The organism is Pseudomonas sp. LY-1 (assembly GCF_053502595.1).
On record NZ_CP094353.1, the window covers coordinates 458,465 to 516,135 of the forward strand.

Genomic DNA, 57,671 nt, shown 5'->3' on the forward strand with positions numbered 1-57,671 from the left:
CACGGCCACGCGGAGACTTCCTGACCTGGCAGCAGATCCGGGAAGTGTCCCGATCCGGCCTGGTGGAAATCGCCGCGCACACCGACGCCAGTCACAAGGGCATCCTGGCTAACCCCCAGGGCAACCTGGAGCCGGCTGCCACCACGCGGCGCTTTGATCCAGCGACCAATCGCTACGAAACCGAGGCGCAGTTCCGGGAGCGGATGCGTGCTGATGTGGTCGCGATATCAGACAAGATCCGTGCGGTTACCGGCAAGGCCCCGCGGGTTTGGGTATGGCCTTATGGTGCAGCCGACGGCACCTCGCTCGCGGTCGTGAGTGAACACGGTTACGAGATGGCGCTGACCCTGGACGACGGCCTCGACGACTCGAAAAAGCTGATGAGCAGCCCGCGCTTTTTGGTGGACTCCGATCCGGACGGCGAGCACTTCGCCAGCAGCATGGTCTCGGTGCAGGCCAAGGCCCCACTGCGCGTGCTGCATGTGGACTTGGACCATGTCTACGACCCCGACCCGGCGCAACAGGCGCGTAACCTCGATGTGTTGGTACAGCGCGTGGTGGATATGGGCTCCGTGACGGTATTCCTGCAAGCCTACGCCGACCCCGAGGGCGACGGTCTGGTGCATTCGCTGTACTTCCCCAATCGCCACCTGCCGATGCGTGCCGACTTGTTCAACCGTGTCGCCTGGCAGTTGCACACCCGTGCCCGCGCCAGCGTGTTTGCGTGGATGCCGGTGCTGAGTTACGCCCTCGATTCCAAACTGCCGCGCGTGACACGTTGGGACCCGGAAACCGGCAAGGTCGGCCCCGATCCGGATCAATACCAGCGCTTGTCGCCGTTTGATCCGAAGGTGCGGCAGATGATCGGCGAGATTTATCAAGACCTGGCGAGCGGCAGCAACAGTGCCGTCGATGGTGTGCTGTATCACGATGATGCGCTGCTCAGCGATTTTGAAGACGCCAGCCCCGCAGCGCTCAAGGTCTACGCCGCCAACGGCCTGCCGAACAGCATCGCCGCCCTGCGCGCCGACCCGGCAGTGATGCAACGCTGGACCCGTTTCAAGAGTCGCTACCTGATCGACTTCACCAACGAGTTGACCGCCAAGTTCCGTGCTATCCGTGGCCCGCAGGTCCTGACCGCACGCAATATCTTCGCCGAGCCGATGCTCAACCCGCAGAGCGAAGCGTGGTTCGCGCAGAACCTCGACGACTTCCTCCAGACCTATGACTGGACTGCGCCGATGGCCATGCCGCTGATGGAAGGCGAGACACTCAAGAATTCCAACGCCTGGTTGGAAAAACTGGTAGCCACGGTCAAGGCGCGCCCTGGTGCGCTGGAACGTACCGTATTCGAACTGCAAGCCAAAGACTGGCGTACCAAGGCCGCGCCCGATATCAGCGCTGAGCAACTGGCGGAATGGATGGATGTACTCAAACGCCAGGGGGTCACGAGTTTTGGCTACTACCCGGACAACTTCCTGGAAAACTCCCCGGACCTGAAGACGGTGCGTCCGGCCCTTTCCAACCAATGGAACCCTTGACCATGTTCGATAGAATCCTGGCTTTATTCGTACTGGCGTTGGTATTGGGCGTGCCCCTGGGCTTGATCTTCCTGATCACCGGGCAATTCCTGATGGACTTCGTGTTCTTCTACCCGCTGTTCATGTCGGCGCTGTGGATCGCCGGCGGCCTGTACTTCTGGCTGCACTGGGAGCGCCACTGGCCGTGGGAAGAAGACACGCCGGCGCCGACCCTGGCCGGCAACCCGCTGATCTCGATCATCATCCCTTGCTACAACGAAGGCGATAACGCCGCCGAGACCATTCATGCGGCGCTGGGCCAGGTGTACCCGAACATTGAAGTGATCGCCGTCAACGACGGCTCCAAGGACAACACGGCAGCGGTGCTCGATGCCTTGGCCTTGGAGCATCCGCGCCTGCGGGTGCTGCACCTGGCGCAGAACCAGGGCAAGGCCGTGGCCTTGCGCATGGGCGCCGTGGCGGCGCGCAGCGAGTACCTGGTGTGCATCGACGGCGATGCGCTGCTCGACAAAAACGCGGCGGCCTATCTGGTTGCGCCGATGCTCGACAACCCGCGCCTGGGCGCCGTCACCGGCAACCCACGCATCCGCACGCGCTCGACCTTGATCGGCCGCGTGCAGGTCGGCGAGTTCTCCTCAATCATCGGCTTGATCAAGCGCACCCAGCGTGTGTTCGGGCGGATCTTCACGGTCTCCGGTGTGGTGGTGGCGTTCCGTAAAAAGGCGCTCGACCGCGTCGACTACTGGAGCACCGACATGATCACCGAAGACATCGATGTCAGTTGGAAGCTGCAACTCGATCACTGGAGCATCTTCTACGAGCCGCGCGGCCTGTGCTGGATTCTCATGCCCGAAACCGTCGGTGGCCTGTGGAAACAGCGCCTGCGCTGGGCCCAGGGTGGCGCCGAAGTGCTGTTCAAGAACATCCGAGGCATCTGGCAATGGCGGCATCGCTACCTGTGGCCGCTGCTGTTCGAATACTGCCTGTCCACCGGCTGGGCCTTCACCTTCCTGTTGTCGGTGATCTTCTGGGGGGTGGGCAAATTCATGGTCTTGCCCCAAGCGATTGCGGTGGACTCCCTGGTGCCTCCGGCCTTTACCGGGCTGGTGCTGGCGATGGTGTGCCTGGTGCAGTTTGCCGTGAGCATCCTGATCGACCGGCGCTACGAAAAAGACCTGTGGAAAACCCTGTTCTGGACCGTGTGGTACCCGATGGTGTTCTGGCTGATCAGCTTGTTCACCACGCTGGTCAGTTTTCCCAAGGTGTTGTTCAAACAGCATCAGAAGCGCGCACGCTGGGTCAGCCCGGATCGCGGTATCAAACCTGCCAATGAGGACGTGTGATCATGAAACTGGTCCGAACTCGTCAACACCCGGTGATGTGGGGCATCGATGTGCTCTTGACCCTGCTGGCCTGGGGCGGGCTGATTTGGCTGCTGATGCGCGGCATTACGTCGATGCTGGACAGCCATGGTGGCCCGCGCCTGGAAGCGCCGATTTTCGCGGCGCTCAACACCCTGCAGATCTACCTGTGGATCGCCCTGTTCAACGCTGTGATCCTGATCAGCTGGGCGCGTTACCAGCAACGCAAGGGACGCAAGTTCGCCCAGCGCCGCGCCGAGGTCAACAGGCTCAGCGACAAGCACCTCAGTGAAAGTTTTAAGCTGGAGGAGGGGGCCCTGGAGCAACTGCGCAGGCCGGGTGTGCTGGTCATCCACAACGATGAGCATGGCGGCGTCGAGGACGTGAAATCCCATGTCTCCCGCGACGTGGAACGCCCGCCGCTGACCCTGGTGCCCGGCCAGGAAAAAGGCAAGGACATCGGCTGAAGGCCAAACCACGCCGCTCTTTGTGGTCGCTGTGGAGCCCCGGCGAGGCTCTACAGCGCCTCCAGCGGTTCTGCAGCATCAGGTTTGCCGCTCGTCGCCAATCGGTTTGCCCTGCAATCTCAATAAATGAGCCCTGGTTCACAAAACTCCTGCGAACTTTTCCGTCTTTCCCGGTACTAACCTAACTCGGCAATAACTTGATGGCCAAGTAGTGGCAATTAATAAGTTATTCGCTGAATCAACATCAAAATAGTTGCCGTTTGTCGGAGTAATACTTTCGGTGAGCGCTTGCTTATCTGTTTTGATTATTTTTATGGTTATAAATCAGTGTATTGCAGAACTATCTAGAACTTTCGTGCAACTAATCCAGTCCCTTGGGTCCGCCGAAGTTCGATGTTAGTTTGCCGCGCCTTGATTTTCGACGGATCGAACATGTCTTTGTTATTGCCACGGACTCGGTATCTTCTGTGTACTTTGCTGCTCGCCTGGTTAAGCCTGAACAGCGCCACGGCCGCCCCCACGCCGGGCGATCAGGACCTGATCCGCGACCGCCAGAACCGCCTGCTCGACGAGCAGCGCCGGCGCCTCGACGAGCTCAAGGATCTGCCCGGCAAAGAAGCCAAGCCCCAGGCCCCGGCCACGCCCGCTGACAGCCGTTGCTTCCCGATCCGGGACATCACGCTCAAAGGCGCCGACAGCCTGCCCGCCACCGACCGCGAGCGCCTGCTCAAACCCTATGTCGGCCAGTGCCTGGGCGTGTCGCAGCTCAATGAACTGCTCAAGGTCATCACCGATTACTACATCGACAAAGGCCGGGTCACCAGTCGCGCCTACTTGCCGCAACAAGACCTTTCCAGCGGTCACCTCCAGGTGCTGGTGGTCGAAGGCAAACTCGAAGGACTCAAAGGCGCTCAAGGCAGCAGCGTGACCGATCGCGAGCTGGCCATGGCCTTTCCCGGCAAGGTCGGCGAGGCGCTCAACCTGCGCGAAGTCGAGCAACTGGTGGACCAGCTCAACCGCCTGCCCTCTAAGCAGGCGCAAATGGAACTGACCCCCGGCACCCAGGTAGGCGGCAGTGACGTCGTGGTCAAGAACACCCCGCAAAAGCCCTGGCGCGCCAGCCTGTCGCGCAACAACGACGGGCAGAAAAGCACCGGCGAACAGCAATGGGGCGCCGGCCTGGAGTGGGACAGCCCGCTCGGCCTGGCCGACCAACTGGTGCTGCGCGGCGGCCACGATGCCGTCAGCGACCACCAGAAAACCTCGAAAAACAGCATGCTCTACTACAACGTGCCGTGGGGCTGGTGGAACTTCAGTTACACCTACAACGAGAGCGACTACCGCACCTTTGGCGTGACCAACGACTACAAATTCAAGCAGAACGGCGACAACCAGAATCACCAGTTGCGCGCCGAGCGGGTGGTCCATCGTGACGATGTGAGCAAGACATCGCTGAACGTCGGCGTGGCGCACCTGCGCACCAACAACTACATCCTCGATACCCGTACCGCCTCGAGCAGCAACCGCCTCAGCGAATTGCAACTGGGCTTCAACCACGGGCGTCGCATCGGCAGCGGGTTCGTCAACGTTGACCTGGGCATGCAGAACGGCATCGGCTTGCTCGATGCCCAGGCCCAGGACGAGCGCGATGACGCAGGCAATCGGCAGCCCAACGCGCGCTATCGCAAATACACCGCCACCGCCAGCTTCCTGCAGCCGTTCACGCTGTGGGGCGAGTCGTTCAGTTTTTCCAGCCTGGCCACCGGCCAACGCAGTGAAGACATCCTGTTCAGCCCGCAGCGCATCAGCCTCGGCGGCTCGGCCTCGGTGCGCGGCTTCAAAGACCAGCAACTGAGCGGCGACAGCGGCGGCTACTGGCGCAACGACGTGCGCTGGGCGCGCCCGGTGACGCTCGATTGGCTGCGCCCGGCCTTTGCCGAATACGGCGCCAGCGTCGGCTACGACCAAGGTGTGATCAGCCACGGTCGCTACAACGACGACGTACACGGTCGGGTCTCGAGCAACTCCCTGGAGCTGTTCGCCCGGGGCAAACACGTCAGCACCAGCGTGACGTTTGCCCATTCTTTGGAACGCCCGGCAGTGATGAGCGAGCGCGAAGCGCCGATCTACTTCCGCATGGATTTCTTCCTGTAATTCAACGCCCCGTTACATCGAGAATTTGAAAATGGATGTTCGCCAATTTGCCTTCCTGGCCCGCCAACCTTCTGCCGCCCTGAAGCCGCGCGACGCGTTCTTCGGCCTGCCCAAGCGCGGGCTGGCATTGATCCTCGCCAACGCGCTGTTCTGGCAGCCGCTGCTGGCCCAGGCCGAGGGCATCGTGGTCAGCGCGCCCGGCACCACCGTCGGCGCCGCGGGCAATGGCGTGCCGGTGGTGAACATCGCCACACCGAACGGCAGTGGCCTGTCGCACAACCAGTTCAAAGACTACAACGTCGGCCCCAACGGCGTGATCCTCAACAACGCCAGCGGCGCGGTGACCAACACCCAGCTGGGCGGCTACATCGTCGGCAACCCCAACCTCAAGGGCGGCGCGGCCAGCGTCATCCTCAACGAAGTCAACGGCGGCAACCCCAGCCAGTTGCGCGGCTACACCGAAGTAGCGGGTCAGTCGGCCAAGGTCATCGTCGCCAACCCCTACGGCATCAGTTGCAACGGCTGCGGCTTCATCAACACCCCCAACGCCACCCTGACCACCGGCAAACCCGTCATCGACACCGTCGGCCGCCTGGACCACTACCAAGTCGACGGCGGCGCCGTGACCATTGACGGCCAGGGCCTGAACGCGAGCAACGTCGACCGCTTCGAAATCATCACCCGCTCGGCCAAGATCAATGCGCAGATCAATGCGCGCCAGCTCACCGTGATTGCCGGGCGCAATGACGTCGACGCGCAAAGCCTGAAAACCACCGCGCGCGCCGACGATGGCAGCGCCAAGCCTGAGCTGGCAATCGACTCCAGCGCCTTGGGCGGCATGTACGCCGGCGCGATCAAACTGGTCGGCACCGAAGCCGGCGTGGGCGTGAAGCTCGACGGTACGTTGGCGGCCAGTGGTGGGGATATTCAGCTTGATGCCAATGGCCATTTGAGCATGGCGCAGGCAGCGGCCACCGGTAACGTCACGGTCAACGCGCAGAATATCGACCTCACCGATAAGGTCTACGCCACCGGCAACGTGCAAGTGACCAGCGCCCAGGCGTTGGTCAACCAGAAGAGTGTGGCGGCCGGTCAGCGTATCGAAATCAATGCGACGACAGTGACCAACCCCGGCATCATCGAAGCTGGCGTCGCCGCCGACAACACCCGCAATACCACCGGCGACCTGGTGGTCAACGCGCAAACTGTCAACACCACCGGCAACCTGCTGGCCAGCCGCACATTAGCGATCACTGCCGCGCAAACGCTGACCAATCAGGACGGCGTCATTCAGGGTAAAACCGTCAGCATCGATGCGGCCAAGTTGGTCAACCAGGGCGAAGTGGCACGGGTGTATGGCGTAAAAAGCCTGGCGATCAATGCGCCGGCCATCGTCAACCTGGGCGGTTTGCTCCGCTTCGGTGAAGGCCAGGCGGCGACCCTCGACAGCGCGTCCCTGGACAACCGTCAGGGCCGTATCGAAATGGCCGGTGGCAGCCTGGTGCTGAGCAGTGCCGCACTGAACAACAGCGAAGGCAAGATCATTGCTAGCGACTTGACGGTCAACGCGGGCCGCGTCAATAACCAGAGCGGCCTGCTCGTCGCCAACACCGTGACAGTGACAGCCGACACGCTCGACAACAGCAACGGCACACTGGCCAGCCAACTCGGCAACCTGAAGCTGACCGTTAAAGCCCTGACCAACCGTGGCGGCAAACTGTTCGGCAAAGAATTGTTAACCTTCGACGGTGCCACCCTCGATAACAGCGCCAATGGCCAGATCAGCGGCAACCGACTGGACCTGACGGCTCGCGACACGCTCACCAACCGTGGCGGCCTGATCGAAGCCAGCCAGGGCCTGACCCTCGGCGGCGGCAATCTCGACAACAGCGCAGGCGGGCAAGTACGCAGCCTGGCTGGCACCAGCAGCAGCAGCCTCGACTTCAGCGGTCAGGTGAGCAACCAAAAGGGCATTCTTGAGTTTGGTAGCCAGGCCTTCAGTCTCGACGCCGGGCACTTGAACAACCAAGCCGGTCAATTGCAGCACGCCGGCAGCGGCCTGTTCCGCGTCAAAACCGCCAGCCTCAGCGGCAGCCAAGGCGACATCAATGGCCTGGGCACCGCCGACTGGTCCTTCGGTACTGTCGATGGCCTCGGGCGTGTGCAACTCAATGAACGCCTCACTTACACAAGCACCCAGAACCTGACCCTCAAAGCCGGCGACCGCATGGCCAGCGCAAAAGGCCTGGTGCTTGACGTGGCCAGCCTCGACAACGGCGGCGAACTGCTCAGCGACGGCGACCTGAGCATCACCCTCAGCGGCGACATGACCAACAGCGGCCGCGTGTCGGCCCTGCAAAAACTCAGCGTGCAGGCCAATAGCCTCAGCCAGAACGGTGGGCGCCTGGCGGGCAACACCACCCAACTGAACCTGCGCGGCACCCTCGACAACCTCGGCTACCTCACCGCACGTCAGCAACTGGATATCGCCGCGCTGCAAATCAACAACCGTGGCACCCTCGGTGCACAGGGTGCAGTGAACCTCAGCGCCGTCAACGGCATCACCAATGGAGCGGATTCGCTGCTATTCAGCGGTGCCGACCTGACCTTGCGCGGCAACGGCTTCAGCAACGTTTATGGCGACGTTTACACCCAGGGCAACCTGACGTTCGCCGCGCGTGATGGTGGTCAGGCGGCAGTGTTCAGCAACCTGTCGGGCACGGTTGAAGCCGAAGGCTCTATCGGCATCAACGCCGCATTCGTGGAAAACGCCAAGGCCGTGTTCGAGCTGGGGCGGACCGTGACCACCGGGAGTGTGTACTGGCAATGCGGCCAGCACTGCGACGGGGACTACTCGTACAAGCGCGGCGAGATACGCATCAACCAGACCTTCCTCGAATCCGCGCTCAAGGACTCGGCGCCCGCGCGCCTGGTCGCCGGCAAAGACATGCTGATCCAGGGCGACAACGTCCAGAACCGTTACAGCCTGCTGGCCGCCAACGGCAACCTCGGCATCGTCGCGAATAACCTGCTCAACCAAGGCGCGGGCACCCGCACTGGGCAGAACAGCATCGTTATCGGCACTCCGCGAAGAATTGACAAACATTACTGGGACCACGTTGAGTACGTCGAAGTCCCCGCGTTCAGCGCCGCCGTTGCTGCCGGTCACTTCGACCTGGCGACGTTTGAAGCGCTCAAGGCGCGCTCCAGTGACTGGCGTTTTGCCGAGGCAAGTAACGTCACTACCTGGACCGTAAAAGATGCGCTTGTCTACAACGCCACCCTGCAAGCCGGTGGCACCGTCGACCTGTCCAAAGTCGTCAACACCGTGCAAAACGGCACGCTGCTGGAAAACCAGAAAGCGCAACTGACCGGCACCCTCGACAACGACCAGACTGGCATCCCCGTCGGCGGCATTAACATCAGCCTCAGCCAGCAGGCCAGTGCCCCTGGCTCGGCGTTCACCCCAGTCGACCCGACCACCTCGCCGTATTTCAAACTGCCCAAGGGCGAGTACGGCCTGTTCGTCAAAAACGCCGACCCTACCAGCCACTACCTGATCGAAACCAACCCCCAGTTTGCCAGCCTCTCGGGCTTCTTCAGCTCCGACTATATGCTCGACAAACTCGGCTTCAGCGCCGACACCGCCTGGCGCCGTCTCGGGGATGGCCAATACGAAACCCGCCTGATCCGCGACGCCGTGCTCGCGCAAACCGGCCAACGCTTCCTCACCAGTGCCTTGAGCAGCGACGCGGACCAATTCCGCTACCTGATGGACAACGCGCTGGCCAGCAAAGACGCCCTGCGCCTGAGTCTCGGTGTGACCCTCACTAGCCAGCAAGTCGGCGCACTGACCCACGACATCGTGTGGATGGAAAATCGCGTGATCGACGGCCAGAGCGTCCTCGTGCCGGTGCTCTACCTGGCCCAGGCCGAGTCACGCAATGTACGCGGCAGCAGCCTGATCCAGGGCCGCGACCTCAACCTGGTCACTGGCGGCGACCTGCTCAACGTCGGCACCCTGCGCGCCAGCAACAACCTCTCCGCCGCCGCCGGCGGCAGTCTCTACAACGGCGGCCTGATCGAAGCGGGCAACAACCTGACCTTGCTGGCCCAAGACAGCATTCGCAACGCCATGGCCGGTGAAATTCGCGGCACCCAAGTCAACCTCGCCGCCCTCAAAGGCGACATCACCAACGACACCACCGCGATTCAAGTGCGCGATGGCGCGGGCATGCGCACCCTCACCGACAACGGTACTAGCACCATCAGCGCCCGCGACAACCTGGTGATGGAGGCCGGTCGTGACCTCATCAATCGCGGTGCGCTTGCAGGCGGCAACGACGTCACCCTCACCGCTGGCCGCGACCTCAGCCTGCTGCCCGTCAGCGATACCCGCGTGAAGCACGAATTCAGCGACGGCGGGCACAAATCCAGCATCACCACCGACGTCAAAAACCTCGCCGCCAGCGTTACGGCGGGGGGCAATCTGAATATGAAGGCTGGGCAGGATGTAAACATCATCGGTAGCACGGCCACCGCTGGCAAAGACATCAATGTCGACGTCGGGCGCGATTTCAACGTGGTGTCGGTCAGCGATGTGCACAGTGTTGAAGGTAAGGAAAAACACGGCAAAAAACGCATCAAGACGACGGATGAGCAGACCACCCAAGTGGCCAGTGTGTTGACCGCGGGTGGGGATTTCAGAAGTCAGGCCGGGCGTGATACGACGCTGGTGGCGAGCAAGATCAGTGCGGGGAATGAAGCGTATTTGTACAGCGGGGAGCAGATGAATCTGCTGGCGGCTGAGAACAGTACGCATACCTTGTATGACATGAAGGAGAAGGGAAGCTGGGGCGCTAAAAAGGCGCAGATGGACGAAGTAACCCGCACGACTCAAGTAGGCACCGAGATCAAGGCGGGCGGAAACCTCACTCTGAAAAGTGGTGGCGACCAGTTGTACCAAGTCGCCAAGCTCAACAGCGGCAAGGACATCATTCTCGATAGCAGCGGTGCGATCGTCTTTGAAGGAGTCAAGGACCTGCACGATGAGAGCCACACCAAGAGTAAAAGCGACCTCTCCTGGTTCAGCGCCAAAGGTAAAGGCAATACCGATGAAACCCTGCGTCAGAGCGAGCTGGTTGCTCAAGGGCAGCTTGTTATCAAGGCCGCCGAAGGCATTCGCATCGATGTCAAACAGGTTGATCAGCAGACCGTAAGCCAGACCGTTGATGCGATGGTAAAGGCTGATCCCAATCTGGCTTGGCTGAAGCAAGCTGAGGCACGTGGCGACATTGATTGGCGCCAGGTGAAGGAGATTCACGAGAGCTTCAAGTACGACAACTCGGGGCTGGGTGCCGGTGCCAAGATTGCGATTGCGATCATGATGGCGGCGATCATGGGCCCGGCTGGTTTTGGTCTAGGTGGCTGGCAACTGGCGGTCGCTACGAGCTTCTCTACTACGGGTGTTACCAGCACCATTAACAACAAAGGCAACCTCGGCAGGGCTTTGAAGGAAACCGTTAGTACCGACAGTCTTAAAAGCGCGGCGGTTGCTGGTTTTACGGCGGGTGCTCTGGAGTATGCCGACACTAATTGGTTCGCTGGTGCCGACAAAGCAGGTGCAAGTACTAGCACCGTCCAAGGTGTTAACCCGAGTGCGGGCTCAACCTTGGCGGTTACTAACTCCTCCAAAGACATTTTCACCTGGACGTCAGCGGGTGATATCGCCCTGCGCACTGGAGGTCGGGCGGTAATCTCTAGCGGGATTTCTACGGCCATCCAGGGCGGAAGTTTCGGCGACAATTTCAATGCTGCCTTGCTGGGAGAGGCTGGCAACGTTGCGATGGCTACCGGTTTTAATTGGGTGGGTGACTACGTCACGTTCCCGAATGGAAGCCCTCAAAAGATCATTGCTCATGCATTGATGGGCGGATTGCTGGCGGAAGCGACCGGCAGTGATTTCAAAACCGGGGCTGCGGCGGCTGGGTTGAATGAAGCGCTCATCAATCAATTAACTTGGGCCGCCCAAGGCAATAAAGACATCACTTTGATGCTTTCACAACTGACTGGGTTGTTAGCAGCGGCAGCGGTTGATGGTGATTTAGAGAAAGGCTCTCAGATTGCTCAGAAGGCGACGACGTTTAACTACCTTTACCACAAAGAAGTCGAGGAGATGCTTCGGGAGGTTGACAGCAAAAGTACGGAACAAGAGAAAAGGGCGGTTAGGGAGCGGTATGCGGCCCTTGATCAGCAGAGAAATGACGAATTGGATGCGCTCTGCGCGCGCGATCCGCAACGCTGCAGGGGTATTGCTATCTCGTTGGCGAACGATGATCAGAAACTCGTCGATCTGGTAGGTAAGCTTAGGTCCCAGGGGCAGGGTGGTGCTGCTTCTGCTGTAGGTTTTGTGATAGGGAGCAACCTAGACGCTTCCAGCAAAATTGCTGCAGATATCAGCTCTGCTGGCGGTGGGGTGTTGGTTAAGCTCGGGGCGGAGGCTATCAAGGCTGGAGTTGGAGTAACATTACCCTCGCGCTCTGGAGCAGGGAAAGGGAAGGGTAGTCAGGGTGAAGCTGTGGGTCCTGATGTACCGCAGGGTGCAAAAGGTGGGGCGAAGACTCCACAAACTGTAGAGGAAATATCAAACCCTCCACAGGCACCGGTAATTCCGTCAGGGTGGGTCAGTCGACCAGGGCGAAATGGTGGTGAAATCTACTTTCCGGCTGGTACTGATCCCGCGAAAGGGGAGCACATTAGAGTTATGCCGCCTGGCTCATCACCTGTTCCAGGATATGAGGACGGATACTGGCGTTGGCAGAACTCCGGCAAGCAACCGATGAATCCGTCGACAGGTAAGCCGGGTATCGGGCAGGGAGATACACATGTTCCGCTTCCACCAGACTCTTTACCGCCTGTTCGTCGTTGAAAGGCTATGGACTTAATTAGAGGGACATATGTACACATTGCCAGACGATTTTGATTTTCTGCTGCTTTCCGGGTGTTACTTGGAAATGGTTTGTTTTGGTGTGCGCGTCACAAGGCTGGACTTTTCACGCCCACAAATTGCACCCGGCGTTCCTCCATATAAGGTTTCCTTCTGTGTTGAAGCAGGATTGACGTATCAAGTTGGTGATGTTTCGGGGAGACGAGAATTCACGGATTCATCTACCAGTGCACCCTTGTTAGATTTTTTGTTGAAAGATGTCGTTTTGGTCGAGGAAGTCGAGACTGCTACATTGCAGGTATCATTCAGTTCTGGCGATAGGATTGTAATCGAGGCTGACTGTAGCGGTGACTATGAATCCTATTCGATTTATCTGGATTCTGGTGATGTTATAGTTGTTTAATTGGTGCAAGGTGGCAGTTCAGTAAGGGAAGAAGAAAATAGGGGGCAGACCCTGAGGGATCCCCGATTTTTCTTACAAAAAATCAAGAAGTTGGAATTATTGAAGAGGCCTGCATGAGTCGGCAACTTGGTTTGCACCACACAAAACTAAGATCCCGAACCCATGCAGGCCATTCGATTTTTACACAGAGCGCTCGCTCAAGCACTCCCCTCAATCCATTCTCGCCGCCTGACAACGCTGGTGAGTTGTGTCAGTTCGTTACTGCAGGGCCGTCGCCTAACACTGACGGGCCTCGGGCGCTCCATGCCGGGTCAGGCCTATCCCAAACATGCCATCAAGCGCGTCGACCGTCTGCTGGGAAATCAGCATCTGAGATCAGAACGCCCATTGTACTACTGGGTGATGCTACGAGCGTTGCTGGGCTCGTTGAAGCATCCGCTGATCTTGGTCGATTGGTCTCGAATTGATGCCCCTTGTTGAGAGCCGCAATCCCGCTGGCAGGTCGTTCGTTTCCTATTTATGAAAGTGTTCATGAGCGGGAAGGTTGCCCCAGGTATCAAAGTCGCCTGATTAAAACGCTAGCTGAATTGCTGCCTGATGGCTGTATCCCAATCTTGGTAACTGATGCAGGCTTCCGGCGGCCATGGATGAAGGCAGTAGCCGCGCAAGGCTGGTATTACGTGGCGCGCATACGTAACCGTGAGCTTTATCGTCGCGAAGAAAGTGAGTGGTTACCCGTGAAGAATTTGTATGCTCTGGCCACCTCATCGCCCAAGTCGCTGGGTCGAGTTGAGATGACCCGCAGCGCGCCTCACTTCATTGATTTGTACTGCGTTCGCCACTCTGCCAAGGGCCGTAAACATCAACGAGTCACTGGATCAGTCGCCAAAAGCAAGCTCAGCCGGCAGTCCGCCAGTCGTGAGCGAGAGCCGTGGTTGCTGGCAAGCAATCTGAAGCAAAGCGAGTGGAATTCAGCAAAAATCGTGGCCATTTATAAGCGGCGTATGCAGATCGAAGAAGGCTTCCGAGATGTGAAAAGTGAGCACTTGGGGCTGGGTTTGAATCTGCATCGAAGCAGGTGCCCAAAGCGAATAGAGGTGCTGCTGTTGATTGCTGCGCTCGCCAACTATCTCCTCTTTTTAACCGGGCTTCAGGCGCGAGAACGTGATTTGGAACGACGCTATCAAAGCAACAGCCTCAAGGTGAAACGTGTACTTTCATTGTGGCGGCTAGGCATGGAATATTGGCGCAGTTGTACAGATTTTGGTGGGCGAGAAGGCTTGGAGAAAGCCCTGCGTGATGAGGTGCGCCATCAGGCGCAGAGCCTGGAGTAGATTTGTGGGGATCCCTCAGGGTCAGACCATCACTCTCATTTTTTAAAGCGCAATTCTGCTGACCCTTATAAAAACTTGGCCTGACCGCGATTTCTCTCTCTAGGGCATGACCTGATCCATCTCAGAATCGTTCGCGGCGTGACTGCTTGCGCTTGCCCGCTTACTCGAAGTCGGAAAACTCGCCAGGCTCATGGGCGGCTCGGATTAGGAAGTCAGGCGTATTTCAGCACATTTGCGGACTTGTTCGGAGAATCCCTAACCGAGCCCGGCTCTTTCCGATTAAATGTTATCCTCGTCGGCCCCAACATCAATCTGAACTTGCAACACCTGGACAATTACAACGTTGGCTTTCATCGCCTAGTAACCGAGCGAAGCCAAACAGATAGCCTCGCCCCTGCTCATCCACTTTCACCGATCTTTTTTGATCTAAGACCTTTTATCAATCAAGCATTGAACCTGGTTTTAACTTCTCCACCACGCGCATAAGTCATCACAAACGAACTCCAATTTTCACCACGTCTGGTGGCGCACTCCCTCAACTCCTTCACCAAACGATAGAGGATTGCGCCATTGTAATCCGTTTCCGCATCCGTCACCCGAACCCCTTTGTTCTCGACAGTAAGAACAGTTTCTATATAACCCGCACCTACTGTTACCTCATAAAAAAAAGAGTCGTAGCCATCCACGATACCTGCATCTAGCAGCTCAAAAATCTGTTTCACTAACTGTACGTCTTGAGTAACCACTATATAACCTCCGGAATCTTATGAGCCTCATTTTCAAAGAAAACTTTTTCGGTCTTTCCATTTATCGTATAGGTCAACTCCATGTTATCAGGACGCGGGAAATAGGGGTCAGACCACATTTTGCATTTAAGGAGTTTTTGTGACTATTGTTCAGTCCTTTAAAAAGAGAGTTATCCGAGGAGTGGTATGTCGTCCGAAGGCTGTTTTTTCTTAGTCTTATAATGGTGGTCTGACCCCTATTTCTCTTTAATGGTGGGGCCTAGAGTTGATTATCTGCACAAACCGGGGCGGCACCAAGGCCGCCCGATTTTATTCAGGTTGGATCGGCATTGAGCCTGCGGCTGATCACATCCAACAAATCACACCCATCGCGCAGCGGAATCGCCAGTAGATGGGCAAAGTCTTGCAGCACCACGGCATCGCTGCTGAGCTGTTCGCGAAAGGCTAGGTTTTCCAGCAGTTGGGTGACGGCTTGGATGCGGTGCACGGCGGCGTCGTGGAGGACGTCGAGGGGGGCTTGGGTGTCGATGAGCAGTGCGGGGACGGTGCAGTCGTGGCCGGTCAGGGGCATGTAACGGTTCATAATTGGCACTCTGTTAAGTGGTTGAGGCCACCACTCAATCGTCGCCAAACGAATGGGTGGCAGCTGTACGCAGGTTGGCGAACCGGCAACAGAGTAAACCGGCAGACCCGGGGGTCTCCCGCGCACAGCCGCCATAAAAGGTACGACTTTGCGGGTGCAAAAACACCTGCATGAAAGCGGATTGCTTTTGCACTCTGTTGTCAGGTCGCCAAACCTGATCGCCATTTGGGCGACGGCCGGACTATAAGCCCCTCACCCAAAACCGCGCAAGGCATCAGAGTGATGGCACAATGCCTTATGCAATGCCATCCGCTGCCGACATACTGGTGATGCCCAGACGCATCAAAAATCTGAACCGGCCTTCGCCGGCGTTTTCGAATCCGCCCCACCGCTACCCACAAGGAAGAAATACATGATCAAGTTGTTCTGCAAAGGCGCTGTCGTTGTGTCCCTGGCCACGCTGTTTGGCTGTTCTTCGACCCCGTCGGTGGAGAAGATGCAGGCTGACGTGGCGAGCTATTCGCTGCCCAAGGCTGCCGTGGCCGATAAAGGCCTGGTGTATGTCGTGCGCCCTAGCAACGTCGGGATGCTGGTACGGTTCAACGTGTTCCTGGATGACAAGGAAGCCGACTCGGAGATGGGTTACAACCGCGGTAACCAGTACATCTATTTTTTCGTGACGCCGGGCAAGCACGTGATCAGCTCCAAGGCTGAAAACTGGGCGGACATGCCAATCAACGTCAAGGCCGGTGAGGTGGTTTACCTCAAGCAGGAAGTCGAAATGGGCTTTGCCGTGGCGCGCAACAGCCTCAAAGTGCTGAGCGATCTGGAAGGCCGTTATCTGGTCAAGGATGCGTCCTTGGGCACCGTGGCAAAAGAAAGCAAGTAAGTTAAAAGCGCTTAAGGCGGCCGAGCTCGGAGCCCGGCCGTTGTCGCTGTTCATCCGCCCTGCACACTTAGCTTGATAAGGGGCTGACACGCGACTCTTCAACCCTCGTTGACTGACACGCGACATAAGTCGGAGTGGCACCGTATGGACGCAAATCCCCCGCTAAACGCCCGACCCTTCCGGCCCGCAATTGTTTAGACCCAAGGAAGCTCTTCAATGAAAATGCATCGTTTGTTTATCTCGCTCACTGCTCTGGCGACCTGCACCAGCAGCTTCGCCGCGGCGCCTGCCCTGCAAAGTTTTCTCGCCTGCGACCAGAACTCCCTGGCGGTGGTAAGCCAGCCGGGGCTCAAGGAACGTGTCGCCCATAAGGTGGAGAACGGCAAGATCACGCTCAGCGGCGGCACAAAATCCGATATGGGCCAGCGCTGGATGTTCGACACGCCACTGACGCTTGACGGTATGACCTTGACCGGCTTTTTCGCCGAAGACCAGGACCTGATGGGCTCGCGGATCATCAACTGGGGTTTCTACACCGAGCAGGCGCCCGACGCGCTTTACGCACAGCTGAGTAAAGTTCCGGGTACGGAGTTGGAGAAAGCCAACGGTATCTACGCTCGTGCGCAGATCTGGTCGCATAAGCAATCAGCCTGGGTGCCGGAGGGTGGCGATGACAATGCAGGCAAGCTGGTCACCGATACGGCCGAACGCATCTTGATGGTCGAGCCCGCCCCCAGTGACCTGGCCAAGACCAGCAATGGCATGATCACCTGCTCGGTTCAGGGCGCGGTGAGCGCCGCGATGCTCAAGATCACTCGACCTGACCTGATCAAGTGAGCTGAGGCAGGCAACGATACCGCGGGCATGCTCAATGCCTGCGGTGTTCTCTGGTTTTTCGCGAGCAAGCTCGCTCTTACAGGGGCGGGGTTACAGCAACTTGCGCTGCACCGCCTCATCCAGCGTGCTGCGCGTCAACGCCTCCACCACTTCCCGCGTGTCCGCCTGGAACGGGATGCCCACGATCAGCACCAGGTGCATCCAGGTGCGTACCGACTCACTCTTTTTGATGCGCCCGAGTTCTTTGCCGTCTTTGTCCTTGAACACGGTTTCCAGGGTGAAGGTGTTCTTCGCCGTGGACGGGATGATGAAGAACGTCACGCCAGTGATGATCGCCGAGGCCATGTTGAACTGTTCGTTGTTGTACAGGGTGGCGTCGGCGTAGATGTCCGAGTCGACCTTGTCGGTGCTCACCCGCGAGAAGCGGTTGGACTGGCGAAACGAATCCGCCACGGCCTTTTCCCACAACGCCGCCGGAGCGCCGGCTGCAGTGTTGCCCGGGCCGCTGTTGACCTGGCGGAGCGCGGTGGTACGCACGAACGCCGTGGGTTTTTGCGCCGGTGCGTTGGCGGTCGGCGGCCAGGTTTGCACGGGCGGCAGTTCGTGTTGCGAGTAAGACACGCAACCTGTCAGCAAGATGGCCGCGAGGACCAGGCTGTGTTTGATCAATCCTTTCATGTGTCGCTCCTTGAAATTACTGTTTGGCCAGCTTCGCGGTAGCGGTGTCGAGCAGTTGCGCGACCAGTTCGTTCAGTTGCTTGGCGCCCATGGTTGGGGCCCAGTATTCGCGACCGTAGAGGCCGACGTTGCGCTCGAACTTGACCTCGTGTTTGGCGCTCGCCAGTTCCTTGCCATCGCGATCGACGATCACCAGGTCGCCGGCCACGTCAAAGGTGTCGACGTAGATCGGGCCGTTGACCCAGATCCAGACCGTCAGCGTCAGCAAGGCGCCGGGGACATAGCCCGGGTGTATGCCACGGTGGCCCTTGAGGGAGGTCATGTTGAACTTGAGCAACACGTCCTGCTCACCCAGGCGCACGGGGTATTCGGTGACCTGCTTGAAGTAGCCCGCAGTACTCACGTACTGATTGAGCTGGGCGGTCAGCGAGCGGCTGATCGCGGTCTTGTTGGCGTCGTTGATGTCGGCGGCGCTCACCGTCACATCGGCGACTTGTGCGCTGCGCGGGCTGGCGATGGCGGCGGGGTGGAGCGGGGCGCCAATGGGGCCGGTGACGGTGTAGGACACACAACCGGTCATCGACAGAGCGGCGATCAGGGTCGCTGCCCGGAAGAGGGTTTTCAACACACAATTTCCCTATTAATGAATGAGCCAGGCCAGTGTCTCGACCGATAGCCCAAAAACTTGAGGAATGTGCGTCATCGCACGCCCTCCGACGAAACACCTTGAGAACCCCTCTCAACCCCGTAAAATGCTGCAGCCGTTGCGACCCGACATGTTCAGGGATGAAGTCAGTTACGCGCGAGTTCTTGCCTTTGCGCAGGCCAGCCTGCCTCCCTCCCTGAAACTGCCGCCCTTGGCCCGACGCCTTCGACCTCGAAGGGGTGGGTATCGCCTCGTGCCCGGTTTCTCGCTACACCGAACGCTGCTGATTTCCTCACTTTAGGAGCAACATGTGAAAACACTGTCCCAAATCCTGCTGTCCGGCGTTGCCGTCGCAGCGCTGCTGACCGTGGCCGGTTGCGCCACGGAGAGCAACCGCGCGATGCCGGTGGAACAAGTCGCCAGCGCCCACGTCGCCTATTCCGGCGTGCGCGTGCCGATTGCCGTGGGCAAGTTCGATAACCGCTCCAGCTACATGCGTGGCATCTTCTCCGACGGCGTCGACCGTCTCGGCGGCCAGGCCAAGACCATCCTGATCACCCACCTGCAGCAGACCAACCGCTTCAGCGTGCTGGACCGCGACAACATGGGCGAAATTTCCCAGGAAGCCGCGATCAAAGGCACCGTGCAGAAGCTCAAAGGCGCTGATTACGTGGTGACCGGCGATGTGACCGAGTTCGGCCGCAAAGAAACCGGCGACCGCCAGTTGTTCGGCATCCTCGGCCGTGGCAAGACGCAAGTGGCCTACGCCAAAGTCGCGTTGAATATCGTCAACATCAGCACTTCCGAAGTGGTGTATTCCACCCAGGGTGCCGGTGAGTACGCGCTGTCCAACCGTGAAGTGATCGGCTTCGGCGGCACCGCCAGCTACGACTCCACCCTCAATGGCAAGGTGCTCGACCTGGCCATGCGTGAAGCGATCAACCGCCTGGTCGACGGCATCAACGCCGGCGCCTGGAACCCGCGCAACTGATTGGCAACCCCTCAAGGAGTAGTACACGGATGAGCAAGGCAGTGAAGTTGGCGCTGATGCTGACAGCAATCGCGACGGTCGCCGGGTGCCAGACGGCGCCTCAACCCCTGTATCAATGGGAAAGCTACCAGCCGCAGGTTTACGAGTACTTCAAGGGCGAGCCCAAGGAAGCGCAGGTCGAGGCCCTGGAGCGCGATCTGCAGAAGATCAACGCCAGTGGCCGCAAAGCACCGCCGGGTTACCACGCCCACCTGGGCATGCTGTACCTGAGCATGGGCAAGGATGACCAGATGGTGCAGGAGTTCCGCACCGAGAAGGCGCTGTTCCCCGAATCCGCTGCGTACATGGACTTTCTGCTGAAAAACGCCAAGACTGGAGTCGCCACCAAATGAGCCTATTGAAACTCACCGGCGCCTTGCTGGCCCTGGCCTTGCTCGGCGGTTGCGCGGCACCGAAAACGATTGATTACACGGCATACAAACAGGCGCGGCCGAAGTCGATCCTGGTGCTGCCGCCGATCAATGAATCGCCGGAAGTGCAGGCGTCCTACAGCATGGTTTCGCAGGTGACCTACCCGCTGGCCGAAGCCGGCTACTACGTGTTGCCGATTGCCCTGGTGGACGAAACCTTCCGCCAGAACGGCCTGACCACCGCCAACGATATCCAGGGCGTGCCGCCGGCCAAGCTGCATGACATCTTCGGTGCGGATGCAGCGCTGTACATCACCGTCAGCGAGTACGGCACCCAGTACATGCTGATCTCCAGCAACACCGCGGTGACCGCCTCGGCCAAACTGGTGGACCTGCGCACCGGCACCACCCTATGGACCGGCTCGGCGCGTGCGTCCAGTGAGGAAGGCAACAATAACAACGGCGGCGGCCTGGTGGGCATGTTGATCACAGCGGCGGTCAAGCAGGTGATCAACAGCTCCACCGACGCAGCGCATCCGATCGCGGGCATCACCAGTGCGCGCCTGCTCTCGGCAGGGCAGCGTACCGGGCTGCTGTACGGTCCGCGCAACCCGAAATACGGTACGGACTGATCTCAGCGAAGATCAAAGGTGGGAGGGGGCAAGCCCCCTCCCACACTGATCGAGGTGTTATCTAAATCAGGATTCAGGCGGGGCAGCGCGCCGGGCTGAGTTAACCGTCTCGATTCTGGCACCACCGAAGATCAAAGGTGGGAGGGAGCTTGCTCCCGATGGCGGTGGGTCAGTCGCCCGATGCAGTGGCTGACAGTTGGCAATCGGGGGCAAGCCCCCTCCCACACTGATTGAGGTGTTATCTAAACCAGGATTCAGGCGGGGCAGCGCGCCGGGTTGAGTTAACCGTCTCGATTCTGGCACCACCGAAGATCAAAGGTGGGAGGGAGCTTGCTCCCGATGGCGGTGGGGCAGTCGCCCGATGCAGTGGCTGACGCTTGGTCATCGGGGGCAAGCCCCCTCCCACACTGATTGAGGTGTTATCTAAACCAGGATTCAGGCGGGGCAGTGCGCCGGGCTGAGTTAATCGTCTCGATTCTGGCAGCACCGAAGATCAAAGGTGGGAGGGAGCTTGCTCCCGATGGCGGTGGGGCAGTCGCCCGATGCAGTGGCTGACAGTTGGCAATCGGGGGCAAGCCCCCTCCCACACTGACCGAGGTGTTATCTAAACCAGGATTCAGGCGGGGCAGCGCGCCGGGCTGAGTTAACCGTCTCGATTCTGGCACCACCGAAGATCAAATGTGGGAGGGAGCTTGCTCCCGATGGCGGTGGGTCAGTCACCCGATGCAGTGGCTGACAGTTGGCAATCGGGGGCAAGCCCCCTCCCACACTGATCGAGGTGTTATCTAAACCAGGATTCAGGCGGGGCAGTGCACCGGGCTGAGTTAACCGTCTCGATTCTGGCACCACCGAAGATCAAATGTGGGAGGGAGCTTGCTCCCGATGGCGGTGGGTCAGTCGCCCGATGCAGTGGCTGGCGCTTGGTCATCGGGGGCAAGCCCCCTCCCACACTGACTGAGGTGTTATCTAAACCAGGATTCAGGCGGGGCAGTGCACCGGGCTGAGTTAATCGTCTCGATTCTGGCACCACCGAAGATCAAATGTGGGAGGGAGCTTGCTCCCGATGGCGGTGGGTCAGTCGCCCGATGCAGTGGCTGACAGTTGGCAATCGGGGGCAAGCCCCCTCCCACACTGATCGAGGTGTTATCTAAACCAGGGTTTAACCCGAACACCCCACACCTTGCGTCTGACCTTGTGAACGGATCATTCATTCACGAGGTTCAGTCCATGTCCCGTCCTCTGCTTTTCCTGCGTCCTGCTGCCCAGGGCTTTGCGGTTACTTTGCTGGTGGCGCTGGCCGGTTGTGGGCTGTCTTCGCCGCCTGATTTAGCCAAACCGGCTGAGCCCGTCGCCGAGCTGCACAGCGCGCCGGTCCAGGGCGCGTTGGTCAAGCGCCAGGCGATGCCTGCACCGATGCGGATGCAGGAGTCGGCAACCCTGGATTACCAAAGCGAACCCCGCGAGCAGTACGCCAACCTGCCGGACAACCCGGTGCATCGGGTCGCCGAAACGCCGGTCTCGACCTTCAGCATCGACGTCGACACCGGCAGCTACGCCAACGTGAGACGTTTCCTCAACCAAGGCCGTCTACCGCCCGAGGGCGCTGTGCGACTGGAGGAAATGCTCAACTACTTCCCCTATCACTACGCCTTGCCCACCGACGGTTCGCCGTTTGGCGTGACCACCGAACTGGCGGCCACCCCGTGGAACCCGCGCACCCAACTGCTGCGCATCGGCATCAAGGCCTCCGACCGCGCCGTAGCGCAGCTGGCGCCGGCCAACCTGGTGTTTCTGGTCGATGTGTCCGGCTCCATGGACCGCCGCGAAGGCTTGCCGCTGGTGAAAAGCACCCTGAAATTGCTGGTGGATCAATTGCGCGAGCAAGACCGTGTGTCGCTGGTGGTCTACGCCGGCGAGTCGCGCGTGGTACTCCCTCCCACCTCCGGGCGCGACAAAGTGAAGCTGCGCAACGCCATCGACCAACTCAGCGCGGGCGGCGCCACCGCCGGTGCTTCAGGCATCGAACTGGCCTACCAGATGGCCCGCGAAGGCTTTATCGAGCAGGGCATCAACCGCATCCTGCTGGCCACCGATGGCGACTTCAATGTCGGCGTCAGCGATTTCGACAGCCTCAAGCAAATGGCCGTGGAACAACGCAAAAGCGGTGTGTCGCTGACCACCCTCGGCTTCGGTGTGGATAACTACAACGAACACCTGATGGAGCAGCTGGCCGACGCGGGCGACGGCAACTACGCCTACATCGACACCCTGCGCGAAGCGCGCAAGGTGCTGGTGGACCAACTCAACTCGACCCTGGCGGTGGTGGCGCGGGATGTGAAGGTGCAGGTGGAATTCAACCCGGCCCAGGTCAGCGAATACCGCTTGCTGGGTTATGAAAACCGCGCGTTGAAGCGTGAGGACTTCAACAACGACAAGGTCGACGCGGGTGAGATCGGCGCCGGGCACACGCTGACCGCGCTGTACGAAATTGTACCGAAGGGCCAGCAGGGCTGGCTGGAGCCGCTGCGCTATGCCGCCGCGCCTGCGGTGTCGGGCGCTTCCGATGAGTTGGCCATGTTGCGCGTGCGCTACAAGCCTGCGGCCGGTGGTGCGAGCCGCTTGATCGAGCGGCCGGTGAGCAACGCCTCGGCCAAGGCCAGCGACGACCTGCGCTTCTGCGCCGCCGTGGCCGCCTTCGCCCAGCAACTCAAGGGCGATGGCCGCTACACTGGCAGCATGAGTTTGCAGGACACCGCCGCACTCGCCCGCTCTGCCCGGGGCGATGACCCGTTCGGCTTGCGCAATGAATTCGTGCAACTGGTCGAAGTGGCGCAAAGCCTCAAACCTTGATCGTGAACACAACGACCAGAAAGGAGTTCGCCACCGACATGCCCGCTCCAGATGATTCACCCAGCGACGAATCGCTGCTGGCCCGCTACCGAAGCGGTGACGGCGCCGCGTTCGAAGCCTTATACGCGCGGCACCGCCAAGGTCTCTACCGCTTCCTGGTGTCCCTGAGCAACAAGGCCGAACTGGCCGAGGAAATTTATCAGGAGACCTGGCTCAGCCTGATCCGCAGCGCCACTCAGCCACAAGGCCGGGCGAGTTTTCGTACCTGGCTGTTCCAGATCGCCCGCAACCGCCTGATCGACTATTGGCGCAAGCACGGCATCCACAACCCGTTGCACGACAGTTACGATGAACAACTGCACGCCCAGCCCGACACCAGCGCCGGCCCCGAGCAGCATCTAAGCCTGAGCCGCGACCAGGCGCGTCTCGACGCCGCGTTGCAAGACTTGCCCGAAGACCAGCGCGAAGTCTTCCTGCTGCGCCTGCATGGCGACCTCGACGTGCCGCAGATCGCCGCCCTCACCGGCGCCCCGCTGGAAACCGTGAAAAGCCGCCTGCGTTACGCCCAGCAGAAACTGCGCCGCCTGCTGGCCGAGGAGATACCCGCATGACCGACTCCCGATACACCCCCGACCCCGACGACCTGCTCATCCAGCACGTGCGTCAACACAGCCGCGGCGAGCCACCGGCGTCCCTCGACGCCTTCATCCTCGCCACCGCCCGCCGCGAAACCCCAGCGCCGCAACCCAGCCGCTGGCAACGCTGGCTGCACGCCTGCCAACGCCCACGCTGGCAGATGGCATTCGCCACCGTCGCAGGGTTAGCGCTGATGATCGGCGTGGTCATGCGCTCGCCCGTGCCTCAACCCGACATCTCCCCGGCGACGTTCTCCGCGCCCCACCCAGAAAGCGCCCGCCCGGCCCCCGCGCCGATGGCCCGGATGGCCGTCGCGCCCAGAGCCGAAAGCGCGCCGGTCCAAGCCGAAATTGCCGGTGCGTTGTCGGATCAATCGCCGGCCAGGCTCAGCAAGCGCGCACCGGTTGCACTGCCTTCATTGGAAGAGGGCTTGCAGGAAATCGTCAACCTGCGGGCGGCCGGGGACAGCCAAGCGGCGGATGAGAAGCTGCTAGCGTTGCACGCGCGCTTTCCCCAGGAGGACTTGCCGGCGCGCCTGGAGGTGTTGCGCAAGCGCTGAACGCGGGGCGGGCGGTGAGACGCAACGTCTCGCCGTCTCATCGCCACCAGGTGTGGTCTGACATGGCGCGTCTCATTCGAGCGCGATCGCGGCCGCCCCTGGGGTTCCAGCGGACCGCTCTAAGCAAGGCCTGTTCAGGTGCTTTTGCGGATCTGGCACCGGCCTTGCTCTGGCTCTGGTAACCAGCCCGACTGGTGACCCAATAATAAAAACAGGTGCCCGATGTCCTGCCCAACTCCCTTTCTCGGTTCTGCCCGTGGCGGCGTCATGAGTCGCATGCCGCAACAGCTCAATCGACTGGTTCTGGACCTTGTGCTACCGCGCTGACGCCCCTCCTGGCGGACTCTTGCGGGGCGCCAGGGCCAATCGTTCCAAGGAGATTTCGCTATGACCCTTTCGATCAATCCGCAACGCAGCATGCGCGCCGCTGTCTGGCACGGCCGTCACGATATCCGCGTCGAAGACGTCCCGCTGCCCATTTCGCCGCCGGCCGGTTGGGTGCAGATCCGCGTGCAGTGGTGCGGAATCTGCGGGTCCGATTTGCATGAGTACGTGGCCGGGCCGGTGTTCATACCGGTCGACGCCCCGCACCCGCTGACCGGGATAAAGGGGCAGTGCATCCTCGGGCATGAGTTTTGTGGCGAGATCGTCGAACTCGGCGCCGGCGTACAGGGCTTCAGCGTCGGCGAGCCGGTGGCGGCCGATGCGTGCCAGCATTGCGGCACGTGCTACTACTGCACCCACGGGATGTACAACATCTGCGAAAACCTGGCCTTCACCGGGCTGATGAACAATGGTGCCTTCGCCGAACTGGTCAACGTGCCCGCCAACCTGCTGTACAAATTGCCGGCGAATTTTCCCGCTGAAGCCGGGGCACTGATCGAGCCGCTGGCGGTCGGCATGCACGCAGTGAAAAAAGCCGGAAGCCTGCTCGGGCAAAACGTAGTGGTGGTCGGTGCCGGCACCATCGGCCTGTGTACCATCATGTGCGCCAAGGCGGCCGGTGCGGCGCAGGTGATCGCGCTGGAAATGTCCGGCGCCCGCAAGACCAAGGCCCGGGAAGTGGGCGCGACCCATGTGCTCGATCCGAATGAATGCGATGCCCTGGCCGAAGTACGCCGCCTCACGGGCGGGCTCGGCGCGGATGTCAGTTTCGAATGCATCGGTAACAAACACACGGCCAAACTCGCAATCGACCTGATCCGCAAGGCCGGCAAGTGCGTCCTGGTGGGGATCTTCGAGGAGCCCAGCGAGTTCAACTTTTTCGAGTTGGTGGCGACGGAAAAACAGGTAAGGGGCGCGCTGGCCTACAACGGCGAGTTCGCTGACGTGATCGCGTTTATCGCCGATGGACGGCTGGACATTACGCCGCTGGTGACGGGGCGTATCCAGTTGGAACAGATCGTGGGGCAGGGCTTTGAGGAGTTGGTTAAAAACAAGGAGCACAATGTGAAGATTATTGTGTCGCCTGCTCGGGTTTGAAGTGAGCGATGATTCTGCCACTTTGTTGTAGATGGCAAAGGGTGGCAGGGTGCTGATGGGATCTATCGACTGCCTTTCCCGTCGCCCGGCTGAGGACTGGCAAAAGCAAAGCACACGAAAAGGCCCCGCACTTGGCTCAAGTGTGGGGCCTTTTGATTTACTATTCGCACGCCGCCCGTTCCGGCGGCGCTCAGCCCAACGGCTACACTCCGAATTTAAAATGGAAGGATCCTCACGTCATGTCCGATAAGTTGTTCCGCACACTCGCCTTGTCCAGCCTGTTCGTACTCGCCAGCTGCACCACGGCAACGCCAACCGTATCGACGCCTGTCACCTCCAAGGCCATCGAAGCCTTCGTCGACATCTGCCTGAAGACTGCGCCCTCATTCGCAGGCTCGGCTGAAGCGGCCAAGCGGTTCGGCATCAACGACCTCCAGGACATGGGCTTCATGCGCCTCGGCTTCACCACAGACAAAAAACTCGGCGTGCAACTTTCTGAAAAGGAATGCGTCGTCACCACTCCGAATCAATCGGACGACAGCCTCACCCGCCAACTGCTGAGTGCCGCGCAGACTTACTCGCAAACGCCGGTAGCCGATCGTGTGCCATCGAAGGTGCGTATCCAGGACAACAACTTTATTCTTCAGCATGACCGCAAAGGCGGTGAAACGTATGTGCTATTGCGGAACAAGTAATTAGCACTTTTACCCTGCGCACGAAAAAAGCCCGCTTTGCGGGTTTTTTTATGTCGGGAATTTAACGAAAACGCCGTTATTAGACGCCACCTTCCGCTTGGGAATCGCTAGTGAAGAGACCTATCTTTTTCGGCTCGATGGGCTCACTGAATCGCCCTGGATTCTCTAGACACCTTTCGAGCTCCAGTTATAGGAATCTCAAAGCCTACAAATGGGCATATACGGCGGGAAGTTACAGGGGTAGACAGGGATGGATAGCCAGAAACAAGAAAGCCCGCACGGGGCGGGCTTCTTGGGGCGTTTCGTAGACTGTCTGAGACAGCCCGAGACTGCTATATGGTGCACCCGGCGGGATTCGAACCCACGACCCCTGCCTTCGGAGGGCAGTACTCTATCCAGCTGAGCTACGGATGCTTGTGCGGGCGACATCATACCCATGTCGACCTTGGGCGTCCATGCTGGTTTTTGGCCGCTGGCGGGTGGGAATTGTCTGTGTTGGGGCCTTGCGTCGGGCGCTGTGGCTCGGTGGTGGGGTGCGGGGCTTGAGGTCGTTGATCTGATAAATCCGGCAAATAAGCGGTTTTCGTTCTTTTTTTCGAACATCCTATTGCCCTGTACCCCCTTTGATCCTAGGATTCGTTTGAGATTTCAAACGCTCTGTCTCCCGTGCGCTCTCCACTTGCTTGCACGCAGGGGCTGATTTCCCTGACGGCAGCCCCCAAAGGCGCCTTTCAACAACTCTAATTCGCTCCGCGCGCGCGCGGTGCTGTTAAGGAAAGCCGACATGCAGCTTAAAGATGCCCAGTTGTTCCGCCAGCAAGCCTTTATCGATGGGGCTTGGGTCGATGCGGACAACGGTCAGACCATCAAGGTCAACAACCCCGCCACGGGCGAGATTCTCGGCACTGTGCCGAAGATGGGCGCCGCTGAAACCCGCCGCGCCATCGAAGCGGCGGACAAAGCGCTGCCGGCCTGGCGTGCGCTGACCGCCAAGGAGCGCGCCAACAAGCTGCGCCGCTGGTTCGAGCTGATCATCGAGAACCAGGAAGACCTGGCACGCCTGATGACCCTGGAACAGGGCAAGCCGCTGGCCGAAGCCAAGGGCGAAATTGTCTACGCCGCCTCCTTTATCGAGTGGTTCGCCGAAGAAGCCAAGCGCATCTACGGTGATGTGATTCCCGGCCACCAGCCGGACAAGCGTCTGATCGTGATCAAGCAACCGATCGGCGTGACCGCTGCGATCACACCGTGGAACTTCCCCGCCGCGATGATCACGCGTAAAGCCGGCCCGGCCCTGGCCGCCGGTTGCACCATGGTGCTCAAGCCTGCCTCGCAAACGCCGTTCTCGGCGTTCGCCCTGGCTGAACTGGCGCAGCGTGCCGGCATTCCGAAAGGCGTGTTCAGCGTGGTCTCCGGCAGCGCCGGCGATATCGGCAGCGAGCTGACCAGCAACCCGATCGTGCGTAAATTGTCCTTTACCGGCTCGACCGAAATCGGTCGCCAGTTGATGGCCGAATGCGCCAAGGACATCAAGAAAGTGTCCCTGGAGCTGGGCGGCAACGCGCCGTTCATCGTGTTTGACGACGCTGACCTGGATAAGGCCGTCGAAGGCGCGATCATCTCCAAGTACCGCAACAACGGCCAGACCTGCGTCTGCGCCAACCGTCTGTACGTTCAAGACGCGGTGTACGACGCGTTCGCGGAAAAACTCAAAGTGGCGGTGGCCAAGCTCAAGATCGGCAACGGTCTGGAAGACGGTACCACCACCGGCCCGCTGATCGACGGCAAAGCCGTGGCCAAGGTCCAGGAACACATTGCGGACGCGCTGGCCAAAGGCGCCACGCTGCTGGCGGGCGGCAAGGTCATGGAAGGTAACTTCTTCGAGCCGACCATCCTGACCAACGTGTCGAAAGATGCCGCTGTGGCGAAGGAAGAAACCTTCGGCCCGCTGGCGCCGCTGTTCCGTTTCAAGGACGAAGCCGAAGTGATCGCGATGTCCAACGACACCGAGTTCGGCCTGGCGTCCTACTTCTATGCGCGTGACCTGAGCCGTGTGTTCCGTGTGGCCGAAGCCCTGGAATACGGCATGGTCGGCGTCAACACCGGGTTGATCTCCAACGAAGTGGCGCCGTTCGGCGGTATCAAGGCTTCGGGCCTGGGCCGTGAAGGTTCCAAGTACGGGATCGAGGATTACCTGGAAATCAAATACCTCTGCCTGGGCATCTAAGCCCGGCAAGGCATTGCTGCAAACGCAAAGGGCACGAGAGCGCTGACCCTTTGCGTGTTTTACACCGTTATTCGTAGTGGCCGGGAACGCTGTGTCAGTCGATCATCGCATGCTGCCGTAGTTGCCCCCCGCCACGTATTCCTTGAACAACGCCACCCGATGAGTGGCGAATGAGGACTTTATGAGCAAGACCAACGCTTCCTTGATGAAACGCCGCGAAGCCGCTGTACCACGCGGTGTTGGCCAGATTCACCCGATCTTCGCCGAGTCCGCGAAGAACGCCACCGTGACCGACGTTGAAGGTCGCGAGTTCATCGACTTCGCCGGCGGTATCGCCGTGCTGAACACCGGCCACGTACACCCGAAAATCATCGCGGCCGTGACCGAGCAACTGAACAAGCTGACCCACACCTGCTTCCAGGTACTGGCCTACGAGCCTTACGTGGAACTGTGCGAAAAAATCAACGCCAAGGTCCCAGGTGATTTCGCCAAGAAAACCCTGCTGGTCACCACCGGTTCCGAAGCGGTTGAGAACGCCGTGAAAATCGCCCGCGCCGCCACTGGCCGTGCCGGCATCATCGCGTTCACCGGCGCGTACCACGGTCGCACCATGATGACCCTGGGCCTCACCGGTAAAGTCGTGCCTTACTCGGCCGGCATGGGCCTGATGCCAGGCGGCATCTTCCGCGCGCTGTACCCGAACGAACTGCATGGCGTGAGCGTCGACGACTCCATCGCCAGCATCGAACGCATCTTCAAGAACGATGCCGAGCCGCGTGATATCGCTGCCATCATCATCGAGCCGGTGCAGGGCGAAGGCGGTTTCTACGTCGCGCCTAAACCTTTCATGAAGCGCCTGCGCGAACTGTGCGACAAGCACGGCATCCTGCTGATCGCCGACGAAGTGCAAACCGGTGCCGGCCGTACCGGTACGTTCTTCGCCATGGAACAGATGGGCGTGACTGCCGACCTGACCACCTTCGCCAAATCCATCGCCGGCGGTTTCCCGTTGGCCGGTGTGTGCGGCAAGGCCGAATACATGGACGCCATCGCGCCAGGCGGCCTCGGCGGCACCTACGCCGGTAGCCCGATCGCTTGCGCCGCGGCCCTGGCCGTGCTGGAAGTGTTCGAAGAAGAGCACCTGCTGGATCGCTGCAAAGCCGTCGGCGAGCGTCTGGTTTCCGGCCTCAAGGCCATCCAGGCCAAGTACCCGGTGATCGGCGATGTGCGTGCCCTGGGCGCGATGATCGCGATTGAGCTGTTCGAAGGTGGCGACACCCACAAGCCAAACGCTGCTGCCGTTGCCGCCGTAGTGGCCAAGGCGCGTGAGAAAGGCTTGATCCTGCTGTCCTGCGGCCCTTACGGCAACGTGTTGCGCATCCTGGTGCCGCTGACCGCGCCGGACGAGCAACTGGACAAAGGCTTGGCAATCATCGAAGAGTGCTTCTCCGAGCTGTAAGGCCGGGCTGAACCGATCGATAGAAAAAACCCGCTTCGGCGGGTTTTTTTTTACCTGATGCAGCACATTCAGTGGTTGTTCATTGTACGTAGGCCGCCGCATTGTCTAAGGTGCAGGCATTGCAGATGGAGCGTGCAGGATGAGTGCTGTGGATTTACCCGCTGTACCCCGGGTGTTGATTGCTGAGGCAGACCCTTGGTCGCGGGACCTGCTCAAGCAGGTGTTGTTGAATGTGCGTTGCGACGCACGGCTGGATATGTGTGGCGATGGCCGGCAAGCGGCTACGCTGCTGCGCGACAAAGCCTACGACCTGATCGTGGCGGATTGGGAACTGCCGGGCATCGATGGCCTGAGCCTGTTGCGCAATGTGCGTCAGCAGCGTCGCTCGCCCGCGTTGCCGTTCATCCTCTTGAGCAGTCGCAATGACAGCGCCAGCGTGCGTGAGGCCTTGCCCTTGGCGCCCACGGCGTATCTGACCAAACCGCTGAACATGGACGGCCTGACCCAGCGCCTGCAAGACCTGCTGCTCAACGAAGGCGAAAGCGTGTACTGCGAAGTGCCGCGACTGGCGCCGGGCATGACCTTGTCGGTGTTCCTCGAGCGCCGCCGCGACGCCTGCGATGGCGCGCCGCTGTGGGTCGATGTGAAGGCCGCCGTGCAAGACAGCCTCGGGCCGGAGGGCCTGGACCTCAAGTGCCTGGAAGACCGCGTGTGTATGGACCCGCAGATCACCGCCGTGCTGATCGCCGCCGCCAACAGCGCCGGCCATCACGGCACGCCGGTGCAGACCCTGTCGGCGGCGTTGCACAAGCTGCAGGCCGGGCAAAGCATGAACCTGATACTCGGCCTGGCGCTCAAGCACAACGTGGTATTGGGTGATCCAGGCCTGGTGGCGTATGCCGAGCGTCACTGGCAGTTGTCCCAGGACACCGCCGACTACGCCCGCCGCCTGGCGCGCATGCTGGAGCTGGACCACGAGCGCTGTTACAGCGCGGGCATCCTGCATCGGCTCGGCGACCTGGCGTTGTTGCGCTGCCTGGAAGACTGGCGCCAGGGTGGCGGGGCGCTGGATGACGCAGCGATTGGCGAGTCGCTGCACGCCTTGGGTGCCGCCTACGGTTCGGCGTTGCGCACGCGTTGGCGCTTGCCGCTGGAACTGCGTCAGTTGATCGCGGCGATCTACTCCCTGGAAGGCGGGGTGTATTCGCGGGAGGCGCTGGTGATGAACCTGGCGGCGCAGATGGCGCGGTTGACCGAGCATGAAGGGCTGGAAGCGCTGGTCAGGAGCAAGACCGCGCGCTTGCTGAAAGTGGGGCTGTCGGAGCTGATGAGGTTGCGCAAGGCCTAAAGGGCTATGAAATTCACATGTGGGAGGGGGCAAGTCCCCTTCCACTGTGATCTGTGTTGATCCTCTAGCCAGCAACTACGCGGTTTTTGCCCAGGCGCTTAGCCTCGTACATGGCGTCATCCGCGCGGGCGAACAGGATGTCCAGGGTCGAGTCTTGCTCGTTGAGGCTGGCCAGGCCCTGGCTGACCGTCACGGTGAACGCGTGGCCTTCATAGCTGAAGCTCAACGCCTGGATTTCCTTGCCAAGCCGCTCAGCGACCTGCTGCGCCATCTCCGGCGCGCAACCGGGCAGCACGGCGGCGAACTCTTCGCCGCCAATGCGCCCGAACAGGTCGCCACGGCGCAGTACGCCACGACCGCTCTCGGCAATGCGCCGCAACACCTGATCGCCCTCCAAGTGGCCATAGGTGTCGTTGACGTCCTTGAAGTCATCGATGTCCAGCAGCAGGAATGCCAGCGGCGCAGCCTGGGCGCGGGCGCTGTCGAAGGCCTGGTTGGCGCATTCGAAAAAGTGCCGGCGGTTGCTGCTCTGGGTCAGCACGTCGGTGGTGGCCAGGCGGTGCAGTTCCAGCTCCAACTGTTTCTTGTCGGTGATGTCCTCGGCCATGCCGACCACGATCAACGGCTCGCCCGGTTCGGCCTGCTGGTTGATGTAGCACTTGTCGCTGAGCCAGCGAATCTGCCCGCCGGCCGTGATGATGCGGTACTCGCGGTCTTCCACGGCGCCTTGTTCGAGTACGCTGGCCAGGCTGTGTTCGGCGTAGTCGAGGTCTTCGGGGTGAATGCTGTTGCGCCATTCCCGGTGGTCGGCCAGCAGCATGCTGGCGGAACGGCCGAACACCCGCTCATACGCCGGGCTCACATACAGCACGCGCCGCGACGCCCAGTCGATGGCCCATAGCACCGCATTCACGCTGACCAGCAGGGAACTGAGTAATTGCTCACGTTCACTCAGCCGCTCGACCTCGCCCTGGGCGTGCATCAACGCCAGCAAGGTTGCTGCGGCTGCGGGGCGTGGGGGTTCAGCGGTGGGGGGAGCGGGCAGGTGCGTTTTTTCTTGGACCATCGGCACAACTCTCTCTGGGCGCGCCGCAGGGTTCAGCAGCGGTCACAACAAGGGGCCACCATGATGGCGAAGTGTTGTTTGAGAGGGGCGAATTGCGTCTAAGTTCCGTCATTGGGGGCGATTGTGACGGATTTATGGGTGTCTGGAGAATGGCGTCAAAAAAGCGATCAAAGGGGAAGGCAAGCCTTCCCCTCCGCGTGTTCACACCGTTGCAGGGCGCAACGAGTAGGTCTTCAATTGGTGGGCAAAATCGCGCAGGGACTGGATGCCGCTGGCCTCGGCCTCATGCACCCACTCCTTGATCGCGGCCAGCATATCGTGGCCGTTGGAGCTGGTCTTGAGCCAGATCTGCTGCAGGGCCAGACGCTTTTCGTAGATCACTTTCAGGGCCTGGCTGTGTTCCAGCATGCTCTGGATGCGCAGGTGGTGGCGGTCATCCAGCAGGCTGGTTTCCCGCGACAGCAGGCGCTTGGCACGGTGGAACTGGTGGCGCACCGAGTGATCGACCTTCTCCAGTTCCTGCTTGACCAGCGGGCCGATCACCAGCTTGCGGTACTGGGCCATGATCTGGAAACGGTTGTTGAGGATCGCCATGGCGGTGTCCATGTCCAGGTGGCCCTTGCCTTCGACGCGGTGGGCGATCGGCGCGACGCGCTGCACCTTGGCCAGGCGCAGCAAGCTGAACAGCTTGATCCACGCCCAGCCGAGGTCGAACTCCCATTTCTTCACCGACAGTTTGGCGGAGTTGGGGTAGGTGTGGTGGTTGTTGTGCAGCTCTTCGCCGCCCACGATGATGCCCCACGGCACCAGGTTGGTCGCCGCGTCCCGGCATTCGAAGTTGCGATAGCCCACGGCGTGGCCGAGGCCGTTGATCACACCGGCGGCCCAGAATGGAATCCACATCATCTGGATCGCCCAGATGGTGATGCCGATGGTGCCGAACAGCAGAAGGTCGATCACACCCATGATTGCCACACCCAAGAGCGGGTAGGGCGTGTAGAGTTTGCGTTCGATCCAGTCGTCCGGGCAGTTCTTGCCGTAGATGCGCAGGGTTTCGGGGTTTTCCGCTTCGGCGCGATAGAGCTCGGCACCTTTGCGCAATACGGTAGACAGGCCTTTAATGACGGGGCTGTGCGGGTCGTCGACGGTTTCGCATTTGGCGTGATGCTTACGGTGGATGGCAGTCCACTCGCGGGTGTTCTGCGCCGTGGTCAGCCACAGCCAGAAGCGGAAGAAGTGTTTCAGGCCGGCATTGAGCTCCAGGGAGCGATGGGCTGAATAGCGGTGCAGATAGACGGTGACCCCAATAATGGTCACGTGGGTCATCAACAGGGTGACTGCCACCAGTTGCCAGGCTGACAGGTCAAGAAAACCGTTGTACCACATAGGCTGTATGGCCCTCAGATAAAGAAAAAAACAGCTCACGCATTATCACTAAGCTCACAGAGAAAACCAGCCGACCTTTCAGATAGGAGTGACGGGATGTTTCTTATTCTATAATCCGTAACCTTTGTAGGGCGAATCTAGCTTTTTAGTAAGGATTACTGGCCATATGTTGTTCTCATACCGAGGTGCCCGGCGCGCGGGGTTGGTATATCTGCTGGTTTCGCTGCTGTGGGTTGTGCTTACTCACCGGGTATTGATCAAGTTCCTCGATGACCCGGTTGAGTTAGATCAGTGGCTGCAGATGCGCGGCTATGTGTGGGTGGCCCTCAGCGCCCTGGTGATTTACCTGATTTGCGCGCGCTTTGCGCGCGTCAACGAATTGCAGCAACCGCTCAAAGAGAGTCGTGAGCGCCTGCGCCAGGCCGCTGCCGTGTTCGATTGCACCCGTGAAGGGGTGCTGGTCACCGATGCCAAGGGGCAGATCGTCCATGTGAACCGGGCCTTTATGGCGATCACCGGCTATCGGCGCGAAGATGTCATGGGCGAGCAACCCAGCTTGTTCAAGTCAGGCCGCCATTCGTCGAGTTTTTACCAGCAGATGTTCCTGGCCCTGGAGCAAACCGGCGAGTGGAGCGGGGAAATCTGGAACCGGCGCAAAAGCGGCGAGATTTATCCACAGTGGCAAACCATCCGGGTGATTCACGACGACCTCGGCCATGTCAGCCATTACGTCGCGGTGTTTTCCGATATCAGCGCCATCAAGGATTCCGAGCACGAACTGGCGCACCTCGCGCACCACGACCCGCTGACCGACCTGCCCAACCGCCTGCTGTTCACCGACCGCGCCGAACAGGCCCTGGCTTCGGCGCAAGTGCATAAACGCGGTTGTGCGTTGCTGCTGCTCGACCTGGACCACTTCAAGATCATCAACGACAGCCTGGGCCATAACGTCGGCGACCAGTTGCTCAAATTGGTCGGTGAACGCCTGAGAAGCCAGTTCGGCACCGGCGTGACGCTGGCGCGGCTGGGCGGGGACGAATTCGCGGTGTTGGCGGAAAACTGTCCACAGGTGGTGCAGGCCGCCGCGCTCGCGCAACGCATGCTCGATGCGATGAAACTCCCGTTCAATTTCGACGGCCACCAATTGTTTATCAGTGCGAGCGTTGGCATCAGCCTGTTTCCCAGCGACGCGCTGAGTGCCCAGCAGTTGTTGCGTAACGCCGATTCCGCGTTGTTCAAGGCCAAGAGCGTCGGCCGTGAAGGCTATGCGTTGTACACCGAAGAGTTGACTGCCCACGCGCAGAACCGCGTGGAAATTGCCGGCGAACTGCGCCGCGCCCTCGACCAGCAGGAGCTGCGTGTTTACTATCAGCCGGTTCACGACCTGCACACCAGCCGCCTGATCGGCGTCGAAGCCCTGGTGCGCTGGCAACACCCGGAGCGCGGCCTGGTGCCGCCGGTCGAGTTCATCCCCATCGCCGAACGCACCGGGTTGATTGCCGATATCGACGCCTGGGTCATGCACGAGGCTTGCGCCCAGATGTGCCAGTGGCTGGAGGACGGCGTGCCGTTGAGGTTTATCGCGATCAACGTGTCCAGTCGCTTGTTTGCGCGACGCGAGTTGTATGAGCAAGTCGCCAAGGTGCTGCACGACACTGGCCTGGACCCGGCTTACCTGGAGCTGGAAGTCACCGAAAGCGCGGTGATGGAAGACCCCGAAGTGGCCCTGGAACAACTGCACCGCCTGCGCGAGCTGGGCCTGCGCCTGGCCATTGATGACTTTGGCACCGGCTATTCGTCGCTGCTGCGCCTCAAGCGCCTGCCGGTGCAGAAGCTCAAGATCGACCAGGGCTTTGTCGCCGGGGTGCCGTGGGATGAAGACGACGCCGCCATCGTGCGCGTGGTGATCGCCCTGGCGAAGAGTATGGGCATGCAGGTACACGCCGAGGGGATCGAACAGGTGGAGCAGGCGCGGTTCCTGCTGGAGCAAAACTGCGACATGGGCCAGGGCTATTGGTTTGGCCGCCCGATGCCGGCGTGTGAGATCGATTGGGACCGAGCCCCCGCCATCCCGAGTTGAAATGCAGTCAACTGTGGGAGGGAGCAAGCCCCTCCCACAATTGGATATTCGCCAGGCTCGATTTTGGCACTTGGCCACAAAACGCCGTTGTAACCCCACGTCCGGCCAGAAAATTCTTTCTGGTTATATAAACATTCTTAAATAGTATTTTTAAGAATATCCGCGCTTATCTACTATCGCCCTCACGCCGCAAGCAGTGCCGCCACTGCGCGGTACTCTTCATTTCAGGAGCGAGACCATGAGCGCATCTCTACGTAGCGTCGACGGCCAGGACGAAGCAGCCATTTTGCGTGAGATCCAGAGCGCGTTGCGCGATCTGCGCTTTGGCGCGGTGGAAATCACTGTACACAACGCTCAAGTAGTACAGATCGAACGCAAAGAAAAATTCCGCCTGCAGAACCCGGGTAACAAACCGGCCTGAGCAAGAGCGGCGATAGACCCATCACTATAAGAAATGCCCCTGTAGGCGCGAGCTTGCTCGCGAAAAGCTTGAAGGCAACGCGTTGCACCTGATGTGCAGCGTTATCGTTGACGTTTTTCGCGAGCAAGCTCGCTCCTACAGTCGTCAGCCAACACCCCGGAATTTCAGGAGCTTTCTATGTCGTCGATTCGCCGTTACGCCCTGGCTGCCTTGGCCAGCGCCGTGTTTGCCGGGTCTGCCGTTGCCAAGGACTACGAGTTGCTCAACGTCTCGTATGACCCGACCCGTGAGCTGTACCAGGACTATAACGCTGAGTTCACCAGCTACTGGAAACAGTCCCACCCCGGCGACAGCGTCAAGATCCAGCAATCCCACGGCGGCTCGGGCAAACAGGGCCGTGCGGTGATCGACGGCCTGCGTGCCGACGTCGTGACCCTGGCCCTGGCCGGTGATATCGACGAAATCGCCAAGTTGGGCAAGACCCTGCCGGAAAACTGGCAGACCCGCCTGCCGGATGCGAGCACCCCGTACACCTCGACCATCGTGTTCCTGGTGCGCAAGGGCAACCCCAAAGGCATCAAGGACTGGGGCGACCTGATCAAGAAAGACATGGCGGTCATCACCCCGAACCCGAAAACCTCCGGCGGTGCGCGCTGGAACTTCCTCGCCGCCTGGGCCTATGGCCTGAAAGCCGGTGGCAGCGAAGCCAAGGCGCAGGAATACGTCAAAGAGCTGTTCAAGCACGTACCGGTCCTCGACACCGGGGCGCGCGGTTCGACCATCACCTTCGTCAACAACGGTCAGGGTGACGTGTTGCTGGCCTGGGAAAACGAGGCGTTCCTGGCATTGAAAGAAAACGGCGGCGCCGACAAGTTCGACATCGTCGTACCGTCCCTGTCGATCCTCGCCGAGCCGCCTGTGGCCGTGGTCGACAAGAACGCCGAGAAAAAGGGCAACACCGAGATCGCTACCGAGTACCTCAAGCACCTGTACAGCCCGGCTGGCCAGGAGATTGCGGCGAAGAACTTCTACCGCCCACGCGATGAGAAAATCGCCGCCAAATACGCCCAGCAGTTCCCGAAGCTGGATTTGGTGACTATCGACAAAGACTTCGGCGGCTGGAAAACTGCGCAGCCGAAATTCTTTAACGACGGTGGCGTGTTCGACCAGATCTACTCGGCGCAATAAAAACACCGCCCTCTGTAGGAGCGAGCTTGCTCGCGAAGAAGGTCCAGGCACCGCATGCACCCAGAATGTGCGCGTTATCGTTGACGTTTTTCGCGGGCAAGCCCGCTCCTACAGAGCACGCATTCACCTGCGGGTTTTGTGTGTCAGACCTGCTAACCAAGGACTTTTATGTCGCGTCGTATTTCCCCCGTCATACCCGGCTTCGGGCTGACGCTGGGCTACACCGTGGTGTACCTCAGCCTGATCGTACTCATCCCCCTCGCGGCGATGTTTGTACACGCCGCTCAACTTACCTGGGATCAGTTCTGGAACATCATCACCGCACCGCGTGTGCTGGCGGCATTGAAGTTGAGCTTCAGCACCGCGCTGTACGCCGCGCTGATCAATGGCCTGATCGGCACGCTGCTGGCCTGGGTGCTGGTGCGCTACACCTTCCCCGGGCGCAAGATCATCGATGCGATGATCGACCTGCCGTTCGCCCTGCCCACCGCCGTCGCCGGTATCGCGCTGACCGCGCTGTACACCCCGACCGGCCTGGTCGGCCAGTTCGCCGCCGACCTGGGCTTCAAGATCGCCTACAGCCCCTTGGGCATCACCCTGGCGCTGACCTTCGTCACGTTGCCGTTCGTGGTCCGCACGGTGCAGCCGGTCCTCGCCGATATCCCCCGGGAAATCGAAGAAGCCGCCGCCTGCCTGGGCGCCAAGCCGTTGCAGGTGTTTCGCTACATCCTCGTGCCCGCGTTGCTGCCTGCCTGGCTGACCGGCTTCGCCCTGGCGTTTGCCCGTGGCGTCGGTGAGTACGGTTCGGTGATCTTCATCGCCGGCAACATGCCGATGAAGACCGAGATCCTGCCGCTGCTGATCATGGTCAAGCTCGACCAGTACGACTACCACGGCGCCACCTCCATCGGTGTGCTGATGCTGGTGGTTTCCTTCGTGTTGCTGCTGCTGATCAATTTGCTGCAGCGGCGCATCGAACACCCATAAGGAGGCGCGGAACATGTCCCAATCGTCTATCTCCGCCGCGTCCTCGGCCAACGCTGCCCGGCGTGGCAGTGCGTTGTCGCGGCGCATCCTGATCAGCCTGGGCTGGCTGGTGTTCTTCCTGTTCCTGGTGCTGCCGCTGTTTATCGTGGTGTCCCAGGGCTTGAAGAATGGCCTCGGCGCGTTCTTCACCGCGATCCTCGAGCCCGATGCGCTGTCGGCGCTCAAGCTCACGGTGGTCGCCGTGCTGATCTCGGTGCCGCTCAACGTGGTGTTCGGCGTCAGCGCCGCATGGTGCGTGAGCAAGTACTCGTTCCGTGGCAAGAGCATCCTGGTGACGCTGATCGACCTGCCGTTCTCGGTGTCGCCGGTGATCGCGGGCCTGGTCTATGTGCTGATGTTCGGCGCCCAGGGCTTCTTTGGGCCGTGGCTGCAGGCGCATGACATCCAGATCGTGTTCGCCTTGCCTGGCATTGTGCTGGCGACCATCTTCGTCACCGTGCCGTTCGTGGCCCGGGAGCTGATCCCGCTGATGCAGGAACAAGGCACCCAGGAAGAAGAAGCCGCGCGGCTGCTTGGCGCCAATGGCTGGCAGATGTTCTGGCATGTCACCGTGCCGAATATCAAATGGGGCCTGATCTACGGCGTGGTGCTGTGTACCGCGCGGGCGATGGGTGAGTTCGGCGCGGTGTCGGTGGTGTCCGGCCACATTCGCGGCGTGACCAACACGTTGCCGCTGCACGTCGAGATTCTCTACAACGAATACAACCACGTCGCCGCGTTTGCGGTGGCGAGTCTGTTGCTGATCCTGGCGCTCTTCATCCTGCTGCTCAAGCAGTGGAGCGAGAACCGTATCAACCGCCTGCGCGCAGCTGCGGCTGAGGAATAATCCATGTCCATCGAAGTCCGTAATGTCAGCAAGAACTTCAACGCCTTCAAGGCCCTGAACAGCATCAACCTGGACATCCAGAGTGGCGAGCTGGTGGCGTTGCTGGGGCCCTCCGGCTGCGGCAAGACCACCTTGCTGCGCATCATCGCCGGTCTCGAAACCCCGGATACCGGCAGCATCGTGTTCCACGGTGAAGACGTCTCCGGCCACGACGTGCGTGATCGCAACGTCGGGTTTGTGTTCCAGCACTACGCGCTGTTCCGCCACATGACCGTGTTCGATAACGTCGCCTTCGGCTTGCGCATGAAGCCGAAGAACCAGCGCCCGAACGAAAGCCAGATCGCGGTCAAAGTCCACGAATTGTTGAACATGGTGCAACTGGACTGGCTGTCCGACCGCTACCCGGAACAACTCTCCGGTGGCCAACGCCAGCGCATCGCCCTGGCCCGCGCCCTGGCGGTGGAGCCCAAAGTGCTGCTGCTCGACGAACCCTTCGGCGCCCTCGACGCTAAGGTGCGCAAAGAGCTGCGCCGCTGGCTGGCGCGCCTGCACGAAGATATCAACCTGACCTCGGTGTTCGTGACCCACGACCAGGAAGAGGCGATGGAAGTTGCCGACCGTATCGTGGTGATGAACAAAGGCGTGATCGAGCAGATCGGCTCACCGGGCGACGTCTACGAAAACCCGGCCAGCGATTTCGTCTACCACTTCCTCGGCGACTCCAACCGCCTGCACCTGGGGGGCGACCAACACGTGCTGTTCCGCCCCCACGAAGTGTCGCTGTCGCGCCATGAACTGGAAGACCACCATGCCGCCGAAGTGCGCGATATCCGGCCGCTGGGGGCGACCACGCGGGTGACCTTGAAAGTCGAAGGCCAGAGCGAACTGATCGAAGCCGAAGTGGTGAAAGACCACGACAGCCTGATCGGCCTGGCGCGGGGCGAGACCTTGTTCTTCAAACCCAAGGTCTGGCAAAAAGCCTGAACACACTGCAATAACAAATGTGGGAGGGGGCTTGCCCCCGATAGCAGTGGATCAGTCACTGAAGATATTGACTGACCCACCGCTATCGGGGGCAAGCCCCCTCCCACATTCAAACTTCTCTCGGCTTTAGATCGCGGCGAGCGACTGGCCCGGAGCGGCGTTCAATCTGCTCTTTGAGCTCGTGCCGCAACCCCAGCAAAAACGCCAACTCCGCCACCACAAACAACGGCCCGACGATCAGCCCCGACACATCATCCACAAACGCCGGCTTCTTGCCTTCGTAGTAATGCCCGACAAACTGAATCACCCAACCCACCACGAACATACCGATGCCGCTGCTCAGCCAGACCGGCGTGCTTTGCGCCGCCAGCACGTGCCCGGCCCACACCGACAAGCCCATCAGCACGCTCATCAGCACGCCCAGCGCGAGTTCCAGGCGCAGGTAGAACCACGCCGCAAGCAGCGCGACGATCAGCGCCGGCGACAGCCAGAGCCCGGCCAGCGGCCACTCCGGGCGTGAAAGCAACGCGGCGACGGCGACCACGATCAGCGGGATGCCGATAAAGTGGCTGGCGATATTGCGCGGGTCGCGGTGGTAGGCGGCGTATTGACTGAGGTGGTCGACGAGGCTTTTCATTGTTATTCCTCCTGTAGGATGTTTGATCATGCCCTGTCAGCCTTCGCCTAACTGTCAGCTGGGCGACAATCTTCGGAGTTCTCATGAACGCAGAGCAATGGCGACCCCGGCTGGCTGCCGGGCACTGGTTCAGCCACTTGCCCGGCGCTTTTCAGCATAGTCTGCTGGCCCACGCGCGGCTGCGGCTGCTGACGGCGGGGCAATACCTGTTCAAGCGCGGTGACCCACCCTGCGGCTTGTATGCGGTGCTCGACGGCAGTTTGCGGATCAGCGCGGTGAATGAGCAGGGCAAGGAAGCGCTGCTCAGCCTGGTGGAGTCGCCCTACTGGTTCGGTGAAATCTGCCTGTTCGATGGCCTGCCGCGCACCCACGACGCCTGTGCGGTCGGGCCGTGCAGGCTGTTGCAGGTGCCCCAGCAGGCATTGCTCGACATTCTCGATGAAACCCCGCAGTACTGGCGCGACTTGGCCTTGCTGATGAGCCAAAAGTTGCGCCTGAGTTTCATCGGCCTCGAACAGCTCAGCCTGATGCCCGCCTCGGTGCGGCTGGCCCATCGTTTGTTGATGATCATTGAAGGGTACGGCGACATCGAACCCTCAAAACGCCGGCTGCAGTTACCCCAGGAAGACCTGGCGGCGATGTTGAGCCTGTCGCGCCAGACCACCAACGCCTTGCTCAAGGACCTGCAAGCCCAGGGCATCGTGCGCCTGGGCTATGGCGAGATCGAAATCCTCGATGCACAGCGCCTGCGTGAGGCGGCGCACACCTGAGGGTGTTAGCCTGCAGGTCTGATCAATCGAGGTGTGTTATGCGCGTGCTGTTAGTGGAACATGAATCCGAAGAAGCACAGCGGATGGCCCAGGGTTTGAACGAGGCCGGTTATTCCGTGGAAGTTGCGGCCAACGGCATGGCCGCCCAGCGGCTTGTCGAGGGCAACGAGTACGACCTGGTGATTCTGGACGTGATGCTGCCCGGGCAGAATGCCTGGAAGTTGCAGCAGGCGATTCGGCACAAAGGCGAGACGCCGGTATTGTTTCTGACCAGCCCGGGTGGGATCGAAGACCGTCTGCGCGACTTGGAATTGCATGAAGATGATTATTTACTCAAGCCGTTTGAAGACAAGGCGCTGGTCATGCGCGTGAAAAAACTACTGCGTCGCGATCGCGGGCGCTGATAGATGTGTGGCCTGGGCTCTCGCGATCGCGGGCAAGCCCGGCTGTTAAATGTGGGAGGGGGCTTGCCCCCGATGACAGTGGATCAATTGATGAATGCGCTAGCTGATACACCGCCCCTCCCATAGTTTGATTTTTTAGTTATTAATAAATAGCTTCTTATTCCTTAACGAATATAAACCCCGTCCCTATACTGTCCAGCAACGTTAAACGCTGCAGGAGGGCACACCCATGCACAGCGAATCGATTCGTTACCTGATCGTGCCGGGCTGGCAAGGATCGCCAGAAGATCATTGGCAAACGCATTGGCAGAACAGCCTGCCCAACAGCGCCCGGGTGGAGCAGGCCGATTGGCTGACGCCGCGTCGCGAAGACTGGGTGGCCGCGCTGGCCGAGGCGATCGCCGCCGACAGCACGCCAGTGATTCTGATCGCCCATAGCCTGGGCTGCATCACCGTGGTCCACTGGGCTGCCACTGCCCCGCTGCAATTTTTGCGGCAGGTGCGCGGGGCGTTGCTGGTGGCGCCGGCGGATGTCGAACGCCCGGCCTGTGCCCCCGCGCTGCGTAACTTCGCGCCGATTCCACGCGACCTGCTGCCGTTTCCCAGCCAGGTGGTCAGCTCCGACAACGACAGTGCCGTCAGCGCCCCCAGGGCCATGGAGCTGGCGCGCGACTGGGGTGCTGAAGCCGGCATTTTGTCCGGTGCCGGGCATATCAATGTGAAGTCCGGCCACCAGCGCTGGGAGCAGGGTTTCGCGTATCTCTATCGCCTGCAAAGCCGCCTGGAGCATCACGCCCGGCGCTCGGCCTGAACCTTTTTCAACGCCCCATCCCTGAGCGGATTGGGGGCGGGAGCCTGCCATGAGTCTGCATGAAACCTTCGGTCAGCCGCTGCTGACCTTCCCCGACGCCGAAAAAAGCCCGCTGAGCATCCGCGCCAAGGCACTGGTGTTCGTCGACCCGCGTTCGCGGCAACTGCGCGAAGCGCTGGAACACCTCGCGCCCCGCGCCTTGCCGGTGTTGATCCGTGGCGAGACCGGCAGCGGCAAAGAGTTGCTGGCGCGGCATATCCATCGGGGCAGCGACCGCGCCGGGCTGTTTGTCTCGGTCAATTGCGGCGCGATCAGCCCGACCTACGCCGATGCCGAGCTGTTCGGCTACGCGGCCGGCGCCCACAGTGGCGCGGCGAGCAGCCGGGCCGGCTGGTTCGGCTCGGCCAACGGCGGCACCTTGTACCTGGATGAGATCGGCGACTTGCCGTTGCCGATCCAGGTCAAATTGCTCGCCGCCCTGGAAAACCACGAGGTCACCCGCGTCGGCGCGCATCAACCGAGCCCTGTGGACGTGCGCCTGGTGGCGGCGACCAGCATCGACCTGGCCCAGGCCGTGGCCGCAGGCAAGTTCAATGAGCGCCTGTTCCACTACCTCAGCGAAGGCCGGTTGGACCTGCCGGCCTTGCGCGAGCGGGTCGGCGACATCCTGTCCCTGGCCGAATACTTCCTCGGCATCTACAGCCAGCGCCTGGACCTGCCGGTGCCGCTGATCAGCGACGCGGCCCAGCGCGTGCTGGAACACCACAGCTGGCCGGGCAATACCCGCGAGTTGGAGAACGTCATCCACTTTGCCTTGCTGGTCAGCAGCGGTGACGAAATCTTGCCGGAGCATTTGAACCTGCCGAGCGCCGGTTCGCCGCTGGAGCAGGTGCAGCGGATATTCGAAAGCGCCAATGCGGCCGAACGGGAAACCTTGCGCAAATTCCTACATGAGCAAAATGGAATATCAACCTGAATAAAAGGTATTGTTCGGGAATAAAAAATCTAGGTATTGTCACTCTCACGCCGCGATAGCACTTCGCTGGCACTCCACACCAATACGGTCGTCAGAGACGCCCCGGAATGTCGATAAGGACACTCATGAAAAAGGTTCTGTTGTTTACCGCACTGGCGGCTGCCCTGACTGCGGGCTTCGCCCAGGCCAACGAAAAGCTGATAGTGGCCGCTACCCCGGTCCCGCACGCCGAGATCCTCGAGCTGGTCAAGCCGACCCTCGCCAAAGAAGGCGTGGATCTGGAAATCAAAGTCTTCACCGACTACGTACAGCCCAACGTGCAGGTGGCCGAGAAGCGTCTGGACGCCAACTACTTCCAGACCCTGCCGTACCTGGAAAACTTCAACAAAGGTAAGGGCACCAACCTGGTCACCGTAGTGGGCGTACACGTTGAACCCTTCGGCGGTTACTCGAAGAAAATCAAAAACATTTCTGAGCTCAAAGATGGCGCCACCGTGGCCATTCCGAACGAAGGCTCCAACAGCGGCCGTGCCCTGTTGCTGCTGCAGAAGGCCGGTGTGATCACCCTGAAAGACCCGACCAATGCGCTGGCGACGCCAAAAGACATTGCCAGCAACCCGAAAAACCTGAAGTTCAAAGAGCTGGAATCAGCCCTGTTGCCACGTGTGCTGGACCAGGTTGACCTGGACATGATCAACACCAACTACGCCCTGGAAGCTGGCCTCAACCCGGCCAGGGACGCGTTGATCATCGAAGACGCCAAATCGCCGTATGTGAACTTCCTGGTGGCGCGCCCGGACAACAAGGACAGCGCTGCTATCCAGAAACTGGCCAAGGCCCTGACCAGCCCGGAAGTCAAAGCGTTCATCGAGAAGAAGTACAACGGCGCAGTCGTGCCGGCGTTCTGATCGAGCGGTAAAACCTTTCAAGGTTTAAACGCCGACGGCTTGCATAGCGTCGGCGTTTTTTTATGGGTGGAATTTGGAATGCGCTCAAAATTGTGGGAGGGGGCTTGCCCCCGATAGCAGTGGTTCAGTCAATGCATCGGTGACTGTCATACCGCTATCGGGGGCAAGCCCCCTCCCACATTTGATTTTTATCTCACAGTGGATTTTCAGCGTTTCACCGCACTCGGGCGTTGATCGCCCTGCGCAATGCCACCAACCATTTCACCAGCTCCTGCGGATCAATCGGTTTCGCTTCGTTCATTGTTCATTCCCTCGAATCACAGACCCCACAACCATAGCCGTCATTGGCCAACCCCGCGAATCCGGCGGTTATCCTGTTGGGCGATATCAATGTGATATTTCGGTATCAAAAATGGACGGTTTATGCCAATAAAGGCCGGGCTACCCGGCGTCTTGAGCGTGGGCATTCGTTTGGCTTCGGAACCATTGGCGTTGGGCGCCATCCATGCACATGGAACCCTGCTATAAGGTCGTAGTCGCCTACACTCCGGCAAGTTGGCATCACGTAAAGGAGCCTGCATGGGCGGTCACCCTTCGACAGTTATTTTCGCACTTGGCCTGTTGGCGCTGCTGAGCGGCTGCGGCCAGGAAAAAGCCGAGCCCAAGCAGCATGCGCGGGTGTTCGTGCAGACCGTGCAGCCGACTGACTACGCAGTGGCCGTCACGCTGACCGGCGATATCCAGGCGCGGGTGCAAACCGATCTGTCCTTTCGCGTGGGGGGCAAGATCATTCAGCGCATGGTCGATGTGGGCGACCATGTCAGCGCCAAGCAAGTGCTGGCCAAGCTCGACCCCAAGGACTTGCAGAGCAGTGTCGACTCCGCCCAGGCCCAGGTCGTGGCCGAGCAGGCGCGGGTCAAGCAGACCGCTGCCGCGTTCGTGCGCCAGGAAAAACTCCTGCCCAAGGGCTACACCAGCCGCAGTGAATACGACACCGCCCAGGCCGCGTTGCGCAGCAGCCAAAGCGCCCTGGCCGCCGCCCAGGCGCAACTGGCCAATGCCCGCGAGCAACTGGGCTACACCGCGCTGTTCGCCGAGGCCCCCGGAGTGATTACTGCGCGCCAGGCTGAAGTGGGCCAGGTGGTGCAGGCCACCGTGCCGATCTTCAGCCTGGCCCGCGAGGGCGAGCGCGACGCGGTATTCGATGTGTACGAGTCGTTGCTGGTGGAACCGCCGGCCGATGCGCCGATCACGGTGAGCCTGTTGGATAACCCCAATATCAAGGTCCAGGGCCACGTCCGCGAAGTTACCCCGGCCGTCGCTGCCAATACCGGTACGGTGCAAGTCAAAATCGCTCTGGAGGCCCTGCCCGCGGGCATGCATCTGGGCTCGGTGGTCAGCGCTACCGCCAACGGTCCGGCCAAGCCCAGCATCGAGCTGCCATGGTCGGCGCTGACCAAAGACCTCAGCGCCCCCGCCGTGTGGCTGGTGGATGGCGACGGCCTGGCGCAGCTGCGCAAGGTCAGTGTGGCGCGTTACCTCACCGGCAAGGTGATCATCAGTGACGGTCTGCAGGGCGGTGAAAAAGTCGTGGTGGCCGGCGGGCAATTGCTGCACCCCAGCATGCGCGTCGAAATCGCCCAGCCGCCCGACTCGGCCCAGGCCCAAGGAGTGCAACCATGATGCGCCTGACCGGCCTGCTCGCCGCCAGCCTGTTGCTGCTGGCCTGCTCCAAGAACGACCCGCCACCCGACCCCGTGCGCCCGGTGTTGTCCATGGAAGTGAAAGCCGAAGACCAGGAAACCCTCGGCCGTTTCGCCGGCACCATCCAGGCGCGCTACGAAAGCAACCTGGGGTTCCGCGTGCCCGGGCGCATCGCCCACCGCACCGTGGATGTCGGCGCTGAGGTGGAGAAGGGCGCGGTACTCGCCGTACTTGACCCCACCGATCAGCAGAACCAACTGCGCGCGGTCCAAGGCGACCTCGCCCGCGTGCAGGCGCAGTTCATCAACGCCCAGGCCAGCGCCCGTCGCCAGCAGGCGTTGTTCAACCGTGGCGTCGGCGCCCAGGCCCAGTTGGACGCAGCCCAGACCGACCTGAAAACCACCCAGGCCAGCCTCGACCAGGCACAGGCCTCGGTCAACCAGGCCAAGGACCAGCTCAACTACACCCGACTGCGTACCGACCATGGCGGCATCGTTACCGCCTGGAACGCCGAGGCCGGCCAGGTGGTCAGCGCGGGCCAGCAAGTGGTGACCCTGGCGCGCCCGGACATCAAGGAGGCAGTGATCGACCTGCCCGCCGGCCTCGCCGAGCGCCTGCCGCCCGATGTGGTGTTCCTTGTCGCCGGGCAACTCGACCCCAGCGTGAACACCACTGCCACCGTGCGCGAAATCGAGCCCCAGGCCCAGAGCGCCACGCGCACCCGTCGCGCGCGCCTGACCCTGGCCGACACGCCGGCGGCCTTTCTGCTGGGTACGGCGATCAGCGTGACCTTGAGCTCGGCCATCCCACCGCGCATCGAACTGCCGTTGAGCGCCTTGCAGCAAATCGACGGCAAAACGCGGATCTGGCTGCTGGACACCCAAAGCCGGACCGTGCAGCCGCGTGAAGTCACGGTGCTCAGTCGTGACGCCGACAGCGTTGTGCTCAGCGGCGGGGTCAAGCCCGGTGAGCGCATCATCGTCGCCGGTGTGAACAGCCTGCAACCGGGGCAAACAGTCAAGATCGACGAGGACAGCCCGCGATGAAAGGGAGCTTCAACTTATCCGAATGGGCCCTCAAGCATCAGTCCTTCATCTGGTACCTGATGTTCGTCGCGCTGCTGATGGGCGTGTTTTCCTACAAGAACCTGGGCCGCGAGGAAGACCCTTCGTTCACCATCAAAACCATGGTGATCCAGACCCGCTGGCCGGGCGCGACCCAGGAAGAAACGCTCAAACAGGTGACCGACCGCATCGAGAAAAAACTCGAAGAACTCGACGCCCTCGACTACGTGGACAGTTACACCCGGCCTGGTGAGTCCACGGTGTTTGTGTACCTCAAGGACACCACCAGCGCCAAGGCGATCCCCGAGATCTGGTACCAGGTGCGCAAGAAGATCGACGATATTCGCGGCAGCTTCCCCCAGGGCTTGCAGGGGCCGTCGTTCAACGATGAGTTCGGTGACGTGTTCGGCTCGGTGTACGCCTTTACCAGCGACGGCCTGTCGATGCGCCAGCTGCGCGACTACGTGGAGCAGGCGCGCGCCGAGATCCGTGCGGTGCCGGGCCTGGGCAAGGTCGAGCTGATCGGCCAGCAGGACGAAGTGATTTACCTGAATTTCTCCACGCGCAAACTCGCGGCCCTGGGGATCGACCAACGCCAGGTGGTGCAGAGCCTGCAGGCGCAGAACGCAGTGACCCCGGCCGGGGTGATCGAAGCCGGGCCGGAGCGCATTTCCGTGCGGACGTCCGGGCAGTTCGCCTCGGAAAAAGACCTGGCCAACGTCAACCTGCGTCTCAACGACCGCTTCTATCGCCTGGCGGACGTCGCCGACATCAGCCGCGGCTACGTTGACCCGGCGACGCCAATGTTCCGTTTCAACGGCAAGCCGGCGATCGGTTTGGCGATCGCGATGCAGAAGGGCGGCAATATCCAGTCGTTCGGCGAGGCCCTGCACACGCGCATGGACGAACTGACCGCCGACCTGCCGGTGGGTGTCGGCGTCTACAAGGTCTCCGACCAGGCGGAAGTGGTGCAAGAGGCCGTCGGCGGCTTCACCAGCGCGCTGTTCGAAGCGGTGGTGATCGTGCTGGTGGTGAGCTTTATCAGCCTCGGCTTGCGTGCGGGGCTGGTGGTGGCGTGCTCGATCCCGCTGGTGCTGGCGCTGGTGTTCGTGTTCATGGAATACAGCGGCATCACCATGCAGCGCGTGTCTCTGGGGGCGCTGATCATCGCGCTCGGCTTGCTGGTGGACGACGCGATGATCACCGTGGAGATGATGATCACGCGCCTGGAAAAAGGCGAAACCAAGGCGCAGGCGGCGACCTACGCCTACACCTCCACCGCGTTCCCGATGCTCACCGGCACCCTGGTGACCGTGGCCGGGTTTGTGCCGATCGGCCTCAACGCCAGTTCGGCGGGCGAGTACACCTTCACCCTGTTCGCGGTGATTGCCGTGGCGATGCTGGTGTCGTGGGTGGTGGCGGTGCTGTTTGCGCCGGTGATCGGCGTGCATATCCTCAGCGCCAACGTGAAACCCCACAGTGCCGAACCGGGGCGCATCGGCCGCGCTTTCAATGGCGGCATGCTGTGGGCGATGCGCAACCGCTGGTGGGCCATCGGCATCACCGTGGCGCTGTTCGCGGCGTCGGTGTTTTCCATGCAGTTTGTGCAGAACCAGTTCTTCCCGTCGTCGGACCGCCCGGAGATCCTCGTCGACCTCAACCTGCCGCAAAACGCCTCGATCAACGAAACCCGCAAAGCCGTCGACCGCCTCGAAGCGATCATCAAGGACGACCCGGATATCGAGCGCTGGAGCACTTACATCGGCCAGGGCGCGATCCGTTTCTACCTGCCCCTCGACCAACAACTGGAAAACCCCTACTACGCGCAGTTGGTGATCGTCAGCAAGGGCCTGAAGGCGCGCGGCGAATTGATCGCGCGCCTGCAAAAACGCCTGCGTGAGGATTTCGTCGGCGTCGGCAGCTTTGTGCAGCCGCTGGAGATGGGCCCGCCGGTGGGGCGGCCGATCCAGTACCGCGTCTCCGGCAAAGACACTGACCAAGTGCGCAAGCACGCCATCGAACTGGCGACCTTGCTGGACAAGAACCGCCACCTGGGCGAGATCATTTACGACTGGAACGAACCGGGCAAAGTCCTGCGCATCGAGATTGCCCAGGACAAGGCGCGGCAGTTGGGCTTGTCTTCCGAAGACGTGGCGCAGTTGATGAACAGCGTGGTCAGCGGCGCGTCGGTGACTCAGGTGCATGACGATATCTACCTGATCGACGTGGTCGGCCGCGCCGAAGATGCCGAGCGCGGCACGCCGGAAACCTTGCAGAACCTGCAGATCGTCACGCCCAACGGCGTCTCGATTCCGCTGCTGGCCTTCGCCACCGTGCGTTATGAGCTGGAGCAACCGCTGGTGTGGCGCCGCGACCGCAAGCCGACCATCACCCTCAAGGTGGCGGTGCGCGACGCGATGCAGCCGACCGATCTGGTCAAGCAGCTCAAGCCCGAGATCGATGCGTTCAACGCCGGCCTGCCGGTGGGCTACAAGGTCGCCACCGGCGGCACCGTGGAAGAAAGCAGCAAGGCCCAGGGCCCGATTGCCAGCGTGGTGCCGTTGATGCTGTTTTTGATGGCGACCTTCCTGATGATCCAGCTGCACAGCGTACAGAAGATGTTCCTGGTGGCCAGCGTCGCGCCGCTGGGGCTGATCGGCGTGGTGCTGGCGCTGGTCCCCACCGGCACGCCCATGGGCTTCGTGGCGATCCTTGGCATTCTGGCGCTGATCGGCATCATCATCCGCAACTCGGTGATCCTGGTGACGCAAATCGAGGAATATGAACTGGCCGGCTACACGCCGTGGGATGCGGTGGTGCAAGCCACCGAACACCGGCGCCGGCCGATCCTGCTGACGGCGGCTGCGGCAAGCCTGGGCATGATCCCGATTGCGCGGGAAGTGTTCTGGGGGCCGATGGCCTACGCGATGATCGGCGGGATCATCATTGCCACGCTGCTGACGCTGCTGTTCCTGCCGGCGCTGTATGTGGCCTGGTACAAGATTCGCGAGCCGAAGCCGGAACATCAGGAAGAGCGCGGTTAAAAATGTGGGAAGGGGCTTGCTCCCGATAGCGGTGCTTCAGTTGGCGCAACTTTGACTGACCCAGCGCTATCGGGAGCAAGCCCCCTCCCACATTTGGAATGTATTGTCAGGCGGTTATTCAGGTTTTGCGCCAGACGCTGGCCAACCAGGGCTGCTGCTCGCGGGGTAGTCCGGCTGGGCGATAGTAGTGCTCCAGTTCCACAAAACCGGCGGCGGTCAGCAACGATTGCCACGCTTCCAAGTCGTGATAAGACCCATATCGCGGCCCATTCCAGCCTTCGCGGTTGTCACCGCGTGGATTGGAACTGAACAACACCCCGCCCGGTTTCAGCGCGCCATGCAGTTGCTTGAGCACACGCGGCAGTTCCTGCTTGGGAATGTGAAACAGCACCGCATTGGCAAAGATCCCGTCGAAGCGTGCGTTGGGTAGGTCCAGCTTCAGGAAGTCCTGCTGCAGCACCTCGCAGCCGCTGTCTTCGCGCGCCATCTGCGCAAAGCGCTCGGAGCCGTCGAGGCCCACGGCGATGTGGCCCATGCGCGTAAAGGTCTGCAAATCCCGCCCCGGCCCGCAGCCGAAGTCCAGCACGGTAAACGGCGCCGCGCCCTGGATATGCCGCAGCAGCGCGTCGATGTTCTGGCTCACATCGTGATCGCGGGTGCCTTCACGGAAGTCCTCGGCCACGCTGTTGTAGTGGTCGAGGGTGGTGGCGGTGATCTGGTTGAGGTCGTCGGGGGCGAGTTTCATGGGGGATGCTTCGAGGGCCAAATGCTGACTATATCCCATGTCCAGTCGACTGCGCCTGAAGGCGCTTATTGAGCCCCCCGCCGACAATCCCCGGCAGCGCTTCGGGCAACAGATTGCGCTTGAATTAATCAGTGAGATTTACGAAGCGGAGTGGCCCAAAGGATCGATAAAGAATCTCCCTCGAAGCGGAAAGCTGGATGAGTGTGAGCCTGCCGCGGGGAGAATTGTTAACGGTAGTTGTCGAATTTTGCCCGTGAAGCGGAATTGCCGCTGCATCGCCAAGCGTGACGGCGGCCAGTGCCAACACCAGCGTCGCGCACCTGGCGCAGGTGGTTATAGTAGACATGGTATTCGCTCCCTGATTCGTCGCAGACGGTGTCGAGTCGATTAAACCTGCATAAGCCCCCTCCAACAACTGTCGACCTTGACAGGTCCAAACGAGTGCTCAGCGCGTGTTCAGCCCCCGCGCTTTGTGAATTAATCACAGTGATGAGTAAGGGTGAGGGTGGAAGTCCACTCACACTACATGTCAGTCAGTGTCTATTTGTATTGGAGCTTCTGTGTAAACACATTATTACCCCAGTTAAAGATCCCTCCTTTGTTGAACGTGAAGGCGTCGTTAACGGTAGTTGTTGAATCTCGCCGGTGAAGCGGAATTGCCGCTGCATCGCCAAGCGTGACGGCGGCCAGCGCCAACACCAGCGTCGCGCACCTGGCGCGGGTGGTTACAGTGGACATGGCATTCGCTCCCTGATCCGTCGCAAACGGTGTCGAGCCGATTAAACCTGCATAACCCCCCTCCAACAACTGTCAACCTTGACAGGTACAAACGAGTGCTCAGCGCTTGTTCAGCCCCCGCGCCAAGCGGTCTCCGCCCAGCTGAATCACCGCCACCAGCAGCACCAGCAGCACAATCACTGTGAGCATGATCTGCGTATCAAAGCGCTGATAACCATAGCGGTAGGCAATATCCCCCAACCCACCTGCACCAATCGCCCCAGCCATGGCCGACGAGTTGATCATGGTCACCAGGGTGATGGTGAACCCGCCGACAATCCCCGGTAGCGCTTCGGGCAACAGTACGTGCCAGATGATGTGCCAGCGCCGGCAGCCCATGGCTTGTGCGGCTTCGATCAAGCCGTGGTCGACTTCGCGCAGGCTCACTTCGGCGATGCGCGCAAAGAACGGCGTCGCGGCGATGGTCAGCGGCACTACCGCCGCCCACACGCCGTAGGTGGTGCCGACGATCAGCCGGGTGAAGGGGATCAGCGCCACCATCAGGATCAGAAACGGAATCGAGCGGAACAGATTGACGAACGCCCCCAGCACCCGGTTCAGCGCCGGAGCCTGGTAGATGCCGCCCTTGTCGCTGGTGACCAGGTACACCGCCAGCGGAATCCCCACCAGCAACGCGATCAGCGACGACACGCCGACCATCAACAGCGTGTCGATGGCGCCCTGCACTAAACGATCAAACCACATAACCCAACACCTCCACCTGTTGTGCCCAATGCCCGGCGCGGCTGCGCAGTGTGTCGGGGTCATGGGGCGAGCCATTCACCGCCAGCAGCAATTGCCCCAGGGCATGTCCCTGAATCCGTTCCACGCCGCCTTGCAGCAAGCGCACGCGCCCGCCGAGGGCGCCGAACAGCGCGGCCAGGTCGGGTTCATCGGTGGCGCTGCCGGTGAACTGCAAGCGCAGTACCAGCGCGGCGTCAGCCGAGGCCGGCGTGGGTTGCAGGCGGCTTTGCAGTTCTTCCGACAGGCCGTGTTGCAGCGGCGCCAGCAGGGTTCGGCTGACCTCATGCCGCGGGTTGCCGAATACTTCCCACACCGGGCCTTGCTCGACGATGCGCCCGTGTTCGAGCACCACCACGCGGTCGCAGATCTCGCGAATCACCGCCATCTCATGGGTGATCAACACGATGGTCAGGCCCAGCCGTTGGTTGATCTCGCGCAGCAGGCCGAGGATCGATTGGGTGGTCTCCGGGTCGAGGGCCGAGGTGGCCTCGTCGCACAGCAGAATCTCTGGGTCGTGGACCAGCGAACGGGCGATGCCCACGCGCTGTTTCTGCCCGCCGGAGAGTTGCGCCGGGTAGGCCTTGTGCTTGTCCTTCAGGCCCACCAGCTCCAGCAGTTCACGCACTTTCTGCTCGCGCTGCAACTTGGGGACGCCGGCGACTTTGAGCGGCAACTCGACGTTCTGCCACACGGTCTTGGCCGACATCAGGTTGAAGTGCTGGAAGATCATGCCGATGCGCCGCCGCAGCGCCACCAGGCGGTCTTCGTCGAACGCGCCGATGTCGACCTGATCGATCAGCACGCGCCCGCTGCTGGGCTGTTCCAGGCGGTTGATGGTGCGGATCAGCGACGACTTGCCGGCGCCGCTGCGGCCGATGATGCCGAACACTTCGCCGCGCTGGATGGCCAGGTCGATGCCTTGCAGCGCGTGTACCGTGCCGTCATAGGTCTTGCCCAGGTTGATAAAACGCACATGGGCGCGGTTGAGGTGCGGATGCAGTTCAGTCTGCTCGGCGTTCCTGGGTGGTGTGCCCAGGTCGCGCAGTTGGATGTTGGCGGCCGTCATGTTCAACCCTCCCAGCCGACTTGGTAGAGCTTGCCGAGGGATTTATCCAGGGCGGCGCGCACCACCGGCGAGTGTTGGTAGAGGTCGACGAACTTGATCACCCGCGGGTCGGTTTTGGCTTTCGGCTGGATCACGAACTGGATCACGTATTCCGGGTGGTCGAGGCCGTCGAACAGCAGCGCCGACTCGGCATCGAAGGTCTTGGACAGGCGGATGTACGCCGGATAACCCTGCACCAGATCCGCATCGTCATACGCGCGCACCAACTGCACGGCCTCGACTTGCAGGATCTTGAGCTGCTTCGGGTTGGCGATGATGTCTTCTTCGGTGGCCTTGTAACCCACGCCCGGCTTGAGCGTGATCAGCCCCGCCTTGGCCAGCAGTTGCAGGCCGCGCCCGCTGTTGATCGGGTCGTTGGCAATCGCCACGCTGGCGCCTTGGGGCAGGTCGTTGAAGCTTTTGTATTTTTTCGAATACAGCCCGACGTTATTGATGATGCCCGGTGCATACGGCACCAGATCAAACCCGGCGGCGGCCTTGGCGTTTTCCAGGAAGGGGATGTGCTGGAAGTAGTTCACGTCGATATCGCCGGCGGCCAGGCTGACGTTGGGCGCGATCCAGTCGGTGAACTCCACCAGCTCGACGTTCAAACCTTGCTTGCCGGCCTCGGCCACGGCGGCTTCCAGGGGAATCGCGAAGGCCGCGGTGGTGCCGACTTTCAGCGGCGCTTCGGCGGCGAACAGCGTCGAACTGAACAACCCGAAGGCCAGGGCCAGGGCTTTGACTGGGTGGGACAACAGGGTCTTTTTCATAATCGAGTTCCAGTCATAAGTGATGGGTGCAAACAATAGAGATCCCATGTGGGAGGGGGCTTGCCCCCGATTGCGGTGGTTCAGCAAACGATGCAGGTGACTGAACCACCGCTATCGGGGGCAAGCCCCCTCCCACATTTTTCGATCAGTGTCGGTAGGTGGCGCCGGTGTGTTGTTCGGGCAGGCGGGCGCTGGCGTGGAAGACTTTTTCCCGCAGCGTTCCGGTGTCGTAAGCGGTCTTGTACGACCCGCGCTTCTGCAACTCCGGCACCACCAGGTCGATGAAGTCCACATAGCTTTCCGGGGTGACGATGCGCGTGAGGTTGAAGCCATCCAGGCCGGTTTCAGCGACCCAGGATTCCAGTTCGTCCGCCACCTGCTCGGGCGAGCCGACCACGGTGATGTAGCGCCCGCCGAGGGCGTGCTGCTCAAGCAATTTGCGGCGGGTCCAATCGTTGTTCTGCAGGTGCTGGGTGGCGGACTGGATCGCGTTGCTCTTCACGTACTGGATCGGTTCGTCGAGGGCGTACTGGGAAAAATCGATCGCCGTGGACGCCGAGAAATGCGCCACGCCGGCTTCCGCGCTGGCATAGCTCAGGTACTCGGCGTGCTTGGCCCAGGCCAGTTCCTCAGTGGCGCCAACGATCACGTTGAGGCCCATGAACACCTTGATGTCGTGCGGGTTGCGCCCGGCCGCCACGGCGCTGGCGCGCACCTTGTCCACCTGGAGCCGGGTGCTGGCCTTGTCCCGCCCGCTGATGAACACGCACTCGGCATGCCGCCCGGCGAACACCAGGCCACGCGCCGAAGTGCCAGCCTGGAACAGCAGCGGTGTGCGTTGCGGCGACGGTTCGCACAGGTGATAACCCTCCACCTGGTAGAACTCACCGTGGTGCTCGACTTTGTGCACCTTGCCCGGCTGCGCATACACCCGCGCCTGCGGATCGTTGAGCACGGCGTCGTCTTCCCAGCTGCCTTCCCAGAGTTTGTACAGCACCTGCAGATACTCATCGGCCTGGTCGTAGCGTCGGTCATGTTCGACCTGTTCGGTCAGGCCCATGGCCTTGGCGGCGCTGTCGAGGTAGCCGGTGACGATGTTCCAGCCGACCCGACCACGGCTCAGGTGGTCGAGGGTGGACATGCGCCGGGCGAACAGATACGGCGGCTCGTAGGTCAGGTTGGCGGTCAGGCCGAAACCGAGGTGTTGGGTCACGGCGGCCATGGCCGAGAGCAGCAGCAACGGGTCGTTGACCGGCAGTTGGATCGACTCTTTGAGCGGCACGTCGATGGCGTCCTGGTACACGTCGTAGACGCCGACGATATCGGCAATGAACAACCCGTCGAACAGCCCGCGCTCCAGGGTTCGCGCCAGGTCGGTCCAATACTCGAGGGTTTTGTACTGGGTGGACGTGTCCCGCGGGTGCGTCCACAAGCCGTGATTGATATGCCCGATGCAGTTCATGTTGAAGGCATTGAGCAGGATTTTTTTCTTCGCCATTCAGATGGTTCCCCGCAGTGGCGGTTTTTCATCGTTGAGGTAGTAATTACCCACGGCGTGGTATTTCCAGCGCACCGGGTCGTGCAGGGTATGCACGCGGGCGTTGCGCCAGTGGCGATCGAGGCCGTGCTCGGCCAGGGTCGCCTGGCTGCCGGCCAGTTCGAACAGGGTGCTGCCGGCCGCCAGGGAAATTTCGGTACTCAGGGCGCGTGCTTCGGCGACCGCGATCGAGGCGGCGGCCACGGTCTCGGCGTGGCTGTCGGCCTGGGCGCGGTCGAGAAACGCGCCCGCGCGCTCCAGCAAGGCTTCGGCGGCGTGCAGGCGAATGCTCAAGTGGCCGAAGCTCTTCAGCGTCAGTGGGTCTTCGCTGGCCTTGTCGCTGCCGGAGTCGATCCACGGGCGGGTCTTGGTGCGTACAAAGTGCAGCGCGTCCTCGAAGGCGGCGCGGGCGATGCCGGTGTCGATGGCGGCGTGGAGGATCTGCGCTAGCGGGCCGACGGTGGTCGGGCGTTCGAAGGCGCTCTGGAACGGGAGCACGTCGTGCGCTGCGACCCGCACGTTGTCGAACACCACCGAACCGCTGCCGGTGGTGCGCTGGCCGAAGCCGCTCCAGTCGTCGATCACCGTCAGGCCCGCGCTGTCGCGGGGCACGAAGGCCAGGTGCTGGATGCCGTTTTCGTCCACCACGGAGGTCGGGATGCGTTGCGCGTAGATCGCGCCGGTGGCGTAGAACTTGCGGCCATTGATCCGAAAACCGTCGCCGTCGCGGGTGAGGCGGGTCACGCGGTCGTGGGCGGTCTTGGTGCCGAGTTCCGCCAGGGCGTTGCCGAAGCGCTGGC

General features: G+C 61.0%; 47 protein-coding genes, 1 tRNA gene and 1 pseudogene (2 of these 49 running past the window's edge). 34 read left to right on the forward strand and 15 right to left on the reverse strand.

The window, feature by feature from the left end:
- The 7 genes and pseudogenes from pgaB to MOQ67_RS02115 all read left to right on the forward strand — a co-directional run.
- On the forward strand, positions 1-1,541 hold the 3' portion of the coding sequence (gene pgaB, locus MOQ67_RS02085) for a poly-beta-1,6-N-acetyl-D-glucosamine N-deacetylase PgaB (protein WP_198718516.1). Its footprint begins 463 nt before the window's first position; only the last 1,541 of its 2,004 coding nucleotides appear in the window; its start codon lies beyond the left edge, outside the window; the stop codon is at positions 1,539-1,541.
- A gap of 2 nt (positions 1,542-1,543) precedes the next feature.
- The gene (gene pgaC / locus MOQ67_RS02090; RefSeq protein WP_017845518.1) at positions 1,544-2,884 is read left to right on the forward strand and encodes a poly-beta-1,6-N-acetyl-D-glucosamine synthase; all 1,341 of its coding nucleotides are present in this window, start codon (positions 1,544-1,546) and stop codon (positions 2,882-2,884) included.
- Between the two features lie 2 nt (positions 2,885-2,886).
- Positions 2,887-3,369, forward strand: coding sequence for a poly-beta-1,6-N-acetyl-D-glucosamine biosynthesis protein PgaD (pgaD, locus tag MOQ67_RS02095; RefSeq protein ID WP_104904157.1), 483 nt, complete (start codon positions 2,887-2,889; stop codon positions 3,367-3,369).
- Between the two features lie 432 nt (positions 3,370-3,801).
- Positions 3,802-5,523: a ShlB/FhaC/HecB family hemolysin secretion/activation protein gene (locus tag MOQ67_RS02100; RefSeq protein WP_046385104.1), complete on the forward strand. Its 1,722-nt coding sequence runs from the start codon at positions 3,802-3,804 to the stop codon at positions 5,521-5,523.
- A gap of 31 nt (positions 5,524-5,554) precedes the next feature.
- Positions 5,555-12,451, forward strand: a complete 6,897-nt coding sequence (locus tag MOQ67_RS02105; protein WP_448675813.1) for a two-partner secretion domain-containing protein — start codon at positions 5,555-5,557, stop codon at positions 12,449-12,451.
- Between the two features lie 28 nt (positions 12,452-12,479).
- On the forward strand, positions 12,480-12,872 hold the full coding sequence (locus MOQ67_RS02110) for a hypothetical protein (protein WP_126585958.1): 393 nt from the start codon (positions 12,480-12,482) through the stop codon (positions 12,870-12,872).
- A gap of 162 nt (positions 12,873-13,034) precedes the next feature.
- Positions 13,035-14,206: pseudogene (locus tag MOQ67_RS02115) on the forward strand (IS4 family transposase).
- A gap of 443 nt (positions 14,207-14,649) precedes the next feature.
- Here MOQ67_RS02115 and MOQ67_RS02120 read toward each other — a convergent pair.
- Positions 14,650-14,952: a hypothetical protein gene (locus tag MOQ67_RS02120; protein WP_046385098.1), complete on the reverse strand. Its 303-nt coding sequence runs from the start codon at positions 14,950-14,952 to the stop codon at positions 14,650-14,652.
- A 313-nt stretch (positions 14,953-15,265) separates the two neighbouring features.
- Positions 15,266-15,523 carry a hypothetical protein gene (locus MOQ67_RS02125; protein ID WP_046488837.1) on the reverse strand — a complete coding sequence of 86 codons (258 nt, stop codon included), beginning with the start codon at positions 15,521-15,523 and terminating at the stop codon, positions 15,266-15,268.
- Between the two features lie 508 nt (positions 15,524-16,031).
- Here MOQ67_RS02125 and MOQ67_RS02130 point away from each other — a divergent pair.
- Positions 16,032-16,424, forward strand: coding sequence for a DUF2846 domain-containing protein (locus MOQ67_RS02130; protein WP_173677843.1), 393 nt, complete (start codon positions 16,032-16,034; stop codon positions 16,422-16,424).
- Positions 16,425-16,640: 216 nt separating this feature from the next.
- The gene (locus MOQ67_RS02135) at positions 16,641-17,261 is read left to right on the forward strand and encodes a hypothetical protein (protein ID WP_046488829.1); all 621 of its coding nucleotides are present in this window, start codon (positions 16,641-16,643) and stop codon (positions 17,259-17,261) included.
- A gap of 90 nt (positions 17,262-17,351) precedes the next feature.
- On the opposite strand, the gene MOQ67_RS02140 is transcribed toward MOQ67_RS02135, so the two are convergent.
- Both MOQ67_RS02140 and MOQ67_RS02145 read right to left on the reverse strand, forming a co-directional pair.
- Entirely contained in the window at positions 17,352-17,939 is a 588-nt protein-coding gene (locus tag MOQ67_RS02140; RefSeq protein WP_046488826.1) for a hypothetical protein, read from the reverse strand.
- A 16-nt stretch (positions 17,940-17,955) separates the two neighbouring features.
- Positions 17,956-18,567: a hypothetical protein gene (locus tag MOQ67_RS02145; protein WP_198718759.1), complete on the reverse strand. Its 612-nt coding sequence runs from the start codon at positions 18,565-18,567 to the stop codon at positions 17,956-17,958.
- A gap of 328 nt (positions 18,568-18,895) precedes the next feature.
- On the opposite strand from MOQ67_RS02145, the gene MOQ67_RS02150 reads away from it, so the two are divergent.
- From MOQ67_RS02150 to MOQ67_RS02185, 8 genes are all read left to right on the forward strand, one after another.
- The gene (locus MOQ67_RS02150; protein ID WP_017848624.1) at positions 18,896-19,576 is read left to right on the forward strand and encodes a CsgG/HfaB family protein; all 681 of its coding nucleotides are present in this window, start codon (positions 18,896-18,898) and stop codon (positions 19,574-19,576) included.
- Between the two features lie 29 nt (positions 19,577-19,605).
- Entirely contained in the window at positions 19,606-19,968 is a 363-nt protein-coding gene (locus tag MOQ67_RS02155) for a DUF4810 domain-containing protein (protein ID WP_017848623.1), read from the forward strand.
- On the forward strand, positions 19,965-20,618 hold the full coding sequence (locus MOQ67_RS02160) for a DUF799 domain-containing protein (RefSeq protein ID WP_079442601.1): 654 nt from the start codon (positions 19,965-19,967) through the stop codon (positions 20,616-20,618). The genes MOQ67_RS02155 and MOQ67_RS02160 overlap by 4 nt, the downstream gene beginning before the upstream one ends.
- A gap of 1,227 nt (positions 20,619-21,845) precedes the next feature.
- Complete coding sequence (locus MOQ67_RS02165) at positions 21,846-23,468, forward strand: vWA domain-containing protein (RefSeq protein WP_198717693.1); 1,623 nt, start codon at positions 21,846-21,848, stop codon at positions 23,466-23,468.
- Positions 23,469-23,506: 38 nt separating this feature from the next.
- Positions 23,507-24,079, forward strand: coding sequence for an RNA polymerase sigma factor (locus MOQ67_RS02170; RefSeq protein ID WP_017848620.1), 573 nt, complete (start codon positions 23,507-23,509; stop codon positions 24,077-24,079).
- Positions 24,076-24,663: a hypothetical protein gene (locus MOQ67_RS02175; protein ID WP_057006118.1), complete on the forward strand. Its 588-nt coding sequence runs from the start codon at positions 24,076-24,078 to the stop codon at positions 24,661-24,663. The genes MOQ67_RS02170 and MOQ67_RS02175 overlap by 4 nt, the downstream gene beginning before the upstream one ends.
- Before the next feature lie 417 nt (positions 24,664-25,080).
- Entirely contained in the window at positions 25,081-26,145 is a 1,065-nt protein-coding gene (locus tag MOQ67_RS02180; RefSeq protein ID WP_232925553.1) for a 2,3-butanediol dehydrogenase, read from the forward strand.
- A 239-nt stretch (positions 26,146-26,384) separates the two neighbouring features.
- The gene (locus tag MOQ67_RS02185; RefSeq protein ID WP_017848617.1) at positions 26,385-26,840 is read left to right on the forward strand and encodes a hypothetical protein; all 456 of its coding nucleotides are present in this window, start codon (positions 26,385-26,387) and stop codon (positions 26,838-26,840) included.
- A gap of 337 nt (positions 26,841-27,177) precedes the next feature.
- Here MOQ67_RS02185 and MOQ67_RS02190 read toward each other — a convergent pair.
- Positions 27,178-27,254, reverse strand: a tRNA-Arg gene (locus MOQ67_RS02190).
- A 370-nt stretch (positions 27,255-27,624) separates the two neighbouring features.
- On the opposite strand from MOQ67_RS02190, the gene gabD reads away from it, so the two are divergent.
- From gabD to MOQ67_RS02205, 3 genes are all read left to right on the forward strand, one after another.
- Positions 27,625-29,067, forward strand: a complete 1,443-nt coding sequence (gene gabD / locus MOQ67_RS02195; protein ID WP_198717691.1) for an NADP-dependent succinate-semialdehyde dehydrogenase — start codon at positions 27,625-27,627, stop codon at positions 29,065-29,067.
- A 181-nt stretch (positions 29,068-29,248) separates the two neighbouring features.
- Positions 29,249-30,526 (forward strand): 4-aminobutyrate--2-oxoglutarate transaminase, encoded by a 1,278-nt coding sequence (gabT, locus tag MOQ67_RS02200; RefSeq protein ID WP_017848615.1) that lies wholly within the window; start codon positions 29,249-29,251, stop codon positions 30,524-30,526.
- Between the two features lie 139 nt (positions 30,527-30,665).
- Positions 30,666-31,874: an HDOD domain-containing protein gene (locus MOQ67_RS02205; RefSeq protein ID WP_169885453.1), complete on the forward strand. Its 1,209-nt coding sequence runs from the start codon at positions 30,666-30,668 to the stop codon at positions 31,872-31,874.
- A gap of 64 nt (positions 31,875-31,938) precedes the next feature.
- On the opposite strand, the gene MOQ67_RS02210 is transcribed toward MOQ67_RS02205, so the two are convergent.
- Complete coding sequence (locus tag MOQ67_RS02210; RefSeq protein WP_198717690.1) at positions 31,939-32,940, reverse strand: sensor domain-containing diguanylate cyclase; 1,002 nt, start codon at positions 32,938-32,940, stop codon at positions 31,939-31,941.
- A 201-nt stretch (positions 32,941-33,141) separates the two neighbouring features.
- Complete coding sequence (gene desA, locus MOQ67_RS02215) at positions 33,142-34,326, reverse strand: delta-9 fatty acid desaturase DesA (RefSeq protein WP_046385075.1); 1,185 nt, start codon at positions 34,324-34,326, stop codon at positions 33,142-33,144.
- 166 nt (positions 34,327-34,492) lie between these two features.
- Between desA and dibA the strand changes: the two genes are divergently transcribed.
- The 6 genes from dibA (at position 34,493) to MOQ67_RS02245 (ending at position 40,872) form a co-directional block, all read left to right on the forward strand.
- A complete protein-coding gene (gene dibA / locus MOQ67_RS02220) occupies positions 34,493-36,406 on the forward strand; it encodes a phosphodiesterase DibA (RefSeq protein WP_017848611.1) in 1,914 nt (637 codons plus the stop codon).
- 238 nt (positions 36,407-36,644) lie between these two features.
- Entirely contained in the window at positions 36,645-36,827 is a 183-nt protein-coding gene (gene oscA / locus MOQ67_RS02225; RefSeq protein ID WP_010565387.1) for a sulfur starvation response protein OscA, read from the forward strand.
- 177 nt (positions 36,828-37,004) lie between these two features.
- Positions 37,005-38,015 (forward strand): sulfate ABC transporter substrate-binding protein, encoded by a 1,011-nt coding sequence (locus MOQ67_RS02230; protein ID WP_046488790.1) that lies wholly within the window; start codon positions 37,005-37,007, stop codon positions 38,013-38,015.
- A gap of 168 nt (positions 38,016-38,183) precedes the next feature.
- Positions 38,184-39,002, forward strand: a complete 819-nt coding sequence (cysT, locus tag MOQ67_RS02235) for a sulfate ABC transporter permease subunit CysT (protein ID WP_017848609.1) — start codon at positions 38,184-38,186, stop codon at positions 39,000-39,002.
- A 13-nt stretch (positions 39,003-39,015) separates the two neighbouring features.
- The gene (gene cysW, locus MOQ67_RS02240; protein WP_017848608.1) at positions 39,016-39,888 is read left to right on the forward strand and encodes a sulfate ABC transporter permease subunit CysW; all 873 of its coding nucleotides are present in this window, start codon (positions 39,016-39,018) and stop codon (positions 39,886-39,888) included.
- 3 nt (positions 39,889-39,891) lie between these two features.
- Positions 39,892-40,872: a sulfate/molybdate ABC transporter ATP-binding protein gene (locus tag MOQ67_RS02245; RefSeq protein ID WP_017848607.1), complete on the forward strand. Its 981-nt coding sequence runs from the start codon at positions 39,892-39,894 to the stop codon at positions 40,870-40,872.
- A 109-nt stretch (positions 40,873-40,981) separates the two neighbouring features.
- Here the strand turns inward: MOQ67_RS02245 and MOQ67_RS02250 are convergent, their stop codons facing one another.
- Positions 40,982-41,509, reverse strand: a complete 528-nt coding sequence (locus MOQ67_RS02250) for an Mpo1 family 2-hydroxy fatty acid dioxygenase (RefSeq protein ID WP_102617782.1) — start codon at positions 41,507-41,509, stop codon at positions 40,982-40,984.
- A gap of 83 nt (positions 41,510-41,592) precedes the next feature.
- Between MOQ67_RS02250 and MOQ67_RS02255 the strand changes: the two genes are divergently transcribed.
- The 8 genes from MOQ67_RS02255 (at position 41,593) to MOQ67_RS02290 (ending at position 51,190) form a co-directional block, all read left to right on the forward strand.
- Entirely contained in the window at positions 41,593-42,279 is a 687-nt protein-coding gene (locus MOQ67_RS02255; protein WP_017848605.1) for a Crp/Fnr family transcriptional regulator, read from the forward strand.
- A gap of 38 nt (positions 42,280-42,317) precedes the next feature.
- Positions 42,318-42,683 carry a response regulator gene (locus MOQ67_RS02260; RefSeq protein ID WP_017848604.1) on the forward strand — a complete coding sequence of 122 codons (366 nt, stop codon included), beginning with the start codon at positions 42,318-42,320 and terminating at the stop codon, positions 42,681-42,683.
- A gap of 229 nt (positions 42,684-42,912) precedes the next feature.
- Positions 42,913-43,494 (forward strand): alpha/beta hydrolase, encoded by a 582-nt coding sequence (locus tag MOQ67_RS02265; protein WP_198717689.1) that lies wholly within the window; start codon positions 42,913-42,915, stop codon positions 43,492-43,494.
- A 49-nt stretch (positions 43,495-43,543) separates the two neighbouring features.
- Positions 43,544-44,470, forward strand: a complete 927-nt coding sequence (locus MOQ67_RS02270; protein WP_198717688.1) for a sigma 54-interacting transcriptional regulator — start codon at positions 43,544-43,546, stop codon at positions 44,468-44,470.
- Between the two features lie 125 nt (positions 44,471-44,595).
- Entirely contained in the window at positions 44,596-45,378 is a 783-nt protein-coding gene (locus MOQ67_RS02275; protein ID WP_017848601.1) for a MetQ/NlpA family ABC transporter substrate-binding protein, read from the forward strand.
- A gap of 579 nt (positions 45,379-45,957) precedes the next feature.
- Positions 45,958-47,061 carry an efflux RND transporter periplasmic adaptor subunit gene (locus tag MOQ67_RS02280; protein WP_198717687.1) on the forward strand — a complete coding sequence of 368 codons (1,104 nt, stop codon included), beginning with the start codon at positions 45,958-45,960 and terminating at the stop codon, positions 47,059-47,061.
- Positions 47,058-48,128, forward strand: a complete 1,071-nt coding sequence (locus tag MOQ67_RS02285; protein WP_198717686.1) for an efflux RND transporter periplasmic adaptor subunit — start codon at positions 47,058-47,060, stop codon at positions 48,126-48,128. Before MOQ67_RS02280 ends, MOQ67_RS02285 begins: the two co-directional genes overlap by 4 nt.
- On the forward strand, positions 48,125-51,190 hold the full coding sequence (locus MOQ67_RS02290; RefSeq protein WP_102617778.1) for an efflux RND transporter permease subunit: 3,066 nt from the start codon (positions 48,125-48,127) through the stop codon (positions 51,188-51,190). Before MOQ67_RS02285 ends, MOQ67_RS02290 begins: the two co-directional genes overlap by 4 nt.
- Before the next feature lie 118 nt (positions 51,191-51,308).
- Here MOQ67_RS02290 and MOQ67_RS02295 read toward each other — a convergent pair whose 3' ends face one another.
- The 7 genes from MOQ67_RS02295 to MOQ67_RS02325 all read right to left on the reverse strand — a co-directional run.
- Positions 51,309-51,935 (reverse strand): class I SAM-dependent methyltransferase, encoded by a 627-nt coding sequence (locus tag MOQ67_RS02295; protein ID WP_046385066.1) that lies wholly within the window; start codon positions 51,933-51,935, stop codon positions 51,309-51,311.
- 540 nt (positions 51,936-52,475) lie between these two features.
- On the reverse strand, positions 52,476-52,673 hold the full coding sequence (locus MOQ67_RS02300) for a hypothetical protein (protein WP_126585945.1): 198 nt from the start codon (positions 52,671-52,673) through the stop codon (positions 52,476-52,478).
- A gap of 99 nt (positions 52,674-52,772) precedes the next feature.
- Positions 52,773-53,417 carry a methionine ABC transporter permease gene (locus MOQ67_RS02305; RefSeq protein ID WP_198717685.1) on the reverse strand — a complete coding sequence of 215 codons (645 nt, stop codon included), beginning with the start codon at positions 53,415-53,417 and terminating at the stop codon, positions 52,773-52,775.
- On the reverse strand, positions 53,407-54,522 hold the full coding sequence (locus MOQ67_RS02310; RefSeq protein WP_017848595.1) for a methionine ABC transporter ATP-binding protein: 1,116 nt from the start codon (positions 54,520-54,522) through the stop codon (positions 53,407-53,409). Before MOQ67_RS02310 ends, MOQ67_RS02305 begins: the two co-directional genes overlap by 11 nt.
- A 2-nt stretch (positions 54,523-54,524) precedes the next feature.
- A complete protein-coding gene (locus tag MOQ67_RS02315; protein ID WP_198717684.1) occupies positions 54,525-55,334 on the reverse strand; it encodes a MetQ/NlpA family ABC transporter substrate-binding protein in 810 nt (269 codons plus the stop codon).
- A gap of 145 nt (positions 55,335-55,479) precedes the next feature.
- On the reverse strand, positions 55,480-56,832 hold the full coding sequence (locus MOQ67_RS02320; RefSeq protein WP_198717105.1) for an LLM class flavin-dependent oxidoreductase: 1,353 nt from the start codon (positions 56,830-56,832) through the stop codon (positions 55,480-55,482).
- Positions 56,833-57,671, reverse strand: partial view of an SfnB family sulfur acquisition oxidoreductase gene (locus MOQ67_RS02325; RefSeq protein ID WP_198717104.1) — the 3' portion only. 355 nt of this gene lie beyond the right edge of the window; only the last 839 of its 1,194 coding nucleotides appear in the window; its start codon lies off the right edge, out of view; its stop codon occupies positions 56,833-56,835.

Excerpts from the sequence above, each read along its gene's own strand:
- pgaC (WP_017845518.1), top strand. The coding sequence starts at position 1,544 with ATGTTCGATAGAATCCTGGCTTTATTCGTACTGGCGTTGGTATTGGGC.
- pgaD (WP_104904157.1), top strand. The coding sequence starts at position 2,887 with ATGAAACTGGTCCGAACTCGTCAACACCCGGTGATGTGGGGCATCGAT.
- MOQ67_RS02100 (WP_046385104.1), top strand. The coding sequence starts at position 3,802 with ATGTCTTTGTTATTGCCACGGACTCGGTATCTTCTGTGTACTTTGCTG.
- MOQ67_RS02105 (WP_448675813.1), top strand. The coding sequence starts at position 5,555 with ATGGATGTTCGCCAATTTGCCTTCCTGGCCCGCCAACCTTCTGCCGCC.
- MOQ67_RS02110 (WP_126585958.1), top strand. The coding sequence starts at position 12,480 with ATGTACACATTGCCAGACGATTTTGATTTTCTGCTGCTTTCCGGGTGT.
- MOQ67_RS02125 (WP_046488837.1), bottom strand. The coding sequence starts at position 15,523 with ATGCCCCTGACCGGCCACGACTGCACCGTCCCCGCACTGCTCATCGAC.
- MOQ67_RS02130 (WP_173677843.1), top strand. The coding sequence starts at position 16,032 with ATGCAGGCTGACGTGGCGAGCTATTCGCTGCCCAAGGCTGCCGTGGCC.
- MOQ67_RS02135 (WP_046488829.1), top strand. The coding sequence starts at position 16,641 with ATGAAAATGCATCGTTTGTTTATCTCGCTCACTGCTCTGGCGACCTGC.
- MOQ67_RS02140 (WP_046488826.1), bottom strand. The coding sequence starts at position 17,939 with ATGAAAGGATTGATCAAACACAGCCTGGTCCTCGCGGCCATCTTGCTG.
- MOQ67_RS02155 (WP_017848623.1), top strand. The coding sequence starts at position 19,606 with ATGAGCAAGGCAGTGAAGTTGGCGCTGATGCTGACAGCAATCGCGACG.
- MOQ67_RS02160 (WP_079442601.1), top strand. The coding sequence starts at position 19,965 with ATGAGCCTATTGAAACTCACCGGCGCCTTGCTGGCCCTGGCCTTGCTC.
- MOQ67_RS02165 (WP_198717693.1), top strand. The coding sequence starts at position 21,846 with ATGTCCCGTCCTCTGCTTTTCCTGCGTCCTGCTGCCCAGGGCTTTGCG.
- MOQ67_RS02170 (WP_017848620.1), top strand. The coding sequence starts at position 23,507 with ATGCCCGCTCCAGATGATTCACCCAGCGACGAATCGCTGCTGGCCCGC.
- MOQ67_RS02175 (WP_057006118.1), top strand. The coding sequence starts at position 24,076 with ATGACCGACTCCCGATACACCCCCGACCCCGACGACCTGCTCATCCAG.
- MOQ67_RS02180 (WP_232925553.1), top strand. The coding sequence starts at position 25,081 with ATGCGCGCCGCTGTCTGGCACGGCCGTCACGATATCCGCGTCGAAGAC.
- MOQ67_RS02185 (WP_017848617.1), top strand. The coding sequence starts at position 26,385 with ATGTCCGATAAGTTGTTCCGCACACTCGCCTTGTCCAGCCTGTTCGTA.
- gabD (WP_198717691.1), top strand. The coding sequence starts at position 27,625 with ATGCAGCTTAAAGATGCCCAGTTGTTCCGCCAGCAAGCCTTTATCGAT.
- gabT (WP_017848615.1), top strand. The coding sequence starts at position 29,249 with ATGAGCAAGACCAACGCTTCCTTGATGAAACGCCGCGAAGCCGCTGTA.
- MOQ67_RS02205 (WP_169885453.1), top strand. The coding sequence starts at position 30,666 with ATGAGTGCTGTGGATTTACCCGCTGTACCCCGGGTGTTGATTGCTGAG.
- MOQ67_RS02210 (WP_198717690.1), bottom strand. The coding sequence starts at position 32,940 with ATGGTCCAAGAAAAAACGCACCTGCCCGCTCCCCCCACCGCTGAACCC.
- desA (WP_046385075.1), bottom strand. The coding sequence starts at position 34,326 with ATGTGGTACAACGGTTTTCTTGACCTGTCAGCCTGGCAACTGGTGGCA.
- dibA (WP_017848611.1), top strand. The coding sequence starts at position 34,493 with ATGTTGTTCTCATACCGAGGTGCCCGGCGCGCGGGGTTGGTATATCTG.
- oscA (WP_010565387.1), top strand. The coding sequence starts at position 36,645 with ATGAGCGCATCTCTACGTAGCGTCGACGGCCAGGACGAAGCAGCCATT.
- MOQ67_RS02230 (WP_046488790.1), top strand. The coding sequence starts at position 37,005 with ATGTCGTCGATTCGCCGTTACGCCCTGGCTGCCTTGGCCAGCGCCGTG.
- cysT (WP_017848609.1), top strand. The coding sequence starts at position 38,184 with ATGTCGCGTCGTATTTCCCCCGTCATACCCGGCTTCGGGCTGACGCTG.
- cysW (WP_017848608.1), top strand. The coding sequence starts at position 39,016 with ATGTCCCAATCGTCTATCTCCGCCGCGTCCTCGGCCAACGCTGCCCGG.
- MOQ67_RS02245 (WP_017848607.1), top strand. The coding sequence starts at position 39,892 with ATGTCCATCGAAGTCCGTAATGTCAGCAAGAACTTCAACGCCTTCAAG.
- MOQ67_RS02250 (WP_102617782.1), bottom strand. The coding sequence starts at position 41,509 with ATGAAAAGCCTCGTCGACCACCTCAGTCAATACGCCGCCTACCACCGC.
- MOQ67_RS02255 (WP_017848605.1), top strand. The coding sequence starts at position 41,593 with ATGAACGCAGAGCAATGGCGACCCCGGCTGGCTGCCGGGCACTGGTTC.
- MOQ67_RS02260 (WP_017848604.1), top strand. The coding sequence starts at position 42,318 with ATGCGCGTGCTGTTAGTGGAACATGAATCCGAAGAAGCACAGCGGATG.
- MOQ67_RS02265 (WP_198717689.1), top strand. The coding sequence starts at position 42,913 with ATGCACAGCGAATCGATTCGTTACCTGATCGTGCCGGGCTGGCAAGGA.
- MOQ67_RS02270 (WP_198717688.1), top strand. The coding sequence starts at position 43,544 with ATGAGTCTGCATGAAACCTTCGGTCAGCCGCTGCTGACCTTCCCCGAC.
- MOQ67_RS02275 (WP_017848601.1), top strand. The coding sequence starts at position 44,596 with ATGAAAAAGGTTCTGTTGTTTACCGCACTGGCGGCTGCCCTGACTGCG.
- MOQ67_RS02280 (WP_198717687.1), top strand. The coding sequence starts at position 45,958 with ATGGGCGGTCACCCTTCGACAGTTATTTTCGCACTTGGCCTGTTGGCG.
- MOQ67_RS02285 (WP_198717686.1), top strand. The coding sequence starts at position 47,058 with ATGATGCGCCTGACCGGCCTGCTCGCCGCCAGCCTGTTGCTGCTGGCC.
- MOQ67_RS02290 (WP_102617778.1), top strand. The coding sequence starts at position 48,125 with ATGAAAGGGAGCTTCAACTTATCCGAATGGGCCCTCAAGCATCAGTCC.
- MOQ67_RS02295 (WP_046385066.1), bottom strand. The coding sequence starts at position 51,935 with ATGAAACTCGCCCCCGACGACCTCAACCAGATCACCGCCACCACCCTC.
- MOQ67_RS02300 (WP_126585945.1), bottom strand. The coding sequence starts at position 52,673 with ATGTCCACTGTAACCACCCGCGCCAGGTGCGCGACGCTGGTGTTGGCG.
- MOQ67_RS02305 (WP_198717685.1), bottom strand. The coding sequence starts at position 53,417 with ATGTGGTTTGATCGTTTAGTGCAGGGCGCCATCGACACGCTGTTGATG.
- MOQ67_RS02310 (WP_017848595.1), bottom strand. The coding sequence starts at position 54,522 with ATGACGGCCGCCAACATCCAACTGCGCGACCTGGGCACACCACCCAGG.
- MOQ67_RS02315 (WP_198717684.1), bottom strand. The coding sequence starts at position 55,334 with ATGAAAAAGACCCTGTTGTCCCACCCAGTCAAAGCCCTGGCCCTGGCC.
- MOQ67_RS02320 (WP_198717105.1), bottom strand. The coding sequence starts at position 56,832 with ATGGCGAAGAAAAAAATCCTGCTCAATGCCTTCAACATGAACTGCATC.